General features: G+C 59.9%; 50 protein-coding genes and 2 pseudogenes (2 of these 52 cut by a window edge). 31 read left to right on the top strand and 21 right to left on the bottom strand.

Annotation, left to right across the window (positions count from 1 at the left end; translation table 11 throughout):
* The 6 genes from ACJA3S_RS22775 to ACJA3S_RS22750 form a co-directional block, all read left to right on the top strand.
* Positions 1-198, top strand: the 3' portion of a protein-coding gene (locus tag ACJA3S_RS22775) for a septal ring lytic transglycosylase RlpA family protein (protein ID WP_406820082.1). It extends 807 nt beyond the left edge of the window; the window shows 198 of its 1005 coding nt (coding positions 808-1005); the start codon falls outside the window, past its left edge; it ends in the stop codon at positions 196-198.
* 270 nt (positions 199-468) lie between these two features.
* Positions 469-1629 carry a D-alanyl-D-alanine carboxypeptidase family protein gene (locus ACJA3S_RS22770; RefSeq protein ID WP_186672699.1) on the top strand — a complete coding sequence of 387 codons (1161 nt, stop codon included), beginning with the start codon at positions 469-471 and terminating at the stop codon, positions 1627-1629.
* 73 nt (positions 1630-1702) lie between these two features.
* Complete coding sequence (locus ACJA3S_RS22765; RefSeq protein ID WP_085625758.1) at positions 1703-1978, top strand: DUF493 domain-containing protein; 276 nt, start codon at positions 1703-1705, stop codon at positions 1976-1978.
* A complete protein-coding gene (gene lipB / locus ACJA3S_RS22760) occupies positions 1978-2625 on the top strand; it encodes a lipoyl(octanoyl) transferase LipB (protein ID WP_013974352.1) in 648 nt (215 codons plus the stop codon). Before ACJA3S_RS22765 ends, lipB begins: the two co-directional genes overlap by 1 nt.
* 1 nt (position 2626) lies before the next feature.
* On the top strand, positions 2627-3643 hold the full coding sequence (gene lipA / locus ACJA3S_RS22755; protein ID WP_256666001.1) for a lipoyl synthase: 1017 nt from the start codon (positions 2627-2629) through the stop codon (positions 3641-3643).
* A gap of 132 nt (positions 3644-3775) precedes the next feature.
* Complete coding sequence (locus tag ACJA3S_RS22750) at positions 3776-4714, top strand: LD-carboxypeptidase (protein WP_406820081.1); 939 nt, start codon at positions 3776-3778, stop codon at positions 4712-4714.
* Positions 4715-4846: 132 nt separating this feature from the next.
* On the opposite strand, the gene ACJA3S_RS22745 is transcribed toward ACJA3S_RS22750, so the two are convergent.
* From ACJA3S_RS22745 to leuS, 5 genes are all read right to left on the bottom strand, one after another.
* Positions 4847-6163 carry a lytic murein transglycosylase gene (locus tag ACJA3S_RS22745; RefSeq protein ID WP_406820080.1) on the bottom strand — a complete coding sequence of 439 codons (1317 nt, stop codon included), beginning with the start codon at positions 6161-6163 and terminating at the stop codon, positions 4847-4849.
* Positions 6164-6223: 60 nt separating this feature from the next.
* Positions 6224-6388 (bottom strand): alternative ribosome rescue factor ArfA, encoded by a 165-nt coding sequence (gene arfA / locus ACJA3S_RS22740; RefSeq protein WP_170032870.1) that lies wholly within the window; start codon positions 6386-6388, stop codon positions 6224-6226.
* A gap of 205 nt (positions 6389-6593) precedes the next feature.
* Positions 6594-7631: a DNA polymerase III subunit delta gene (gene holA / locus ACJA3S_RS22735; RefSeq protein ID WP_170034297.1), complete on the bottom strand. Its 1038-nt coding sequence runs from the start codon at positions 7629-7631 to the stop codon at positions 6594-6596.
* 39 nt (positions 7632-7670) lie between these two features.
* The gene (gene lptE, locus ACJA3S_RS22730; RefSeq protein ID WP_406820079.1) at positions 7671-8276 is read right to left on the bottom strand and encodes an LPS assembly lipoprotein LptE; all 606 of its coding nucleotides are present in this window, start codon (positions 8274-8276) and stop codon (positions 7671-7673) included.
* A 61-nt stretch (positions 8277-8337) separates the two neighbouring features.
* Complete coding sequence (gene leuS, locus ACJA3S_RS22725; RefSeq protein ID WP_406820078.1) at positions 8338-10944, bottom strand: leucine--tRNA ligase; 2607 nt, start codon at positions 10942-10944, stop codon at positions 8338-8340.
* A 227-nt stretch (positions 10945-11171) separates the two neighbouring features.
* On the opposite strand from leuS, the gene ACJA3S_RS22720 reads away from it, so the two are divergent.
* Entirely contained in the window at positions 11172-11486 is a 315-nt protein-coding gene (locus ACJA3S_RS22720; protein WP_170032865.1) for a hypothetical protein, read from the top strand.
* Between the two features lie 136 nt (positions 11487-11622).
* Positions 11623-12384 (top strand): YdcF family protein, encoded by a 762-nt coding sequence (locus ACJA3S_RS22715; protein ID WP_406820077.1) that lies wholly within the window; start codon positions 11623-11625, stop codon positions 12382-12384.
* Positions 12385-12509: 125 nt separating this feature from the next.
* On the opposite strand, the gene lnt is transcribed toward ACJA3S_RS22715, so the two are convergent.
* The 4 genes from lnt to ACJA3S_RS22695 are packed head-to-tail and all read right to left on the bottom strand — an operon-like array spanning position 12510 to position 16365.
* Positions 12510-14027 carry an apolipoprotein N-acyltransferase gene (gene lnt, locus ACJA3S_RS22710; protein ID WP_406820076.1) on the bottom strand — a complete coding sequence of 506 codons (1518 nt, stop codon included), beginning with the start codon at positions 14025-14027 and terminating at the stop codon, positions 12510-12512.
* Positions 14028-14035: 8 nt separating this feature from the next.
* On the bottom strand, positions 14036-14875 hold the full coding sequence (locus ACJA3S_RS22705; protein ID WP_114170710.1) for an HlyC/CorC family transporter: 840 nt from the start codon (positions 14873-14875) through the stop codon (positions 14036-14038).
* Positions 14876-14900: 25 nt separating this feature from the next.
* Positions 14901-15374 carry an rRNA maturation RNase YbeY gene (gene ybeY / locus ACJA3S_RS22700; RefSeq protein WP_170032859.1) on the bottom strand — a complete coding sequence of 158 codons (474 nt, stop codon included), beginning with the start codon at positions 15372-15374 and terminating at the stop codon, positions 14901-14903.
* Positions 15367-16365 (bottom strand): PhoH family protein, encoded by a 999-nt coding sequence (locus ACJA3S_RS22695; RefSeq protein WP_406820075.1) that lies wholly within the window; start codon positions 16363-16365, stop codon positions 15367-15369. The genes ybeY and ACJA3S_RS22695 overlap by 8 nt, the downstream gene beginning before the upstream one ends.
* Before the next feature lie 250 nt (positions 16366-16615).
* On the opposite strand from ACJA3S_RS22695, the gene ACJA3S_RS22690 reads away from it, so the two are divergent.
* A complete protein-coding gene (locus ACJA3S_RS22690) occupies positions 16616-16942 on the top strand; it encodes a DUF1820 family protein (RefSeq protein WP_170032856.1) in 327 nt (108 codons plus the stop codon).
* A gap of 3 nt (positions 16943-16945) precedes the next feature.
* Here ACJA3S_RS22690 and ACJA3S_RS22685 read toward each other — a convergent pair whose 3' ends face one another.
* The 4 genes from ACJA3S_RS22685 to ACJA3S_RS22670 all read right to left on the bottom strand — a co-directional run bounded on the left by ACJA3S_RS22685 (position 16946) and on the right by ACJA3S_RS22670 (position 20461).
* Positions 16946-17491: a tetratricopeptide repeat protein gene (locus tag ACJA3S_RS22685; RefSeq protein WP_186686599.1), complete on the bottom strand. Its 546-nt coding sequence runs from the start codon at positions 17489-17491 to the stop codon at positions 16946-16948.
* A 235-nt stretch (positions 17492-17726) separates the two neighbouring features.
* Positions 17727-19010: a glutamate-1-semialdehyde 2,1-aminomutase gene (gene hemL / locus ACJA3S_RS22680; RefSeq protein WP_406820074.1), complete on the bottom strand. Its 1284-nt coding sequence runs from the start codon at positions 19008-19010 to the stop codon at positions 17727-17729.
* Positions 19011-19026: 16 nt separating this feature from the next.
* A complete protein-coding gene (gene thiE / locus ACJA3S_RS22675) occupies positions 19027-19650 on the bottom strand; it encodes a thiamine phosphate synthase (protein ID WP_406820073.1) in 624 nt (207 codons plus the stop codon).
* Between the two features lie 13 nt (positions 19651-19663).
* Complete coding sequence (locus tag ACJA3S_RS22670) at positions 19664-20461, bottom strand: hydroxymethylpyrimidine/phosphomethylpyrimidine kinase (RefSeq protein WP_186686602.1); 798 nt, start codon at positions 20459-20461, stop codon at positions 19664-19666.
* 265 nt (positions 20462-20726) lie between these two features.
* On the opposite strand from ACJA3S_RS22670, the gene ACJA3S_RS22665 reads away from it, so the two are divergent.
* The 5 genes and pseudogenes from ACJA3S_RS22665 to ACJA3S_RS22645 all read left to right on the top strand — a co-directional run bounded on the left by ACJA3S_RS22665 (position 20727) and on the right by ACJA3S_RS22645 (position 28449).
* Positions 20727-22715, top strand: a complete 1989-nt coding sequence (locus ACJA3S_RS22665) for a 7TM diverse intracellular signaling domain-containing protein (RefSeq protein ID WP_406820072.1) — start codon at positions 20727-20729, stop codon at positions 22713-22715.
* A gap of 483 nt (positions 22716-23198) precedes the next feature.
* Positions 23199-23458: pseudogene (locus ACJA3S_RS22660) on the top strand (DUF3077 domain-containing protein).
* 964 nt (positions 23459-24422) lie between these two features.
* Entirely contained in the window at positions 24423-26075 is a 1653-nt protein-coding gene (locus ACJA3S_RS22655) for an acyl-CoA dehydrogenase family protein (protein ID WP_406820071.1), read from the top strand.
* Between the two features lie 265 nt (positions 26076-26340).
* A complete protein-coding gene (amn, locus tag ACJA3S_RS22650; RefSeq protein ID WP_289129830.1) occupies positions 26341-27804 on the top strand; it encodes an AMP nucleosidase in 1464 nt (487 codons plus the stop codon).
* A gap of 6 nt (positions 27805-27810) precedes the next feature.
* Complete coding sequence (locus tag ACJA3S_RS22645) at positions 27811-28449, top strand: pseudouridine synthase (RefSeq protein ID WP_406820070.1); 639 nt, start codon at positions 27811-27813, stop codon at positions 28447-28449.
* A 131-nt stretch (positions 28450-28580) separates the two neighbouring features.
* Here ACJA3S_RS22645 and ACJA3S_RS22640 read toward each other — a convergent pair whose 3' ends face one another.
* Both ACJA3S_RS22640 and ACJA3S_RS22635 read right to left on the bottom strand, forming a co-directional pair.
* Positions 28581-28784 (bottom strand): DUF2788 domain-containing protein, encoded by a 204-nt coding sequence (locus ACJA3S_RS22640; RefSeq protein ID WP_003249787.1) that lies wholly within the window; start codon positions 28782-28784, stop codon positions 28581-28583.
* A gap of 54 nt (positions 28785-28838) precedes the next feature.
* A complete protein-coding gene (locus ACJA3S_RS22635) occupies positions 28839-29315 on the bottom strand; it encodes an Lrp/AsnC family transcriptional regulator (protein WP_003249795.1) in 477 nt (158 codons plus the stop codon).
* Positions 29316-29713: 398 nt separating this feature from the next.
* On the opposite strand from ACJA3S_RS22635, the gene ACJA3S_RS22630 reads away from it, so the two are divergent.
* Positions 29714-30496: a DUF6515 family protein gene (locus ACJA3S_RS22630; protein WP_406820069.1), complete on the top strand. Its 783-nt coding sequence runs from the start codon at positions 29714-29716 to the stop codon at positions 30494-30496.
* A gap of 41 nt (positions 30497-30537) precedes the next feature.
* Here ACJA3S_RS22630 and ACJA3S_RS22625 read toward each other — a convergent pair whose 3' ends face one another.
* Positions 30538-31410 carry a cation diffusion facilitator family transporter gene (locus ACJA3S_RS22625; RefSeq protein ID WP_406820068.1) on the bottom strand — a complete coding sequence of 291 codons (873 nt, stop codon included), beginning with the start codon at positions 31408-31410 and terminating at the stop codon, positions 30538-30540.
* A 21-nt stretch (positions 31411-31431) separates the two neighbouring features.
* Positions 31432-31851: a polyribonucleotide nucleotidyltransferase gene (locus ACJA3S_RS22620; RefSeq protein ID WP_406820067.1), complete on the bottom strand. Its 420-nt coding sequence runs from the start codon at positions 31849-31851 to the stop codon at positions 31432-31434.
* 116 nt (positions 31852-31967) lie between these two features.
* On the opposite strand from ACJA3S_RS22620, the gene hrpB reads away from it, so the two are divergent.
* The 5 genes from hrpB to ACJA3S_RS22595 all read left to right on the top strand — a co-directional run bounded on the left by hrpB (position 31968) and on the right by ACJA3S_RS22595 (position 40415).
* Positions 31968-34487 carry an ATP-dependent helicase HrpB gene (hrpB, locus tag ACJA3S_RS22615; protein ID WP_406820066.1) on the top strand — a complete coding sequence of 840 codons (2520 nt, stop codon included), beginning with the start codon at positions 31968-31970 and terminating at the stop codon, positions 34485-34487.
* 58 nt (positions 34488-34545) lie between these two features.
* A complete protein-coding gene (locus tag ACJA3S_RS22610) occupies positions 34546-36006 on the top strand; it encodes a site-specific integrase (protein WP_406820065.1) in 1461 nt (486 codons plus the stop codon).
* 67 nt (positions 36007-36073) lie between these two features.
* Positions 36074-37945 carry a hypothetical protein gene (locus ACJA3S_RS22605; protein WP_406820064.1) on the top strand — a complete coding sequence of 624 codons (1872 nt, stop codon included), beginning with the start codon at positions 36074-36076 and terminating at the stop codon, positions 37943-37945.
* Positions 37942-39990, top strand: coding sequence for an integrase (locus tag ACJA3S_RS22600; protein ID WP_406820063.1), 2049 nt, complete (start codon positions 37942-37944; stop codon positions 39988-39990). The genes ACJA3S_RS22605 and ACJA3S_RS22600 overlap by 4 nt, the downstream gene beginning before the upstream one ends.
* Entirely contained in the window at positions 39987-40415 is a 429-nt protein-coding gene (locus ACJA3S_RS22595; RefSeq protein WP_406820062.1) for a hypothetical protein, read from the top strand. Before ACJA3S_RS22600 ends, ACJA3S_RS22595 begins: the two co-directional genes overlap by 4 nt.
* Before the next feature lie 166 nt (positions 40416-40581).
* Here the strand turns inward: ACJA3S_RS22595 and ACJA3S_RS22590 are convergent, their stop codons facing one another.
* Positions 40582-40800, bottom strand: a complete 219-nt coding sequence (locus ACJA3S_RS22590; RefSeq protein ID WP_406820061.1) for a helix-turn-helix domain-containing protein — start codon at positions 40798-40800, stop codon at positions 40582-40584.
* Between the two features lie 211 nt (positions 40801-41011).
* Between ACJA3S_RS22590 and ACJA3S_RS22585 the strand changes: the two genes are divergently transcribed.
* The 4 genes and pseudogenes from ACJA3S_RS22585 (at position 41012) to ACJA3S_RS22570 (ending at position 44666) form a co-directional block, all read left to right on the top strand.
* A complete protein-coding gene (locus ACJA3S_RS22585) occupies positions 41012-41473 on the top strand; it encodes a hypothetical protein (RefSeq protein ID WP_406820060.1) in 462 nt (153 codons plus the stop codon).
* Positions 41470-42855, top strand: a complete 1386-nt coding sequence (locus ACJA3S_RS22580) for a DEAD/DEAH box helicase (protein WP_406820059.1) — start codon at positions 41470-41472, stop codon at positions 42853-42855. The genes ACJA3S_RS22585 and ACJA3S_RS22580 overlap by 4 nt, the downstream gene beginning before the upstream one ends.
* Positions 42856-43815: 960 nt before the next feature.
* Positions 43816-43968 (top strand): annotated as a pseudogene (locus tag ACJA3S_RS22575) (IS256 family transposase); the annotation flags it as partial.
* 191 nt (positions 43969-44159) lie between these two features.
* Positions 44160-44666 (top strand): Crp/Fnr family transcriptional regulator, encoded by a 507-nt coding sequence (locus ACJA3S_RS22570; RefSeq protein ID WP_406820058.1) that lies wholly within the window; start codon positions 44160-44162, stop codon positions 44664-44666.
* A 67-nt stretch (positions 44667-44733) separates the two neighbouring features.
* Here the strand turns inward: ACJA3S_RS22570 and ACJA3S_RS22565 are convergent, their stop codons facing one another.
* From ACJA3S_RS22565 to ACJA3S_RS22555, 3 genes are all read right to left on the bottom strand, one after another.
* Positions 44734-45951 (bottom strand): DUF3422 domain-containing protein, encoded by a 1218-nt coding sequence (locus tag ACJA3S_RS22565; protein WP_406820057.1) that lies wholly within the window; start codon positions 45949-45951, stop codon positions 44734-44736.
* A gap of 84 nt (positions 45952-46035) precedes the next feature.
* Positions 46036-47679: an acetolactate synthase large subunit gene (locus ACJA3S_RS22560; RefSeq protein WP_406820056.1), complete on the bottom strand. Its 1644-nt coding sequence runs from the start codon at positions 47677-47679 to the stop codon at positions 46036-46038.
* A 168-nt stretch (positions 47680-47847) separates the two neighbouring features.
* Positions 47848-48441, bottom strand: coding sequence for a TetR/AcrR family transcriptional regulator (locus ACJA3S_RS22555; RefSeq protein WP_400810952.1), 594 nt, complete (start codon positions 48439-48441; stop codon positions 47848-47850).
* Between the two features lie 98 nt (positions 48442-48539).
* On the opposite strand from ACJA3S_RS22555, the gene ACJA3S_RS22550 reads away from it, so the two are divergent.
* The 7 genes from ACJA3S_RS22550 to ACJA3S_RS22520 all read left to right on the top strand — a co-directional run.
* Positions 48540-49289, top strand: a complete 750-nt coding sequence (locus ACJA3S_RS22550) for an SDR family NAD(P)-dependent oxidoreductase (RefSeq protein WP_400810950.1) — start codon at positions 48540-48542, stop codon at positions 49287-49289.
* Entirely contained in the window at positions 49282-50037 is a 756-nt protein-coding gene (locus ACJA3S_RS22545; protein ID WP_406820055.1) for an SDR family oxidoreductase, read from the top strand. The genes ACJA3S_RS22550 and ACJA3S_RS22545 overlap by 8 nt, the downstream gene beginning before the upstream one ends.
* A 231-nt stretch (positions 50038-50268) precedes the next feature.
* Positions 50269-52350, top strand: a complete 2082-nt coding sequence (locus ACJA3S_RS22540; RefSeq protein WP_406820054.1) for a hydantoinase/oxoprolinase family protein — start codon at positions 50269-50271, stop codon at positions 52348-52350.
* 24 nt (positions 52351-52374) lie between these two features.
* Positions 52375-54039 carry a hydantoinase B/oxoprolinase family protein gene (locus tag ACJA3S_RS22535; protein WP_406820053.1) on the top strand — a complete coding sequence of 555 codons (1665 nt, stop codon included), beginning with the start codon at positions 52375-52377 and terminating at the stop codon, positions 54037-54039.
* A 3-nt stretch (positions 54040-54042) separates the two neighbouring features.
* Positions 54043-55245, top strand: a complete 1203-nt coding sequence (locus ACJA3S_RS22530; RefSeq protein WP_406820052.1) for a pyridoxal phosphate-dependent aminotransferase — start codon at positions 54043-54045, stop codon at positions 55243-55245.
* A 24-nt stretch (positions 55246-55269) separates the two neighbouring features.
* Positions 55270-56082, top strand: a complete 813-nt coding sequence (locus ACJA3S_RS22525) for an NAD-dependent epimerase/dehydratase family protein (protein WP_406820051.1) — start codon at positions 55270-55272, stop codon at positions 56080-56082.
* A 27-nt stretch (positions 56083-56109) separates the two neighbouring features.
* Positions 56110-56556, top strand: partial view of an NAD(P)/FAD-dependent oxidoreductase gene (locus tag ACJA3S_RS22520; RefSeq protein WP_406820050.1) — the 5' end (the start) only. The gene runs 750 nt beyond the window's last position; 447 of the gene's 1197 nt are visible here — the first part of the coding sequence; its start codon is at positions 56110-56112; the stop codon falls past the right edge of the window.

Raw genomic sequence — 56556 nt, 5'->3', positions numbered from 1 at the left:
GACGCCGCCGAACTGCTGCGTTCCAAGCTCAGCAGCATGGTCAGCGCGCCGGTATTCATCAGCTCGATCGTGCGTAACCAGCAAACCCTGCACCGCGTGCGCCTGGGGCCGATCAGCAGCCAGGGCGAGATCCAGCAGGCGCAGGACAGCATCCGCCTGGCGAACCTGGGGCAGGCCAAGCTGGTCACGGCCGACTGACCGCGTTGCCTTCTTCGCGGGCACGCCCGCTCCCACAGGGGCATGCGAAACCCTGTGGGAGCGGGCGTGCCCGCGAAGAAGGCAACACCAAACTGTCGGTTTTGTCATGAATTGCCGGGCGCAGGCATGTACAATGTCGGCTTTTGCCCGCAGCGACATAACGCCGCATTTTGCCGGGCCAGGCCTATGGCCACAAAACTAGACTGACTGGCGCTGGGCACATGATCTTGCCCAGGGAAATTCAGACCATTAGCGATTTTCGAGAGACGGATGAACATCACCAACCTTGCCAAACGACTTTGCCTGCCCGTACTGCTGATGATCACGCCGGCCGCCTTCGCGGCTGAGCAGATGACGCCGGCGCCACCGCAACTGGCAGCCAAGTCCTACGTACTCATGGACGCGTCCAGCGGCAACGTGCTGGTCGAGAACAACGGTGACGAGCGCCTGCCGCCGGCCAGCCTGACCAAGCTGATGACCGCCTACATCGCCACCCTCGACATCCGCCGCGGCCAGATCGGTGAAAACGACCCGGTAACCGTCAGCGAGAACGCCTGGCGTACCGGCGGTTCGCGCATGTTCATCAAGGTGGGCAGCCAGGTGACCGTCAGCGACCTGCTGCACGGCATCATCATCCAGTCCGGCAACGACGCCTCGGTCGCCCTGGCCGAGCACATCGCCGGCAGCGAAGATGCCTTCGCCGACATGATGAACAAGACTGCCGCCGACCTGGGCATGAGCAACAGCCACTTCATGAACCCGACCGGTCTGCCGCATCCGGACCACTACTCGTCGGCCCATGACATGGCGACCCTGGCCCGCGCGATCATCAATGTCGACCCGGCCCACTACGCCATCTATTCGCAGAAGGAATTCTTCTGGAACAACATCAAGCAGCCGAACCGCAACCTGCTGCTGTGGCGTGACAAGACCGTCGACGGCCTGAAGACCGGCCACACCGACGAAGCCGGCTACTGCATGGTGGCTTCGGCCGTTCGCGACGGCCAGCGCCTGATCGCCGTGGTGTTCGGCACCAACAGCGAGCAGTCGCGTGCGGCAGAGACCCAGAAGCTGCTGACCTACGGCTTCCGCTTCTTCGAAACCCAGACCTTCTATCAGAAGGGCACCGAGCTGACCAAGGCACCGGTCTGGAAAGGCGCCACTGGCGAAGTCAAGGCTGGCCTGGCCGAAGACCTGACCATGACCATGCCTAAAGGCCAATTGAAACGCCTTCAGGCTTCGATGACCATGAACCCGCAGCTCACTGCACCGATTGCCAAAGGTGACGTGATCGGCAAAGTGGAAGTCAAACTGGACGAAAAAGTGGTTCACAGCGCCGACCTGATCGCCCTCGATGGCGTCGAGGAAGGTGGTTTCTTCCGCCGTATGTGGGATAGCATCCGTCTATTCTTCTACGGGTTGTTCAACTGATACGTGACCTGCATGCCCCCGCGTATCCCGCGGGGGCGTTGTTGTTGCCACGGCTTATGAGGCCGTTTCCGCCATGAGCGAACCAGACGTCAAGTCGCACAAGATCGAATTCCCCTGCGACGATTACCCGATCAAGGTCATCGGCGATACCGTGGTCGGTTTCCGCGACACGGTGATCGAGATTCTCAGCAAGCACGCCAAGGTCGACCTTTCCACGCTGGCCGAGCGCCAGAGCAAGGAAGGCAAGTACACCACCGTGCAGTTGCACATCGTTGCCGAAAGCGAGAACCAGCTGCACGATATCAACAGCGCCCTGCGTGCTACCGGCATCGTGAAAATGGTGCTCTGATGTCCGCCTGCCTCGGTTTTCGCGAGCTTGGCCTGCAGCCCTATGAACCGGTGCTGGAGGCCATGCGGCGCTTCACCGAGCAGCGCAGCCCGGACAGCCAGGATGAAGTCTGGCTGGTCGAGCACCCCGCAGTCTTCACCCAGGGCCAGGCCGGCAAGGCCGAGCACCTGCTGGTGCCAGGCGACATCCCGGTGGTGCAGACCGACCGCGGTGGCCAGGTGACCTACCATGGCCCCGGGCAACTGGTGGCCTACCTGCTGCTGGATGTGCGCCGGCTGGGCTTTGGTGTGCGTGAGCTGGTCAGCCGTATCGAGCAGACCCTCATCGACCTGCTCGCCAGTTACGATGTCCAGGCCGCGGCCAAGCCCGATGCGCCGGGCGTCTATGTCGACGGAGCGAAGATCGCCTCCCTCGGCCTGCGAATCCGCAATGGCCGTTCGTTCCACGGCCTTGCCCTGAACGTGGACATGGACCTTGCGCCATTCCGCCGAATCAACCCCTGCGGCTATGCGGGGCTGGCGATGACCCAGCTGCGCGACCTGGCAGGTCCTATCGAACTCGACGAGGTCAGGACAAGGCTGCGCGGACAGCTGGTCAAGCACCTCGACTACGCTGAGCAGACGACCCTTACGGGCGGAATCGACTGATATGACAACTGTGCAAGAAGCCGTGCCGAACCTGATACCTACCCAGGATGCCACCCAGCGCCCAGCGCCGAAGAAAGTGGAAGCCGGGGTCAAGTTGCGTGGTGCCGAGAAGGTGGCGCGCATCCCGGTGAAGATCATCCCCACCGACGAGCTGCCGAAGAAGCCCGACTGGATCCGCGTGCGTATCCCGGTTTCGCCCGAGGTAGACCGCATCAAGCAACTGCTGCGCAAGCACAAGTTGCACAGTGTGTGCGAAGAGGCGTCCTGCCCGAACCTGGGCGAGTGCTTCTCCGGCGGTACCGCGACCTTCATGATCATGGGTGACATCTGCACCCGCCGCTGCCCGTTCTGCGACGTCGGTCATGGCCGGCCGAAGCCGCTGGACCTGGACGAACCGAAGAACCTGGCCATCGCCATCGCCGACCTGCGCCTGAAGTACGTGGTGATCACCTCGGTGGACCGCGACGACCTGCGTGACGGCGGGGCCCAGCACTTCGCTGACTGCATCCGTGAAATCCGTGCGCTGTCGCCGGGCGTGCAGCTGGAAACCCTGGTGCCGGACTACCGTGGCCGCATGGACGTTGCCCTGGAGATCACCGCGCAAGAGCCGCCGGATGTGTTCAACCACAACCTCGAGACCGTACCGCGCCTGTACAAGGCCGCGCGTCCGGGGTCGGACTACGACTGGTCGCTGGACCTGCTGCAGAAGTTCAAGCAGCTGGTGCCGCATGTTCCGACCAAATCGGGCCTGATGCTGGGCCTGGGCGAGACCGACGACGAAGTGATCGAAGTGATGCAGCGCATGCGCGAACATGACATCGACATGCTCACCCTCGGCCAGTACCTGCAGCCGTCGCGCAGCCACTTGCCGGTGCAGCGTTTCGTCCATCCGGACACCTTCGCCTGGTTCGCCGAGGAAGGCTACAAGATGGGCTTCAAGAACGTCGCATCCGGGCCGCTGGTGCGTTCTTCGTACCACGCTGACCAACAGGCCCACGAAGCCAAGATCAAGCTCTGATCAACGGTTGGGCCACACATGCCGATGCGCGCCGAAAGGCGCCATCGGCATTGTTGTTGATGGGGTTTCCTGCTGGCCGAGGCCGCTCCGCACCGGCAGCATCAAGCCCCCAGGACTTGCAAGGAGTTGCATGTGAATTGCCTTGAGCGTACCGAACCTTGCTTGCCGAAGGCGTTGCCGCGCGACGCCTGCTTTGCCATCGTCGCCCCTGCCGGCCCGGCCCGGCTGGATACCGAGAAGGCCACCCGCTGGTTTGCCGAGCGCGGCTACCGTTGCCGGATCTACCCGGGGGCCCTGCAGGCGCAAGGTTACCTGGCGGGCGCGGACCAGCAGCGCCTGCAAGACCTGCATGATGCTTTCGCCGACCCGACGGTCGACGCCATCCTGTGCATGCGTGGCGGGTACGGCAGCATGCGCCTGCTCGACCAGCTCGATTTCGAGCTGATCCGGCACAACCCCAAGCCGCTGATCGGCTACAGCGACATTACCGCGTTGCACACGGCCATTTACCGCAGAACCGGGTTGCCCACCTTCCATGGCGCAATGCTCAATGCCGACCTGCTCGGTGCCAAGCAGCCGCCGACCGAGGCTTCGCTGCTGGCACAGCTGGGTGGCCAGGTGCGCAGCGGCGAGCCGATCGTGCACCCGGCCGACTACGCTTTGGCCTGCGTACGGCCGGGCGTGGCCAGCGGGCCGCTGCTAGGCGGCAACCTGTCGATGCTGGGAGCGACCTTGGGGACCATTGCCGAGCTGGATACCAAGGGCTGCATCCTGTTCATCGAGGACGTCAACGAACCGTTGTACCGGGTCGACCGCCTGCTGACCCAGCTGCGCCTGGCGGGCAAGCTGGAAGGGATCAAGGGCGTGCTGGTGGGCGATTTTGCCGGGATTACCACGGCGGCGCTGACGCCGTTGCTGCAGGATATCTTCGGGCCGCTGGGTGTGCCGGTGCTGGCCGGGTGGCGCAGTGGCCATTGTGATCCGAATGTATGCTTGCCGCTGGGGGCCAGGGTGCGGCTGGATAGTGTCGAGCAAACATTGGTGCTGGAGCAGGATCTGTTCAGGGTTTGAGATTGCCGGGGCTGCTTTGCAGCCCAGCGCGACACAAGGCTGCCCCTGCAGGCGATCGAGAATCATCGGGATTGCGCGGTCCTGTAGCAGCGGCCTGTGTTGCGAAAGGGCCGCATGGCGGCCCCAGCACCCTCACTGCTGGCGCAGGCTCTCAAGCAGCTTGTGGGTCGGGTAGCCATCCGCCGGCCAGCCCAGCCCCTGCTGGGCGTTGCGGATCGCCTTGCGGGTATTGGCGCCAATGATGCCGTCAGGGTTCCCCGCCTCATGCCCATTGCTGTTCAACAGGTTCTGCAGCTCCATGCGCTCGCTGCGGCTGAGCGGCAGGTCTTCCTTCGGCCAACTGCCAGCGATGAAGCCCCAACCAGTGAAGCGGTCCCCCAGCAGGCTCACCGCCAGCGCATAGGACGACGAATTGTTGTACTTGAGGATGGCGCGGAAGTTGTCCAGCACCAGGAACGCCGGGCCGCGCGCGCCTGCTGGCAGCAGCAGGGCGGCAGACAGCTGGTTGCTGCCCACCGGCAGTTGCGTCCCCGCAGGCAGTTTCACGCCCTGCGCCAACCACTCGCTCACTGGCTTGCGCAGTGCGCCATCGGCTTGCCAGTAATCGAAGCCTGCTGGCACCTGCACCTCGAAGCCCCAAGGCTGGCCACGCTTCCAGCCCGAGCTCTGCAGGTAATGCGCGGTCGAAGCCAGGGCATCCGGGGTACTGTTCCAGATGTCACGGCGGCCGTCACCGTCGAAATCGACGGCATGGGTGTTGTAGGTGGTCGGGATGAACTGGGTCTGGCCCATGGCCCCGGCCCACGAGCCACGCATGGCTTCAGGCTGGATGTCGCCATGCTGGATGATCTGCAGCGCGGCGATCAGCTGGTCCTGGGCAAATTGCGGGCGGCGGCCTTCATAGGCCAGGGTAGCCAGCGAGCGGATGACCGACTTGTTGCCCTGGAACTGGCCGAAGTTGCTTTCCATGCCCCACACGGCAACCAGCACCTGGCGGTCGACGCCATAGCGCTGCTCGATGAGCGTGAGCAACTCTGCATGTTGTTCCAGCAACTTCTTGCCATTGCGCACGCGCAGCGGTGACAGGGCGCCTTCGAGGTATTCCCACACCGGGCGGGTGAACTCCGGCTGGCTGCGGTCGGCCTTGATCACGTCCATGTCAGGGGTGATGCCGAGGAATGCGCGGTCGAAGGTATCCGGCGCAATACCGGCTTGCAGGGCTTGCTGACGGAAGCCGGCCTGCCATTGCGCGAAGGTTTGCAGAGGCTGGATTTCAGTGCTGACGTCTGGGGTTGTGCCGGGCAGGGTCACCACCGGGGCGGGCTGGGCGGGAGCCAGCGGCAGGGTATCGGCGGCGGTGGGCTTTTCTGCGCAGGCCACGAGCAGGATGAAACTGGAGGCCGCGAGCAGCTGACGGGTTTTCCAGCGGGGGAGAAGACTGAGAAGCATGCACAGATCCAGAATTGCAGGTCAGGTGATGACCATATCATGCCTGCGCTTGCGATGCTTTCATGCGGCCAAAAAGTACGAAGCCTCCCAATCTCTCGATTGGAAGGCTTCGCGGCGGTAGCTGCCTTTGCCTTTGTTCGGTCGTTCCTGGCGGCAGCGGAACAGGGGCTGGGCGACGATGGACTTGGCCTTGTTGGGGCCGTGCTTTTTCGGCTGTTTGCTCATAGTGGGGCTCCCGGGTTGGGGGGTGTTCGCGGCGCACTGTAGGGCCCTGGGCAGCTGGGGGCCAATTGATTGTATATATGGTCGAGAGGCTGGGGGCTGCCTTGCAGCCCTGTGGGAGCGGGCGTGCCCGCGAACACCGGCGAAGCCGGTGCCATCCACCGCGTCGCCTGATTCGCGGGCACGCCCGCTCCCACAGCGGCCCCAGTTACTCGGGAGGGAGTGCCAGGCGCTGACCAGCCATCAGCAGCGACAAGCGCGCCAGGCCGGTCCACGGCGAACCCTCGGCCTGGCCCTTGATCTGCGCATCGATACGCTGGGCATCCTGCAGCAACTGCGCCCAGCGCTGTGCCGACAGGCGCTGCAGGGCTTTGCTGACCAGTGGCCGGCGTTTGTCCCAGATCGGTGGGCGGGCCTGGCTGAAAGCCTTGTCCAGCGGTACGCCCTGGCTGAATTGCTGGGCCAGCCCGGCCAGCTGACGCAGCTCGCGGGCCAGGGCCCAGAGAATCACCGGGGGCTCCACGCCTTCACCGCGCAAGCCTTCGAGCATGCGCAGGGCATGCGCGGCTTCGCCATTGAGAATGGCATCCACCAGGCCGAAGACATCGAAGCGGGCACTGTCGGCGACGGCGGCCTGCACGGTCTCTACGGTGATCTGGTTGCCTTCGGCCAGCAGCTTGAGCTTCTCGATCTCCTGCGCGGCTGCCAACAGGTTGCCTTCGACACGTGCGGCGATCAGGTCGACGGCGTCCCGCTGTGCCGACAGGCCGGCCTGCTGCAGGCGCTGGTTGATCCACTGTGGTAGCTGGTGTACGTCCACCGGCCAGATCTGGATGAACTGGCAATGGGGGCCTTCTATCAGCGCCTTGCCCCACTTGGTCTTCTGTGCGCTGCCGTCGAGCTTGGGCAGGCTGACCAGCAGCAGGGTATCCTCGGCGGGCTTGGCGCAGTATTCCATCAGCGCGGCGGCGCCCTTGTCACCGGGCTTGCCGGACGGCAGCCGCAGTTCCAGCAAGCGCCGTTGGGCGAACAGCGACAGGCTGGCACCGGCCTGGAGCAGGGTGCCCCAGTCGAAGTTGGCGTCGGCGCTGAATACCTGGCGCTCGTCGAAACCCTGCTGGCGCGCGGCGCTGCGGATGGCATCGGCGGCTTCCTGGCACAGCAGCGGATCATCGCCGCTAACCACGTAGACCGGTGCCAGCGCACCTTGCAGGTGTTTGTTGAGTTGGGCGGGGGCGAGCTTCATGGTGAGCAGGCGGGGCACCCGAGGGTACCCCGCTCGGGCTTAGTTGCCCGGTACTTCCAGTGGCGATTGCTGAGGCGTTTCGGCCTGCTGGCGGCGGGCGGCCTCCAGCGCGGCGGCTTCGGCCTTGGCGCGCTCGTCGGCTTGACGCTGCAGCTCGTCCAGCTGCGACGGAGTCAGCATCTGCAAGCGAACCATCATCGCATTGACCAGGTCGCGGCGCATTTCTTCACGGGCGCGGTTGGCTTCCTCTTCGGAACCGGTGATGTTCGAGCCGTCACGCACGTAGATCTTGCGCACTTCCAGCTTGTCGCTCATCAGCTCCAGGTTGTTCAGGCCCCGGATGCTGTAGTTCAGCACCGTGGTCAGCTCGTACTCGGCGGTACGGTTGCCGCTGTTGTAGGTCGCCGAGCGCTCGCGCTCCTGCTCATTGGTCAGCACCAGGCGGTACGGGGCGCCGGCGTGCACGTTGACGCCGCTGCGTTCCAGCGTTTCACGCAGCTGGACCACGGTCGGGCCGTAGGCGTTGCGTGCGCTGACGTCCATTTCCTTCACGCTCAGTTCGGTGGAACCGGTGCCGCGCAGCTGGAAACCGCAGGCGCTGAGCATGACCGCCAGGCCAATTACCAGCAAATTGCGTTTGATCATGTTGTTGCTCCCTTGTGGGCCTGTTCCGCCCGCCCGCAGTGGCTGCGGGCGGGCGTTGCCATCAGTTGGCGACGATGTTGACCAGCTTGCCCGGTACCACGATGACCTTGCGGATGGTCAGGCCATCGATGAAGCGCAGGACGTTCTCGTTGCTGCGCGCAGCCGCTTCGATTTCTTCACGGCTGGCGGCGGCCGGCATTTCCACCTGGCCACGCAGCTTGCCGTTGACCTGCACCACCAGGGTGACGGTGTCCTGTACCAGGGCCGCTTCGTCGACGGCTGGCCAGCTGGCGTCGATGACCGCCTGCTGGTGACCCAGCTGTTGCCACAGCTCGTGGGAGATGTGCGGGGTGATCGGGGCCAGCAGCAGGGTGACGGCTTCGAGGCCTTCGTGCAGCAGGGCGCGGTCCTGTTCGGTGGCCTGCGGGGCCTTTTCCAGCACGTTCATCACGGTCATCACCTGGGCGATGGCGGTGTTGAACTTGTGGTACTGGCCGACATCGGTGCTGGCCTGCTTGATGGCCGCGTGGATGGCGCGGCGGATGACCTTCTGCGCGTCGTCCAGGGCAGCGACGTCCAGCTTGCCCGGCAGGCCCTGGGCGACGTGGGCCTGGGCCAGGCGCCAGACGCGACGCAGGAAGCGGCTGGCACCCTCGACGCCGGAGTCGGACCATTCCAGGCTCATGTCGGGTGGCGAGGCGAACATCATGAACAGGCGGCAGGTGTCGGCGCCGTACTGGTCGATCATCGATTGCGGGTCGACGCCGTTGTTCTTCGACTTCGACATTTTTTCGGTACCGCCGATTTCCACCGGCAGGCCGTCGGTTTTCAGGCGCGCGCCAATGATCTTGGCCTTGGCATCGCGCTCGACCTCGACATCGGCCGGGTTGAACCAGTCCTTGCCGCCGTTGCTGGCCACGCGGTAGTAGGTTTCGGCGACCACCATGCCTTGGGTCAGCAGGTTCTTGAACGGCTCGTTCGAGGTAACCAGGCCTTCGTCACGCATCAGCTTGTGGAAGAAGCGTGCGTACAGCAGGTGCAGGATGGCGTGCTCGATACCGCCGATGTACTGGTCGACCGGCAGCCAGTGGTTGGCCGCTTTCGGGTCGACCATGCCACCTTCGTAGTTCGGCGAGGCGTAGCGGGCGAAGTACCAGGACGATTCGACGAAGGTGTCCATGGTGTCGGTTTCGCGCTTGGCTGCGGCGCCACATTTCGGGCAGCTGCATTCGTAGAATTCCGGCATGCGCGCCAGCGGCGAACCGGCACCGTCCGGCACCACGTTCTCCGGCAGGGTGACCGGCAGCTGGTCTTCCGGCACCGGTACGTCGCCGCAGGACGGGCAGTGGATGATCGGGATCGGGCAGCCCCAGTAACGCTGGCGGCTGATACCCCAGTCGCGCAGGCGGAACTGGGTACGCGACTTGCCCAGTTCCTTGCGGATCAGGGCCGCTTCGATGGCGTCGAAGGCACCGGCGAAGTCCAGGCCATCGAACTCTCCGGAGTTGATCAGCTGGCCGTGCTCGCCATAGGCGGCCAGCCATTCGCTGCCGACTTCGTCGCCGGCGCTGGTGCGCACCACCGCCTTGACCGGCAGGTTGTACTTGTGGGCGAACTCGAAGTCACGCTCGTCGTGGGCCGGCACGGCCATTACAGCGCCGTCACCGTAGTGCATCAGCACGTAGTTGGCGACCCACACCGGCAGCTTCTCGCCGGTGAGCGGGTGTTCGACCAGCAGGGAAGTGGCCATGCCCTTCTTCTCCTGGGTGGCCATGTCGGCTTCGGCAACGCTGCCGCTCTTGCATTCGTCGATGAATGCCTGCAGCGCCGGGTTGCCCTGGGCCGCCTGGGTGGCCAGCGGGTGCTCGGCGGCGACCGCGACGTAGGTGGCGCCCATCAGCGTGTCGGGGCGGGTGGTGAAGACCTTGAGGGTACCTGCGTGGCCAATGCTGGCCTGGTCGTAGGGGAACTGCACTTCCATGCCGCGCGACTTGCCGATCCAGTTGCGCTGCATGGTCTTGACCTGCTCAGGCCAGCCCGGCAGCTCGTCGAGGCTTTCCAGCAGCTCGTCGGCGTAGTCGGTGATGCGGAAGTAGTACATCGGGATTTCGCGCTTTTCGATCAGCGCGCCCGAACGCCAGCCACGGCCATCGATGACCTGCTCGTTGGCCAGTACGGTCTGGTCCGCCGGGTCCCAGTTCACGGTGCCGTTCTTGCGGTAGATGATGCCTTTTTCGAACAGGCGGGTGAACAGCCACTGCTCCCAACGGTAGTAGTCAGGCTTGCAGGTGGTCACTTCGCGTGCCCAGTCGATGGCCAGGCCCAGGCTCTTGAGCTGGGTCTTCATGTAGTCGATGTTTTCGTACGTCCACTTGGCCGGGGCGACGTTGTTCTTCATCGCCGCGTTTTCCGCGGGCATGCCGAAAGCGTCCCAGCCCATCGGCTGCAGCACGTTCTTGCCCAGCATGCGCTGGTAGCGGGCAATCACGTCACCGATGGTGTAGTTGCGCACGTGGCCCATGTGTAGCTTGCCGCTCGGGTACGGGAACATCGACAGGCAGTAGTAGGTGTCCTTGCCTGGCTGTTCGGTAACAGCGAACGATTGTTGCTCGTCCCAGAACTTCTGGGCGGCGGCTTCGATATCACGGGGCGTGTATTGTTCGTGCATGGCTACTTTTTGCTGAGAGGGAAGAGACCTTGTTCCAGGCAGCGGAACCTCGCTGCGTCCGGCACTCCGGTGTCGTTTAGAGTGAACGCCGTAGCATACAGCAGCGCCGCGCATCGTGGGAAACCTTCGTTGCTTATGCCCGCTGGTCGCGGCGCGCGGCTGCTTTTTGCAACAACGCTAAGCTCAGGTGTGGGGGGAGATATTCTTATCTTCAATGAGGTGAACGGATGGGAGAGACGCAGCTACCCGCAATCAAACCGGAGCTATACGAACGCCTGATCGACCGGCTTGGCCTGGCACTGGAAGTGGCCAGGACCTCGGTGCGATTGCGCGACGAGATGCCAGCTGAACTGGAGTTGCGTGGCCTGAGCCATGCGGAGTTCGAACTGATCAAGGCCTACCTGGATTCCCTCCCGGAGCGCCACAATGCCTGTGTCGGCAGTTACCCACAAGCGGAGCCGACATCGGCCAAGATCATCTGGCTCAAGGACAAGAAACGCCCCGCCAGTTCGGCGAGATCCAGGACGCTGCCGCATCGCTAGCCGTTCAGGACGCCAGGCGCAGGCTATAGCGCGCCGGTTCTCAAAAACTTGCATATCTCATGATCGGCGCCGGCTGCAATCTTGTTGGCCGGCGTCGATCCTTCTAGGCTGCACGCCTGACCAGGAGGTGTGGCCGATGGCTTTGCGATTCTTCATCAAGCAATGGTTGATGCCGCCAGGCATCCTGTTCCTGCTGCTGTTGGCGGCATGGTGGCTGCGCGCGCGCCGGCCGCGGCTGGCCGCGCTGTGCTTTGCCGTGGGCCTGGCAGGCCTGTGGTTGATGAGCTTGCCGCTGGTGATGCAGCAAACGGCACGTGTGCTGGAAACAGAGCCGCCGCTGGCCGTGACCGACTGGGCGGGCCTGGCAAGCCGGGCAGATGCCATCGTGGTACTGGGGGCAGGGCGTGAACGCGGTGACCCGGCCTGGGGCGGCAGCGACCAGCCCACGGCCACTGCCCTGGAGCGCATGCGCTTTGCCGCACGGCTGGCCAAGGCCTCGGGCCTGCCGGTGCTGACCAGTGGTGGCTTGCACTATGGCTCGCCACCGAGCGAGGCGCAGTTGATGGCGGACTGCCTGCGTGAAGATTTCGGCATCGAGGTGAAATGGCGGGAGGAGGCCAGTCGTACCACCTGGGAGAACGCCCAGCTGTCTGCCAAGGTGCTGCAGCCGTTGGGGATTCGCCGGGTGGTCGTGGTCACCCAGGCGTGGCACATGCAGCGCTCGCGCTGGAGTTTCGAGCAGGTGGGGTTCGAGGTAGTGCCGGCGCCGGTCGGGTTCCTCGGGCGTGATCATGCGCGGCCGTTTGCCGGGTTGCTGCCGGAAAGCCGGGCGCTGTGGCAGAGCGGGCAGTTGCTCAATGAAGGGGTGGGGCTGGTGGGGTATCGGCTGTTCTACTGAGCCTTGTGTTGCCTGTGCCGGCCTCTTCGCGGGTGAACCCGCTCCCACAGGTACACCGCAGGCCATGGGCTTGTGCGGTCCCTGTGGGAGCGGGTTCACCCGCGAAGAGGCCAGTACAGGAAAACTCAAACGGTCTTGGCAATGCGCCCGGCCAGCAACGCCCAACCCAGCAGCAATGCGCAGACGATCGCCAGCGGCCACGAGCGCCATTGCAGGTACGGCGTCAGTTGCTGCATCGGCACTACCTCGCCATACAGCACCGCCTGCTGGAACTGTGGAATCTGCGTGGTAATGCGGCCAAACGGGTCGATCAGCGCGGTCACACCATTGTTGGTGGCGCGGATCATCCAGCGCCCGGCCTCCAGCGCCCGCATCTGTGCCATCTGCAGGTGTTGCAACGGGCCGATCGAGGTGCCGAACCAGGTGTCGTTGCTGATCGTCAGCAGCAGGTCGCTGCGAGCAGCCAGGCTGGCGGCGAACTCGGGGTAGACCACCTCATAGCAGATGTAAGGTGCGATGTGATAGCCCTTTGCCTGCAGTAGCGGCTGGTCTTCCGGCCCGCGGGCGAAGTCCGACATCGGCAGGTTGAAGAACTCGATCAGGCCTCGCAGCATGTCCTGCAGCGGTACGTATTCGCCAAACGGCACCAACTTTTGTTTGAGGTAGGTGCCGTCGCCCTCACCGGCGACCGTGATGCCGTTGTAGTAGCGGCGTTGGTGGTGCACCACTTCGCGCACCGGCACGCCCGTGATCAGCGCCGAATTTCGCCCGGCGGCGAAGCGCCCCATCACGTCGATATAACCCTGGGCCTGGTCCTTGAGCACCGGTACGGCGGTTTCCGGCCACACCAGCAGGTCCACCGGCCGGGAGCTGAAGCTCAGGTCACGGTACAGTGCCAGTTGCGCGTCGATGTGCGCCGGGTCCCATTTCAGCTCCTGCTCGACGTTGCCCTGGATGGCCGCGACCTTCAACGGGTCGCCTGCGGGCTTGGTCCAGGCATGGCCCTTGAGCGCCAGGCCCAGTAGCCATGGCGCGAGCAACAGCAGGCAGGCGACCCCCAGGAAGGCGGGGCGCGTGCGCAGGCGGTGCAGGTTGCACAGCAGGGCGGCACTCAGGGCCAGGGTGAAGGAGATCAGCCAGACGCCGCCCAGCGGGGCCAGGCCGGCCAGCGGGCCGTCCAGCTGGCTGTAGCCGGCGTAGAGCCAGGGGAAACCGGTCAGGAACCAGCCGCGGAAGGCCTCTTGCAGCAGCCACAGGGCGGCGAAGCACAGGGCGTCGGCCAGCGGCGCTTCGTTGCGCCGCAACCAGCGTGCCCACAGCCAGGTGGGCAGGGCGAAGAACCAGGCCAAGGCGGCGAAGAACGCCAGCAGCAGCAGGATCGCCAGCAACGGCGAGGCGCCGCCGTAGGTGTTCATGCTGACGTAGATCCACCAGGTGCCGGCGCCATACAGGCCGAAGCCGAACCACCAGCCACGCCACATGGCCTGGCGCGGGCTGAGCTCGCGCAGGCCAAGGTAGAGCATGGCGATGGACAGCAAGGCCAGCGGCCAGATGTCGAATGGCGCCAGGGCCAGGAGGGTGGAAGCGCCGGCCGCCAGGGCCAGCAGGTTACCGGGCCAGCCGGGGCGGGTGATCCAACGCATGTTCGTCCTTAACGGGTGATCGGTGTCAGGCGCAGCAAGTGTATCCGCCGGCTGTCGGCGTTGAGAATACGGAACTTGTAGGGGCCGATCTCGGTGGTTTCGTTGCGCTTGGGCAGGTGGCCAAAGGCGCTCATCACCAGGCCGCCCACCGTGTCGAATTCGTCATCGGAGAATTCGCTGTCGAAGAACTCGTTGAAGTTCTCGATCGGGGTCAGTGCCTTGACCAGGAAGTCACCGCTCGGCAGCGGCTTGATGTAGCTGTCTTCCTCGACATCGTGCTCGTCCTCGATGTCACCGACGATCTGCTCCAGCACGTCTTCGATGGTGACCAGGCCGGCCACGCCGCCGTACTCGTCGATGACGATGGCCATGTGGTTGTGGTTGGCGCGGAATTCGCGCAGCAGCACGTTCAGGCGCTTGGACTCGGGCACGAAGGTGGCCGGGCGCAGCAGGTCCTTGATGTTGAAGCTGTCGCCGTTCTCCTTGAGGATCAGCGGCAGCAGGTCCTTGGCGAGCAGGATCCCCAGCACATCGTCGTGGCTTTCGCCGATCACCGGGTAGCGCGAGTGCGCGGCGTCGATCACCGCCGGCAGGAACTCGCGTGGCGACTGGCTGGCCTTGATGCTGATCATCTGCGAGCGCGGCACCATGATGTCGCGCACCTGCAGGTCGGCGACCTGGATGGCGCCTTCGACGATGGTCAGTGCTTCGCTGTCCAGCAGTTTGTTCTGGTGGGCTTCGCGCAGCAGCTCGAGGAGCTCCTGGCGGTTTTTCGGCTCATGGGCAAAAGCCTGGGTCAGTTTACCCAGCCAGGACTTCTGCCCGTTGCTCGATCGATCTTCGCTCATGGCGGTTCTCGTGATCCTTCGTGTATCAGTGTGTGATTGAGTCGGTTTCATCGTCGGCGTAAGGGTCGGGGTGACCCAGTTCTGCCAGCAATTCCCGTTCCAGGCCTTCCATTTCCTCGGCTTCCTCATCCTCGATGTGGTCGTAGCCGAGCAGGTGCAGGCAGCCATGGATAACCAGGTGTGCCCAGTGCGCTTCGAGCGCCTTGCCCTGTTCGGCCGCTTCGCGCTCGACCACCGGTACGCAGATCACCAGGTCGCCCAGCAAGGGGATATCGAGCAGGTCGTCAGGTACGTCGGCCGGAAACGACAGCACGTTGGTCGCGTAGTCCTTGTGCCGGTAGGTGTGGTTCAGCTCACGCCCCTCGGCTTCATCGACCAGGCGAATGGTCATTTCCGAATCGGCGCTACGCTGGCGCAGGGCCAGTTCACACCACCGGCGGAAAGCGGTGTCATCCGGGGCGGCAGCATCCGTGGCCCGTTGAATGTCGAGTTCAAGCATCTTTGCCAGGTGCCTCGGGCTTGGCCTGGCGGGCATCGAAGCGGTCGTAGGCTTCGACAATGCGCTGCACCAGTGGGTGACGAACCACATCCTTGGGCTGGAAGTGGGTGAAGCTGATCCCGGGAACGTCCTTCAGCACCTCGATGACGTGCGCCAGGCCCGACTTGGTGCCACGTGGCAGGTCGACCTGGGTGATGTCGCCGGTGATGACCGCCGTGGAGCCGAAGCCGATACGGGTCAGGAACATCTTCATCTGCTCAAGGGTGGTGTTCTGGCTTTCGTCGAGGATGATGAAGCTGTTGTTCAGGGTGCGGCCACGCATGTAGGCCAGCGGGGCGATCTCGATCACCTGGCGCTCGATCAGCTTGGCCACGTGTTCGAAGCCGAGCATTTCGTACAGGGCGTCGTACAGCGGGCGCAAGTACGGGTCGATCTTCTGCGCCAGGTCGCCGGGCAGGAAGCCGAGCTTTTCGCCTGCCTCGACCGCCGGGCGTACCAGCAGGATGCGGCGCACCTGTTCGCGCTCCAGCGCGTCCACGGCGCAGGCCACGGCCAGGTAGGTCTTGCCGGTACCGGCCGGGCCGATGCCGAAGTTGATGTCGTTGGCCAGGATTTCCTTGACGTAGCGCTGCTGGTTGACACCGCGCGGGCGGATATTGCCCTTGCGCGTACGCAGCGACACGCTGACCTCGTTGACCGCCGGGTTGTCGATGTTCTCGATAGCCGATTCCTGCAGGTACAGGTGCACGGTTTCCGGCGACAGGTCGGTGGCCTTGGTCTCGCGATAGAGACGCCGCAACAGTTGCTCGGCGGCAGAGGTAGTCTTGGGTTCGCCGATCAGTTCGAACTGATTGCCGCGGTTGCGGATTTCGATGGCCAGGCGCTGTTCGATCAGGCGCAAGTGCTCGTCGAACTGGCCGCACAGGTTGGCGAAACGGTGGGCCTCGAAGGGTTCGAGGATGAAACGATGGGGTTGTATGGGTGCGTTCAAGGTCGTTTTTAGCCGCTCGACGGCAATGAAGGTGAACTCAAGAATAACCCTTGAATGGCAGTGGCGAAAGCACTGAAACGTCCAACGGTATGTACGGCCTGTTCCGGCCTCTTCGCCGGCCCGCCCGCTCGCACAGGTACCGCACCGCTTCGAAGGTGGGTGCAATACCTGTGGCAGCGGGCTTGCCCGTGAAGGGGCCGGTACAGGTATGATGCCCGCCTTTTCTTACGCATGTGTTATCCCGACGAACATGAGCAAGCGCGAACCCGCCATCTATAAAGTGATCTTCCTCAACCAGGGGCAGGTCTTCGAGATGTATGCCAAGCAGATCTACCAGAGCGACCTGTGGGGCTTCCTGGAAATCGAGGAGTTCGTCTTCGGCGAGCGCTCGCAGCTGGTGGTGGACCCGAGCGAAGAAAAGCTCAAGAGCCAGTTCGACGGGGTGATCCGCAGTTTCGTGCCGCTGCATTCGATCGTGCGCATCGACGAGGTGGAGCGCCTGGGCACCGCCAAGATCAGCGAAGCCAAGGGTGGCGGCAACGTGATGCCGTTCCCCATGCCGATGCCGGAGAAGTAACCCTCAGGGGAGTGGCGAGAACGGCGTGCGCCCCTCGGCGTTCTGCAGTTCCAGCAGGTACTTGCGGAAGATCTGGCCGAGCACCTGGGTGGCATGCTCCAGCTCGTCGCGGGGCATTTTCTCGGTCACTTCGTCAGCCATGTCCAGCGCGTCCTCGGCGCCGTTGACCGCAGCCATCTTCAGCAGAATGTAGGCCTGCACATTGTTGGCCTTGACCCCTTCGCCACGGTAGAACATGGCACCCAGGCGGTACTGGGCTTCGGCATGCCCTTGCAGCGAGGCCTTCTGCAACCAGTCCAGGGCTTTGTCGAGGTTTTTCGGGGTTTGCGAGTAGTAGTAGTCGCCAAGTTCGAATTGCGCCTGGGCATCCCCCGCCGTCGCCGTCTGTTCGCAGGCCTTCAGGGCGTTTGCCAGGTCTTCAGGCTGCACATTCAGGGTGCAGCGGCCCGTCGCCGGAATCAGCAACGAGTTACCGCCCTCTGCCAGGGCCAGCAGGGGCTGAAGAAGCAACAGGCAGCCCAGGGTCAGGGCGCGGCCGGTGCGGTTCATGGGGATCGACTTACCTCTGCAAAGCTGCGGCCAATGTCTCTGGTGGCACATTATGGGATAAGCAGCGCCAACCTTACAAAGTTTTACTCGAATTTCTGTTTGGTTGGGGAGTCGGCTGATTGTGCAGGGTTATTTATTTGCTGTATTGGCCTTTCGCGGGTAGGCCCGCCTCCACAGGTATACGCATAACCTGTGGCAGCGGGTTTGCCCGCGAAGGGGCCGGCCTGGCTGGCAGTTACTTCAGCGCAGCAAAGGCCTTTTCCGCTGCATCCAGGGTGATCTGCAGCTCCTTGTCGCCATGGGCAATGGAGGTGAAGCCCGCCTCGAATGCGCTCGGCGCCAGGTACACGCCACCGTCGAGCATCAGGTGGAAGAAGCGCTTGAAGCGCTCGGCATCGCTGGCCATCACGTCGTCGAAGGTGACGATGTCGTCGGCACCGCTGAAGTACAGGCCGAACATGCCACCGGCCTGGGTGGTGACGAACGGCACGCCAGCAGCATCGGCGCGCTGTTGCAGGCCGTCGAGCATGCGGCTGGTGTAGTCGGTCAGCTCGGCGTGGAAGCCCGGGCGGCTGATCAGCTTGAGGGTGGTCAGGCCAGCGGCCATGGCCAATGGGTTACCCGACAGGGTACCGGCCTGGTACACCGGGCCGAGCGGGGCGATGCAACCCATGATTTCGCGCTTGCCGCCAAAGCAGCCGACCGGCATGCCGCCACCGACGATCTTGCCGAAGGTCGACAGGTCCGGGGTGATGCCGTAGTGGGCCTGGGCACCGCCCAGAGCAACACGGAAGCCGGTCATCACTTCGTCGAAGATCAGTACCACGCCGTGCTTGTCGCACTGCTCGCGCAGGCCTTCGAGGAAGCCGGGCGCCGGGGGCACGCAGTTCATGTTGCCGGCTACCGGCTCGACGATGATGCAGGCCACGGTCTGGCCGACTTCGGCCAGGGTCTTCTCGACGGCGGCGATGTCGTTGAACGGCAGGGTCAGGGTGTGCTTGGCGAAGTCCGCCGGCACCCCAGCCGAGCTTGGCACGCCCTGGGTCAGCAGGCCGGAGCCGGCTTTTACCAGCAGGCTGTCGGAGTGGCCGTGGTAGCAGCCTTCGAACTTGATGATGGCGTCACGGCCAGTGTAGCCACGGGCCAGGCGGATGGCGCTCATGGTGGCTTCGGTGCCCGAGCTGACCATGCGCACCATTTCCATGGATGGCACCAGCGAGCAGACCAGGTCGGCCATTTCGGTTTCCATGGCGGTCGGCGCGCCGTAGGACAGGCCGTGCTGCAGCTGCTGGCGTACCGACTCCAGTACCTCTGGATGGCCGTGGCCGAGAATCATCGGGCCCCAGGAGCCAACGTAGTCGACGTAGCGCTTGTCGTCCTCGTCAACGACGTAGGCGCCTTCGGCATGCTTGAAGAACAGCGGCGTGCCGCCAACGCTCCGGAAAGCGCGGACCGGCGAATTGACGCCACCGGGAATGTGCTTCTGGGCTTGGGCGAACAGGGCTTCGGAACGGGACATGGCAGGTTCTCTCGAATCAGGATGCGAACAAGGCATTGAAGGCGCGGGCGCGGCGGGTGACTTCCTGCGCGCTGTCGGCACCGAACAGGCCGTGGATCACCGCCAGCAGGTCGGCACCGTGGGCGACCAGCGGGGCGGCGTTGTCGAGGGTGATGCCGCCGATCACCGCGATCGGCAGTTTCACCTGGGCGCGGGCCTGCTCCAGCAGTTCGATGCTGGCAGCGGAGGCGCCCGGCTTGGTGACCGAATTGAAGAAGCGGCCGAAGGCCACGTAGCTGGCACCTTCCTTGGCGGCCTGGGCGGCCAGGTCAAGGTTGGCGTGGCAGGTGGAGCCGATGATCGCCTGGCGGCCGAGCAAGGCGCGGGCAGGGGTCAACGGGCCGTCGGTCTGACCCAGGTGCACGCCGACACCCAGGCGCGCGGCCAGTTCGGCGTCGTCGTTGATGATCAACTGGGTGCCGTAGCGCTCGCAGAGCTTCATCAGCCCTTCGGCCTCGCGCAGGCGCCGGGCCGCGTCGTCGCTCTTGTCGCGGTACTGCAGCAGGCATACGCCGCCGTCCAGTGCCGCTTCGACATGCGAGAGGAAACGGCCGGCGAGCAGCTGGCTATCGGTGATGGCATACAGACCACGTAGCTTCATTGAAGGCCTCGTATCAGGAGCAGAAATCCAGCGGCAGGCGGCGTGGTACGAACTGGCCCTTGCCCAGTTGCTCGGCGTCACGCAGGGTGCGCCAGGTGTAGTCCAGGGCGCTGCGCACGGCGCTGTCCAGTTGCTCGCCCAGGGCCAGGCGCCCGGCCAGGGCACTGGCCAGGGTGCAACCCGAGCCATGGTAGCTGCCCGGCAGGCGCTGGCAGGTCCAGGTGTGGCGCTGGCCGTCGCGGCTGTAAAGACGGTTGTGAATTTCGTCCTCGTCGCCGTGACCGCCGGTAATCAGCAGGTGTCTACAGAACGGCAACAGTTTCTCGGCACACTCATCGGCGCTGCCTTCGGGCAGTTCGGCCAGGATGCGTGCTTCAGGCAGGTTCGGCGTGGCGATGGTGGCCAGGGGCAACAGGCGTTCGCGCAGGGCGTAGCCCACCTCGTCCTTGCCCAGCCGGCCACCGCCACCGGCACGCAGCACCGGGTCGCACACCAGCGGCAGGTGCGGGTGCGCGGCCAGCAGTTCGGCGACGGTGTCGACCATCTCGATCGAGCCGAGCATGCCCAGCTTGACGGCGGCTACCGTGGAGTCGGCGAGCACGGCGTTGGCCTGCGCCAGCACCCACTCGCGGTCGAGCACGCGGAAGTCGGAAACGTTGACGGTATCCTGCACGGTCAGGGCGGTCACCGCGGGTGCGGCGTGACAGCCTTGGGCGAGCAGGGCTTCGATATCTGCCTGCAGGCCGGCGCCGCCACTGGGGTCGTGGCCGGAGAGACAGAGGACAACGGGGCGGGAGCTGTAGATATTCATGGTCGGCGAGCTTACCACCAATCCTGTTTGGGCGGATCGTCCTGCCAATGGGTTTTGTTGATCAAGCAGTCAGTATTTTCTTTTGTTTCGTTCTGAGAGCATTGATTTAGAGCCTTTTCTTTGTGCAGGGATGTGGCCGATTGCCAGGTTGCGAAGCTATGCTAGAGTGCTCGGATAACTCGACAAACGGGTTCTGCCGGATCAGGTCGTCTCAAACGGATAGGAGGCAACCGCGACTCGACCGGACAGGCCATGCTGGGGCTGTATGCGCTATTTGCTGATTGTGCTTCTGGGGGTATTGCCCTTGCTCGCCGGAGCGGTCGATTTCGACGACGCGACCGGTCATCTTCCGCTGGGCAAGGCGATGCAGGTCTATGAAGACCCCGCTGGCAGCGCCAGCATCGCTCAGGTCACTGCCCCAGAGTTTGCCAAGCGCTTTCGCCCTCACCACGAAGAGGTGCTGAACGCCGGTTATTCCACCTCGGTATTCTGGCTAAAGGTCGAACTGCGCCCCCTGGCTGCGCCTGGCGCAGCCGCCCGGCAATGGCTGCTGGAGCTGGCCTATCCGCCGTTGGACCACCTCGAGCTGTACCTGCCTGACGGCAGCGGCGGCTACCGCCTGGCCCGGCGCACCGGCGACGCCTTGCCCTATGACAGCCGGCAGATCCGGCAGAACAACTACCTGTTCGAGCTGCAGCTGCCGCCTGGCCAGGTGACTACCGTCTACCTGCGCCTGCACAGCCAGGGCTCGCTGCAGGCGCCGCTGGCGCTATGGTCCGCCGAGGCCTACCTGGAAGCGCAGCCCACGCGCCTGTACGTGCTGGGCATGATCTATGGCGTGCTGTTGGTGATGCTGGTGTACAACCTGTTCATCTACCTCAGCGTGCGCGACGTCAGCTACCTCTACTACATCCTCTATATCGCTTCGTTCGGCTTTTACCAGGTGTCGGTGAATGGCGCCGGCGTGGCTTACCTGTGGCCTGACAGCCCCTGGTGGGCTAATGCCTCGACGCCGCTGTTCATCGGTGCTGCTGGGCTGTTCGGCTGCCAGTTCGCCCGGCACTTCCTGCAACTGGCCAGCATCAGCCGTGGCTTCGACCGGCTGCTGCAAGCGCTGATGCTGGGTGGCGCGCTGGTCATGGTACTGGCCGTCACCATGCCTTACGGCGTGGCCCTGCGCATGGCCACGGCGCTGGCACTGTTGTTCACCGTGAGCATCTTCAGCGCCGGGCTGTACGCCTGGTGGCATGGCTTGCGCGTGGCGCGCTGGTTCATCATCGCCTGGACGGCATTCCTGCTCGGCGGCCTGGCCAACACCCTGATGGTATTGGGCTACCTGCCGAACGTGTTCATCACCATGTATGCCAGCCAGCTGGGTTCGGCGCTGGAGGTGGCCCTGCTGTCGCTGGCCCTGGCCGACCGCATCAACAACTTGCGCGAGCAGCAGGCGCAGACCTTGCGTGACGCCGGGCGGACGCTGGAGCAGTTGAACCTGCAGCTGGCCAGGAGCAACCGCTTGAAAGATGAGTTCCTGGCCAGCGTGACGCATGAGCTGCGCACGCCGATGAACGGCGTGATCGGTTCGCTGGAGCTGATGCACACCTTGCCAATGGAGGCCGAAATGGCCCAGTACCACCGTACTGCGGTGGGTTCGGCGCAGGGCATGATGGACATGGTCGATGCCATTCTGACTCTGTCCGAACTGCAGGCCGGCCGCTTGCGCGCGCAGCCGGCGCCGTTCAGCCTGCGCAACCTGCTGCACGGCCTGCGCGCCGGTTATGCCGGGCAGGCGCTGGGCAAAGGCCTGTACCTGAGCCTGGATATCCCGGCCGACCTGCCGGATGGCTTGCTGGGCGATGGACAGAAACTGGCCCGTTGCCTGGGGTGCCTGGTGGATAACGGCCTGAAATTCACCCACCAGGGTGGGGTGCTGATCCAGGTGCGCGGCCGCCGGGTAGGGCCGCACGACCTGGCGCTGACGTTCATTGTCAGCGACAGCGGCATTGGCTTCGATGACCTGGACCAGTCGACCTTGTATCAGCGCTTCTTCCAGGTCGATGGCTCGATGACCAGGCGGTATGGCGGGCTGGGGATTGGCTTGTCGATCTGCCGGCAGATGGGCGAGTTGCTGGGGGCACGGTTGGCGCATGAGTCGACGCGGGGGTTGGGCAGCCGGTTCGAGTTGAGTTTGAACATGGCTATTGGGCAGGTGCAGATGGCCTCGAATGTTCTGCAGACGCGACGGTCGCTTTAGCGATTTTCGCAGGCTTTGTTGGGGCTGCTTTGCAGCCCTTCGCGGGCACGCCCGCTCCCACAGGTGTGGCGCTCAGTCCAGGCAATGTGCGATCCCTGTGGGAGCGGGCATGCCCGCGAAGGGCCGAAAAGCGGCCCTCAGGACATGCCCTGACCGCACCTGCACTCCTACAACAACGCCAGACTCCTCCTACGCTTCAGCACTGGCAACTCCATCCCCTGCGAAATACCCTACAACCCCTGTCGACACGCGTCTGATTGTTCCTGCAAATCCCGCGCTCTAGGCTTTTCCAGTCGCTGACGGTTCAGTGATCGGGTGTGGAAACCTGGCAAGATCTATGGTGCGTGTCGTTATGACAGCTGTACGCGGGAGGCCTTTGGGCCTACCGGGTTCGCATCATGCCTGGTTTTCCACCCCGTGTGCAGCTGTCACCCCTAGGTGTGGAAACGGACGGGTGGCACATATTTCCATGGTGCCGAACTCATGAACGACGAAACCAAAACCACCCCTGGCGTTACCTACTTCTACCAAGGCGAAGGCCAAACCCATCCACTGTTCCGCATTGCCGAGGGCATCCCGTGTCGCAGCGCCCGTGAGCAGGCCTCGGAACTGATGGGCTATGCCCGGACTTGTCGCTGACCGGTTTGATGGATGGCGACCAGCAATTGATGTGGGCTTCGCACTACTTCGCAGCAATGGCCAAGGCGCTGTTGGATGATGCCGAGCTGGGTTTGATGCGCTGAGTTTTGTTTGGCTGCACCGGCCCTTTCGCGGGTGAACCCGCTCCCACAAGAGTTGTGCATAGACTGAAAGATTCGCTTTCTCCGTAGAAGCGGGTCCCCGCGGTGAATCCTTTGGCGTGGTTGGGTGTTAGTTGTAACAAAGGTACGTTATCCCAAGCCAGATTGCACCAAAGTAAGTCAGGCAGTTGCAAGTCAGTAGTTGCCTTCTTAAGTGTCTAGGGAAGTCGTCTATGTCTTTTTGGTTTAGTTTGTTGTGGCGAATGTGCAGGTTTTTTATTGGCCAGAACAATACAGCTGACACGGCTCCGGTTAATTGTAATCTGGAGCGAAGGCTCCGCTTTCCCCATATTGCAATATTCAATGTTAACCAGTAGCTGCTTGGCAGTGCAGAAATCATGGTCTCCAGTGTTTTAGGTTGAGCCAAGCGGATATAGAGTGCCAGCCCGCTCATACTCATGAGGCACGGTGCCATTAACATTAGCAATTTTAAGGTTTTCGGTGAAAATTCCATGATGTATCTATCTACTCCGTATATTCATAAATGGCTTCGCCAAACCACTCGCCTCCAGCCATCCCGGCCATGCTTCCGGCAGTAGTACCTGCGCCTACAATAATGATGGTGCATGCAGCTGCGCTAAGTGGTCCAAAACTTAAGCACGCGGCAGCAGCAACAACGCCTGACGCTTTGCCCGTATATTTATGCGCATGCTCTGCCTTGCCCTTTTTGAGTTAGAAGGCAGGAAGCTAGCAGGCGGTAGCCGGGAATTTTCAGGTCGGGGAGGGTTTAGGAAGGGCCCTACAATGAATATGGATTTGGACTACAGCGCTTTTTGATGGCGGTGCGGGAATCGGGTTAGGGCCGAGATGCTCCCCCTACCACACGTTTAGTCATTAATGTCACTTTGACTGGCCGACAGGGAGTGCTTCACTGGGGCTTCAAGCTACCCGGATCCAGGAGCCCCCGATGAACCTGCACCAGTACGCTGAAACCCACGAAGTGACCAACCAGCCACCGCCGCTCGACGGTGCCAACCTGTACCGCCTCGACCTGCCGCTACAGGAATGGTCACGGCGTTTCGGTGCCGGTTGGGCCGAGTCGCGGATCGACGCCTACGGGGCCTTGGCCGGCGGCCCGCTGATGCAGGCCGGCTTCCTGGCCAATGCGCACAAACCGGAGTTCAGCAGCCACGACCGTTACGGCCATCGTATCGACCTGGTCGAGTTTCACCCGGCCTATCACGAACTGATGCGCACTGCCGTCGAGCATGGCCTGCCTTCGCTGCCGTGGGCCGAACCCCGTCCCGGCGCACATGTGGCGCGGGCGTCGATGACCTACCTGCACAGCCAGGCCGAGGCCGGCAGCGGGTGCCCGCTGACCATGACCTTCGCCGCTGTCCCGGCGCTGCGCCTGCAGCCCGAACTGGCCGAGTACTGGCTGCCGAAAATCCTCGCCTGCAAATATGACCCGCGCAACGTCGGCGACCGCCACAAGGCTGGGGTCACCCTGGGCATGGCCATGACCGAGAAGCAGGGCGGCACCGATGTACGGGCCAACACCACCCGGGCCTATCCAGTCGGCGCGGCGGGCCCGGGCCAGGCCTATGAGCTGGTCGGGCACAAGTGGTTCTGTTCGGCGCCCATGTGCGATGCCTTCCTTACCCTGGCACAAACCGAAAAAGGCCTGAGCTGCTTCCTGCTACCACGCCATCGCCCGGATGACAGCCGCAACCAGTTCTATATCCAGCGCCTGAAGAACAAGCTGGGCAACCACTCCAACGCCTCCAGCGAGGTGGAGTTCCGCGGTGCCCTGGCATGGATGGTCGGGGAGGAAGGGCGAGGGGTGCCGACCATCATCGAAATGGTGGCCATGACCCGCTTCGACTGCATGGTCGGCTCCAGCGCCCTGATGCGCCAGGCGTTGACCCAGGCGGCCCACCACTGCGCGCACCGCAAGGTTGGCGGGCGGTTGCTGAACGAGCAGCCATTGATGCAGAACGTGCTGGCTGACCTGGCCCTGGAAAGCGAGGCGGCATTGGCCTTGAGCCTGCGCATGGGGCAGGCGCTGGAACAGCCGGACGACCCGCAGCAGGCGCATTTCGCCCGCCTGGTCACGGCGGTGGGCAAGTACTGGATCTGCAAACGTGCGCCGGCCATGATCAATGAGGCCGCCGAGTGCCTGGGCGGCGCGGGGTATGTGGAGGACAGCATCCTGCCACGGCTGTACCGCGAGGCGCCGGTCAACTCGACCTGGGAAGGCTCGGGCAATGTGCAGTGCCTGGATGTGCTGCGTGCGTTGTCCAAGGAACCGGGTGTGCTCGACGCGTTGTTCGCCGAACTGGGCGATGGGCACGGCGACCCGCGTCTGGCAGCGCATATCGGCAACCTCAAGGGCGCATTTGCCGACACCGGCGACCTGCAGTACCGCGCGCGGCAACTGACCGAGGACATTGCCCTGGCGCTGCAGGCCAAGCTGTTGCTGGAGGCAGGCAATGCGCTGGTGAGTGATGCCTTCATTGACAGCCGGCTGGCGGGCGGTGGCCGGGTTTACGGGGCCTTGCCGCGAGGGGTAGATGTGCAGGCGCTGGTGATGCGGGCCACGCCAGTCTGGAGCAATTGAGCTGGCGTGGCCCAGGTCTTGCGCTGCCTTCAAACCATGCACAGCACTTGTAGGAGCGGCCTTGTGTCGCGATGGGCTGCGAAGCAGCCCCGGCAATTTGTGCACCGGCGCTGAACCCCGGGGCTGCTTCGCCGCCCATCGCGACACAAGGCCGCTCCTACGACGAACAGCGCTGGCCTGCTGACTGACACCGATCAATGGGGGTGTATTTACCCACGAAGGCAGGCAAGATGGTTCACATGCATGTCCAGACAGGAAGCACAGTGTGAGCCAAGCGTTTGTAGTCGTTGATACCCCCGAACAGGCCGTCGACCGTCTGGCGGCCTTGCATGACCAGGCCACCGGGGCCCTCAGCCAGGCCCTCAAGCGTTACCTGAAGGACCGTACCGAGCCGGACGCCGAAGCGCGCGACCTGTTTCGCTACCCCGCGCTGCGCCTGACCTACTACAGCCACGGTGAAGTCGCCGCCACCACGCGCGCCTATGCCAAGGTGCAGGTGGCCGGCACCTACAGTGTCACCATCACCCAGCCAGCCGCGTTCCGTGCCTATCTGCTGGAGCAGCTGCGCCCGCTGATGCACGATTACACGGTGACGGTAGAGGTCGGCGTCAGCGAGCAGAACATCCCTTACCCCTACGTGGTCGACCAGGGCGACGAGCTGGCCGGCAGCGGCATTACCGCTGCCCAGCTGGCGCGAGTGTTCCCCAGCACCGACTTGTCGGCGGCCACCGACAATATTGCCGATGGCCTGTACGACTGGGGTGGCGCCGACACCCTGCCGCTGGCGCTGTTCGATGCCGCGCGGGTCGACTTCTCGCTGCGCCGCCTGGTGCACTACACCGGTAGCGACTGGCGCCACGTGCAACCGTGGATCCTGCTGACCAACTACCACCGCTATGTTGACCAGTTCATCAGCCACGGGCTCGACCAGCTGCGTGACGACCCGCGCTTCGTGCGCATGGTCCTGCCGGGCAACGTGGTGATCGAGAAGGGCATGGACCACGGCGAAACCCAGGCCCTGGTGGCCAGTGTGGTCTGGCACCGCTACCAGATGCCGGCCTACCATCTGATCGCCGCCGACGGCGACGGCGTCACCCTGGTCAACATTGGCGTCGGCCCGTCCAATGCCAAGAACATCACCGACCACCTGGCCGTGCTGCGCCCGCACTGCTGGTTGATGATCGGCCACTGCGGCGGCCTGCGGCAGTCGCAGACCATCGGCGACTACGTGCTGGCACATGCCTACATGCGCCGTGACGGCATCCTCGACCGGGTGGTGCCGCCGAACATCCCGATTCCGGCGTTGGCCGAAGTGCAACTGGCCTTGCAGGAAGCCGCCGCGCAGGTCACCGGCGAGCGTGGCGAACAGCTGAAGAAGCGCTTGCGCACCGGCACCGTGCTGACCTACGACGACCGCAACTGGGAGCTGCGCTGGGCTCAGGAGCGGCCGCTGATCAACCTGTCGCGTGCGGTGGCGGTAGACATGGAAAGCGGCACCATTGCCGCCCAGGGTTACCGCTTGCGCGTGCCATACGGCACCTTGCTGTGTGTTTCCGACAAGCCGTTGCACAGCGAAATCAAGCTGCCGGGTTCGGCCAACGCGTTCTACAACCGGGCGGTCAGCCAGCACCTTAAGATCGGCATTGCCGCGCTCGACCTGCTGCGTACCGAGCTCAACTCGCTGCACTCGCGTAAACTGCGCAGTTTCGATGAGCCGCCGTTCCGCTGAGGCCCCATGTCACTGCCCCCCCGTTCCAAGCCGCGCCGCCCCCAGGCGCGGCCTGCCACCGGCCCGCGTCGCCAGCCCAAGGCGCCCCCCGCCGAGCCACGCCTGATCCTGTTCAACAAGCCGTTCGACGTCCTGACCCAGTTCAGCGACGGCGAGGGGCGGGCGACGCTCAAGGACTATATCGACATCCCCGGCGTGTACCCGGCCGGGCGCCTGGACCGCGACAGCGAGGGCTTGTTGCTGCTGACCAACGACGGTGGCTTGCAGGCGCGCATCGCCGATCCGAAGCACAAGCTGGCGAAAACCTATTGGGTGCAGGTGGAAGGGCAGCCGAGCGAGGAGCAGTTGCAGTGCTTGCGCGATGGCGTGGCGCTGAATGACGGGCCGACCTTGCCGGCCGAGGCGCGGCGCCTGGATGAGCCCGAGCTGTGGCCGCGCAACCCACCGGTACGTTTTCGCAAGAGCGTGCCGACCAGCTGGCTGGAGCTGGTGATTCGCGAAGGACGCAACCGGCAGGTACGGCGAATGACGGCGGCGGTGGGGTTACCAACCTTGCGCCTGGTGCGGGTGCGGATCGGCGATTGGGCGCTGGATGGGCTGGAGCAGGGCTGCTGGCGTGAGGTGCCGGCGAAGTTGCAGCGCTAGCAGAGGGCCGCTGTGCGGCCCATCGCGACACAACGCCGCTCGTACAGGCACAAGCTCAGCATTCTGCGATCCCTATAGGAGCGGCCTTGTGTCGCGAAAGGAGCGCACAGCGCTCCCGGCTTTCTCCCGCCCTACACCCCTTCGAGAAACCCTACCACCACGCTCTTGATGATAAAGGCCAACACCCCCAGCCCCAGCACGAAGAACAGGATCAACGTACCAAACTTGCCTGCCTTGGACTTTTTCGCCAGGTCCCAGACGATAAAGCCCATGAAACCGATCAGCACGGTGACCAGGATGATCATCATCCACTCTTCAAATACGGCGGGATCCATCAGTGTTCTCCAGGCAGGCTGAGCAGCCGATTATACGCCGGCTGGCGTGAGCGTTCAGCGCAGGTGGGTCAATGGCAGCTCGGTGCTGGCCAGCACCTGGTTGAGCACGAAGCTCGAGCGCACGCTGGTGACGCCCTCAATACGGGTCAGGCTGCCCAGCAGCAGCTTCTGATAGTGGTCCATGTCCGGCACCACCACCTTCAGCTGATAGTCGGCATCCATTCCGGTCACCAGGCTGCATTCGAGCACCTGGGGCAGGTTGCGGATGGCCGCCTCGAAGGTTTCGAAGCGTTCCGGGGTGTGGCGGTCCATGCCGATCAGCACGTAGGCGGTCAGGCTCAGGCCGAGCTTCTTGCGGTCGAGCAGGGCCACCTGGCGCGAGATGTAGCCATCATCTTCCAGTTGCTTGACCCGACGCGAGCATGGCGAAGGCGACAGGCCAATGCGTTCGGCCAGTTCCTGGTTGGAAATGCGCGCATCGCGCTGCAATTCGGCGAGGATGCTCAGGTCGTAGCGGTCAAGTTTGCTCATGGTTTATGCCTTTTCTGTTCCGATTGCGGCGAATTATCAATCCGGGGCGAAAAATTGCGCAAGTGCTATTTATCCGAGCAATCTTCGCAATCCGCTGCCGCACCCTGTCCGGTATCTTTATCCACAGAATCACTGCCCGGACATCAGTCCACGGCGACGTGCCCCAGGCGGGCGGTCGCGGCCAGCCATCCAACAGGATGCGCCAGGCCCCCGGGCTACACACCTTCCAGAAGACGGTGTGAGGTGAGCCGGCGCCACAAGTGCCGAGCACGGACGACAAATTTCTGAAGGGAGGCCCTGCGGCCTCCCTTTTTTCATGCCCGTGAAAATTCCTTGGCCGGTGTGATTGGCGCGGTAGACTGCTTGCCAGCGCCGTTTTTTCTACCGAGAGGAATACCATGAAGTCGCGCATCTGGCAGTTGGCAGGTGTTGGTGTATTGGGGGTGGGCATCAGCTTCGCGGTGATGGCCGAAGGGCCTGGCGAGGCGCCCGCTCGCGCACTCAACTCGCGCGACGAAGTGCAACAGACGCAGCCGCCACGCCAAGGCTACTACCAGGATATTCCGCGTCGCCATGGCGAACACCGCTACTGGCAAGCCGAGGGCCCGGGGCAACGGCCCGACGGCGACTGGCCGGGGCGCCCGGATGGGCATGGCGATGGCTGGGGCCCAGGGCCGCAGTATCGCCCTGGGCACACCCTCGATCAGTTCCCGGACCGTTACTGGAAACTGCCCTACCGTGGCGAGGAGTATTTCTACTCCGGTGGCTACTGGTTCCGCCCGCACGCCGGCAGGTATGTCGTGGTTACCCCGCCCTACGGCATGCGCGTCGAATACCTGCCGCCCTATGCGCGGGAAGTCTGGTTGGGTGGGGCGCTGTTCTTCGTGGTGGCCGATACCTATTACCAGTACCTGGCCGACAGCCGCGAGTACGTGGTGGTCAACCCGCCTGTTGCCGCGCCGTCCCCGGTAAACGGTGGTTACGATGTGGTGGCTTACCCGATGTATGGGCAGGGACCGGAGCAGCAGGAACAGGACCGTTACCAGTGCCACCGCTGGGCGGTGAGCCAGTCTGGGTTCGACCCGGCGACTGCGGCGTATGCGCCGCCGGCCAATGTGGCCGATAACTATCGGCGGGCGCTGGGGGCCTGCTTCAGTGGCCGAGGCTACAGCATCAACTGAAGCGTGGGGGCGGGCTTGCCAGCGACAGGGCCCTGGCAGGTCTACACCGGGTCGGCATGCACCATTACATCCGCCTGCGGATAGCGCTGACGGATGACTTCCGAGGCCTTGACGCACAAGCCATGCGCTTCATCCAGCGGCAACCTCCCCGGCAGCTCCAGGTGCAACTGCACGAACCACTGGTTGCCTGACACCCGCGTACGCAGGTCGTGCACGCCTTTCACGCCGGGTATGGCCAGTACCAGCGTGGCCATGTCCTCGCCGACATCGCCGGGCAGTTCCTTGTCCATCAGGATGGCCGTGCTCTCCCTGGCAATCTGCAGCGCGCTCCACAGGATGTAGGCAGCGATACCCAGGCCGAACAGTGCGTCCAACTGCGGCCAGCCAAAGCGTGCCAGCAGCAACGCCAGGAGGATGCTGCCATTGAGCAGCAGGTCCGAGCGGTAGTGCAGGGAGTCGGCACGCACCGCCGTGGAGCCGGTCAGGCGGATGACCTTGTACTGCAAAGCCAGCAGGGCGAGCGTCAACACCAGCGACAGCACCATCACCGCGATGCCGATGTCGGTATCGCCCAACGGCTTCGGGCTATGCAGGCGCTCGGCCGCCTGCACGCCGATCAGCACGGCACTGACCCCGATGAACAACGCCTGTGCCATGCCGGCCAGGGCTTCGGCCTTGCCATGGCCATAGCGGTGATCGTCGTCGGCCGGGCGCAGCGCATAGTGTACGGCGAGCAGGTTGAGGAACGAGGCAACGGCATCCAGTGCCGAGTCGGTCAGCCCGGCCAGCAGGCTGACCGAGCCGCTCAGCCACCAGGCCACGGCCTTGCTCAGGACCAGCATGCTGGCCACTGCCAATGAAGCGCGCGTGGCCAGGCGCAGCAGGCGCTGGTGTTCGGCCGGGGTGGGGGTCATCCTTGGTCAGTGTCCTTGCGGTCAGGCCGACGGTACCAGGTCGAGGGTGGCAAGTTGTTCGATGCTGCCGCGCTGCTGGATCAGCCGTGGGTCGTTCAACGGCAGGCGTTGGCCCAGTTCGCTCTCGAGGATGGCTTGCAACTTCAGGTTGTCGACCTTGCCATCGGGGCTGACTGCCTCGCGCAGCTTGACCGGGTCGACCTGGGCGCTGCGCCCGCCTGAGTAGTAGATGGCGCCCGTGGCGAAGTCGATGCCGAAGGCGATCAGCCCCGGAATCACATAGAACAGGATGCCGATGGCATCCATTGCAGCAACCACAGGGTCGATCTTGCCGCCGATCTGGCCGCGACGTTCCGGGTAGAGAATGGTGCCGCAGGCAGTCAGTTGGGCCAGCAGGGTGACGATGAGGGCGCTACCGATGACGCGGGTTGGGATGCGCATGTGAATCTCCGAAAAGGTGTTCAGCAGGGCAAGCGAAGCGCCTGCACCTGAAGCTAAGACCATGATAGAGCAGGCTGGGTTCGCCGTTATACTCGCGGGATTGTTCGAGGACCACCATGATTTCATTACCGATCGATGTTGTCTTGCCCGCCTTGCGCCAAGCCCTGCAAAACCGTGACGAAGCGGTGCTCGAGGCGCCGCCTGGCGCCGGCAAGACCACCCGCGTACCGCTGGCGCTGCTCAGCGAGCCCTGGCTGGCCGGGCAGAGCATTCTGATGCTCGAGCCACGGCGCCTGGCGGCCCGGGCTGCAGCCGAGCGCCTGGCCAGCGAGCTGGAGGAAAAGGTCGGCGAAACGGTGGGCTACCGCATTCGGCTGGACAGCAAGGTTGGGCCGAACACCCGCATCGAAGTGGTGACCGAAGGCATCCTCACCCGCCGCCTGCAGGCCGACCCGGCGCTGGAAGGGGTAGGGTTGCTGATCTTCGACGAGTTTCACGAGCGCAGCCTTGACGCCGACCTGGCCCTGGCGCTGAGCCTGAATGGTCGCGAATTGCTGCGGGATGACCCGCCACTGAAGATCCTGCTGATGTCTGCGACCCTGGAGGGGGAGCGCCTGTCGCGCTTGCTGGACGAGGCCCCGGTGGTCAGCAGCCAAGGCCGCATGCACCCTGTGGATATCCGCTGGGGACGCCCCTTCCAGCCGGGCGAGTTCATCGAGCCGCGGGTAGTGGACAGCGTGTTGCAGGCGTTGGCCGAGCAAGCCGGTAGTGTGCTGGTGTTCCTGCCTGGCCAGGCCGAGATCCGCCGGGTGCACCAGAGCCTGCAGGAAGCGCTGGGTGAACGGCGCGAAATCCTGCTGTGCCCGCTGCATGGCGAACTCGACCTCGATGCCCAGCGCGCTGCCATCGACCCGGCGCCCAAGGGCCTGCGCAAGGTGGTGCTGGCCACCAATATTGCCGAGACCAGCCTGACCATCGACGGTGTGCGAGTGGTGATCGACGCCGGCCTGGCACGGGTACCGCGCTTCGATCCAGGCAGTGGCATGACCCGCCTGGACACCCAGCGCATCTCGCGTGCCAGTGCTACCCAGCGTGCCGGCCGTGCCGGCCGCCTGGAGCCCGGCGTGTGCTATCGGTTGTGGTCCGAGGCTCAGCATGAGCAACTGGCCGCCCATGGCAGTGCCGAGATACTGCAGGCCGACCTGGCCGGCCTGGCCTTGCAACTGGCACGCTGGGGCGTGACGCCCGAGCAGTTGCGTTGGCTCGACCAGCCACCGGCTGCCGCGTTCGCCCAGGCCCAGGACCTGCTGGCACGGCTCAACGCCTACAAACCCGGCAGCCGCGACAGCCTCAGCGAACATGGCCAGGCCATGGCCGAGCTGCCGGCACACCCCCGTATCGCGCATTTGCTGCTGCGCGGCCAGGACCTGGGCTTGGCACAGATGGCCTGTGACGTCGCTGCGCTACTGGGCGAGCGGGATATTCAGCGGGGCGGCGGTGCCGACCTGCATAGCCGGTTGGCGCTGGTCAGTGGCGAAAGCAAGGCCGCCCGTGGCGGCCACGGCGGCGTGCAGCGGGCCCGCCAGCTGGCGCGCCAGTACCGTGGTTTGCTGCGCGGCAAGCCGCGGGCGCCGGTGGCCGACCCGGATCACCCACGCTGGCTGGGCGCCCTGCTGGCGTTGGCCTACCCAGACCGCATCGCCCAGCAGCGCCGCGAGGGTGGTGCGGAGTACCGGCTGGCCAATGGCCGTGCGGCGCTGTTTGCCGAGGTCGATGGACTGATGAAGTGCCCTTGGTTGGTGATTGCCGATCTGGGCAGCCGTCAGGGCCAGCGTGAAGAACGCATCTACCTGGCGGCGGAATTCGACGCGGCACTGCTCGATGGCGTACTCGCCGAGCAGGTGGAGCGGGTTGATCTGCTCGACTGGGATGAGCGCGAGCAGGTGTTGCGTGCCGAGCGACAGGTCAAGGTTGGCGAGCTGATCCTCAGCCGCCAACCGTTGCCCGGCCTGGACGACGAGGCGCGGGCCCGGGCGCTGCTGGGGCTGGTCCGGCGCAAGGGGCTGAATCTCTTGAGCTGGACCCCAGAGCTGCGCCAATGGCAGGCACGTGTAGCGTTGTTGCGCCAGCTCGACCTGGCCAGGGAGGGCCACAGCGAATGGCCCGACCTCAGCGACGAGGCCCTGCTCGCCAGCCTGGAAGACTGGTTGCAGCCGTACCTGGGCAAAGTCTCGCGCCTCAGCCATTTCGCCGCGCTGGACCTGCCGTCGATGCTGCGCAACCTGTTGCCCTGGCCGTTGCCGCAGCGCCTGGAAGAACAGGCCCCCGCGCACCTGACAGTGCCGTCCGGGTCGAATATCCGCCTGGATTACAGCGAAAACCCGCCGATCCTCGCGGTGCGCCTGCAGGAGCTGTTCGGCCTGGCCGACACTCCACGCATTGCCAATGGTCGCCAGCAGGTCAAGCTGCACCTGTTGTCACCGGCACGCAGGCCGGTGCAGGTGACCCAGGACCTGGCCAACTTCTGGCGCACTACCTATGCCGAAGTGAAGAAGGACCTGAAAGGACGCTACCCGAAGCTATTCCATAACCTCGATCCCTGGGTGGAATCGCTTAACAAGAAAGAGTTTGACTAATTCACTGGCGCTTTCTCGCATAACATCTAGTCTTGACTCACTGCCTAGGGAGTGAGTCATGTCCTATTTCAATCCTCGCCACGAAGGTCGGCTGTTGGTTATGCCAGTGCTCCCGAATGCCTTCGCCACCCTGCACGTCTATAAAACTGCAGTTGACTCTATCCAGTTCGAGCTCGACGAGTCTGATGGCAAGGTCGCTTATCTGGTTGAGGAGGTTGGAGGTGGAAATGACCGCGATGTCTTCCACTTTCCTTTCCTATTCTACGCGAATGGCGATTCGTGGCACGAAGCGAATGATTATTTGCTGAGTCTGTTGAAACACAAGCCGTCGATGAATCGGCGTACAGATGATGTTCGGCGTCAAGCCAGCAAGCTGCTTGATTATCTTTTGTTCTGCGAAGATAAGAGTCTAGATTGGCTCGATTTTTCGGGGGCACGCCCATCGCTTCGTCCAACTTATAAATATTTCTATCATTTGATCAATCAAAGTGGGCGAAGTAATGCGGTGGTGAATCAGTATACTAGTGCAATATATAATTTCTTCAAGTACGTATCGGTGCATTGGCATGAAATCGACATGAAGCGTGTCGATACGGTCAAGCACGTTAAGATCGTCGTTCGTGGGGTTAAAGGCAGTAAGGTCATAGATGTAGAAAAACGAAGCCAGACAACACGTGCACGGCCAGTGAGCCCAGTGTCACTGGGTTTTGTGCGTGAAGATGGCGAGGATCTACGGCCGCTATCCAATCTAGAGCTAAGGGGATTGCTGACCACCATCGTAAACGAGAAACAATGGTCAACGATTGAGCGACTGATTTTGCTCACATCACTAATGACAGGTGCACGTAAGCAAACCGTTTTGACCTTGCGCCTGAGACACCTGCAAGGATTTAGCGAGGATAAGTTGTTGCCGGAGGGTGCTTATAAAGTCCATGCTGGGCCGGGCACCGGAATTGATACCAAGTTTGATAAGCCGCAAGATTTGTACTTTCCGAAGCAGCTTGCTGACGAGCTAACGACTCTTGCTAACAGCCCCATGATGAGGAGGCGTCGTGAAAAATTCCGCGCTCATGTAGCAGCTAATTTCGGCATGTCTATCAGCGATGAAGATATGTACCTCTTTCTCTCGGATCAAGGAAACTGCTATTACATGGCTAAGAACGATCCGCGTTATATGTTGGTTAAGTCGCCGCAAACTGGTCAAGTGACGGAAACAATAAAACGTAAGCTGCTACAAAAAGCCTTCGACCAGTTTCCGAAGGATTTTTCCTACCATTGGTTGCGTGCGACTTTTGCATACCAAGTATACCAGCGATTGCAGGTATTAGTGGATAAAGGAGCGATGCGCGATGGGGAGGTCATAGATTTTGTCCAGAGCCGCATGCATCATGAATCTAGAGAAACAACCGAGCACTATCTCAAATTATTCAGGATGACCCAAGAGAAGTTAATTGCTCAAGAGTTGTGGGAAAGAAAGCTGTTTAATAACAGCGGCTATAGCGCGTTAGTTGTAGGTTAGGCAGGTGAGCAGTCGGCACCAGTTCGAGCATCGGAGCGATACTCAAGTTATAAAGCTGAGTGAGGTGATGCAAGAGTTTACCAAGCCTGAGCTTTTGCGTTTACAGCTGCATCCGAAAGTAAAAAAGAAACCGTTGGATATCGGCAGTTTTGCTTACTTCATTCGTGGAAAAAATGAAAGCGTGTGGGATGATCGCGGTACGCCAGTCGTAATGCAGTCTTTTGTTGAAGGTCGGCGCGAGTTGATTACCAAAATATTGGAGTCCTTCGTGGGGCTGCGTGACCGGTCAGTTCTAGCAAAGTTCCATAATGCTGAATGCGTTTTAGACTGGCTAAGCGCTAACGGTTATAGGGAAATTTTCGCCAATGCGCCTGATGCGCAGCGGGCATATCGAGACTACACCGCATACCTTAATAACAAGGTGGCTGATCGGGCAATTAGGCCAATAACAGCTGAGAGTTATCAAAAATCGTTAATTGATATTATTCAGCTTATATATCCTGAAACATTCCACCACATCCTCGCGGGTGGCATTAGAATAATTGGGCGGAGAGGCACGATCGCAGTCAGTACCGCCCATTTCGAGTTGTACCGTGATGTTTGCTTGGCAATTGCGAAGCAGGTCAGTGATTGCATTCTAAGTAATAAGCCATTTCCCTTTGTGATAAGTATAAGGGATTATGAGGTGGTGATATTTCCATCAAATCGCGGAGCGATAGGACCTTTCAATCAATCTCCTTTTTCCTATAATGCGGCTGAGCGACGGATTGCTACTGTAGAAGAATATGTGGCGAGTCGCGACCAGCTTCGAATGAGGCGCGTTGGTAGAAGTTCAGCAATACAGAATCTGAAGGAAACACGAAATAGTTTGATGTTGGCTAACCAAGATCAGCGCCACTGGTATAGATTTGAAATGGCGGGATTGGCTGCTAAAGCCTATTTGTGTCTTTTTCTGATGATTACAGCTGCAACACCGACAGAGCTTGCACAGTTCACTCATGTCGATGCGCTTGAAGTGCAAAAATCACCGCTTAAGAAGGAGTTATCAGCTGTTAAGTTTCGGGCTGGTGGTAAAGCGACGCTTTACAATGTGGGTCGTTATAGTGGTTTGTCTATTCTCCAGGATTATCTAAAACTTCGCGATTGGATTTTGAATGGTGTGCCATGTGATCCGTTGTTCTTTCGAATGCCTCGATCAGAGGCACGAAGCGATCTAGGTTATAGCTATGAAGAGCTTGATGTAACTAGTGCGATAAACAAATTTCACAATACTATAAGCGGAGTTTTTCTTGATCCTGAGGTGCCGCGACTGTCGCCTAGGCAAATCCGCAAAGCAAAAAGCGGTGGCATGCATACTGCCCGCGTTGCGCCCGGCACGGTGGCCTCCGTGCTGCATCACAGCGAAGCAGTCAATCTCTCGACCTACGCTGAAGCGGGACCGGAGCAGCAGGAGGCCGAGATAAGCGCTTTCTGGCAGGTCATACACCACGCAGCTGAGGTTGTTCGAGATCGCAGCGAGAAGGCCGCAGGCGGGGAGATTGCAACGGCAACGGGTCATTGCGATTCATTCAATCAACCAAATCCTTTCCCCGACCAGGGAATTGCTGCAATCGAGCCAAACTGCCGCAGTCAATACGGTTGCTTGTACTGTGAGCATTATATCATTCACAGCGATGAGCAGGATTTGCACAAATTGATCAGTTTGCAGTATGTGATTAATGCCGTACGCAAACTGGCTCCTGATGCCGGCCATGCTGAAGTGTTGTACAGGGATTTATCCATCCGAATCGAGTTCTTACTGGAAACGCTTGGCAGTCAATCCGAAGTGGTAAAGCAAACGATAGCTAAGGTTAAGATTGATGTATTTGAATATGGTGTACTGACATCATTTTGGGAGCGCCGCTTGATCCGTTACGAAAAAATGGGGGTGGTATTTTGAACGGACAAGTTCGGTCTATCGGCGGTTTATTTTCAAGCGGCCAGTTTCCCGCGACTAGCGAGCCAGATCATGCGGAGCATCTCTGGGCTAGACCCGCACTTGATTTTGTTCTCTGTCGTGATAGATTCGGCAATGCAACGGCGGTTTATGGTGGCATGGTATGGGATTTTAATCCGTACAGACTAAGTGCTAGAAAAATAGCACGGATTAATTTTAGTAAGGTATTTAGTGACGACGGCGCGGAGCAGCAGGTACTAGTGGAGGAGGTCAAGCACATCCTATATTGCCTGATCTATTTTGCTGGAGGTGGACGACTAGGGGTACTGAGTGCGAGTACTTTTGTGCATTATTGGGGAGTATTGCGCCTCTGCATGCGGTTCTGCTTGGAGCAGAAGTCAAAGCCAATGGTGGGCGTGCTCTCATTGCAGCAGCTTCTTACGAATCCGGCATATCTAGGTACCTTTATTCATCAAAAGAAATTCCAGCGTGGCGCGCTCGTTGGTGTTTTGGGTGCTTTGACTAGAGTAGCTGAAGAGCGTTTAGGTTATGCCGTACTTAACCCGGCCAATTTTGACTTGAAGCGGTTGGATAATAGACAGCATCCCGTCATACCGACTCGTATCTATTTGAATCTGATTAATACCACCGCGGATTTACTTGACCAGGTTTATCAAGGCATTGATCGTTATGAGTCGTTCTTAGTGTGCTTCGCTGATGAGCACTATGGAATTAATGAAGACGTTCAAATTTGTCGGGGAATTGGTGGCAAAGCGTTTTTGCGTCCGGGTATGTCGCAAGCACTCAAAATGCACGGACTAGCTTCGGTTTTTTCTGAAGATTTTTCATGCTCTGATCGACGATTTCTCCAGCAGTCCGTGCGCCTTATACAGTATCTAACGAAAACAGTGATTCATCTTTACACCGGTATGCGCGATCAGGAGGTGATGCGAATGTCCTACGACTGTATCTCCGAGCCTGTTTCTCGTAAGGCTGTCGTAGATGATCGAAATGTTGAGCGTGACAAATCGCTGACCGTAAGCGTGCTTTCTACTACGACAAAGCACACCGGATATAAACAAGAAGGTGCATGGTTTGCGTCAAGTGAGGTGGTAAAAGCAGTCAAAGTGGCTCAGGCTATCTGTCGCGGGCTCGCGAAACTCTACAAAGTAGATTTGGATGAGCACTTTCCGCTGTTTGCAAATCCTTCTGTCATCACTTACAAAAATTCCAGCAGAGAGGTGGATGTCTCCGATTTCGCCGGACCGAAATATAGGGCGCTGTTTGACTCCTTGACGATCGAGTCAGTCGATTTGCAGGAGCTAGCTCTAAGCGATCCTTCGCGCGATTTTTTCAGTGAGCCTGCGTTCGCAGTTGGCCAGCCCTGGCCGCTGACCAGTCATCAATTCAGGCGCTCGTTGGCTTTTTATGGTTCTAGCAGTGGCTTTATCTCACTACCAACTTTACGCGCGCAGTTCAAGCATATGACGATTGAAATGTCTCGCTATTACGCCAATAACTACGAGAATCTTCGTACCGTCTTTGGGTATTTTGACGACAAGAAAAAAGAGTTCGTGCTCCCCAGCACTCATTTTGCTTTCGAGTATCAAATGGCGATGCCTATGGCGGTTGCGAATCAGTTAATTGCTGACTTGCTGCTCAGTGAGGAACCGTTATTCGGTGGAACTGGATCGTATGCCGAAAAACAGAAACAGCGGGTCAAATCTGGCGAAATTCAAATAGGAGATGTGCGAGCGGATACTGAGCGTCGAGTGAGTAGCGGCGCTATCAGCTATCGGTCGACGCTCTTGGGTGGATGCACGAAAGCAGGGCGATGTGATTCGTTCTTAATGGGTGATTACACCGAATGCTTATCCTGCGAGGGCGCCATCATCAAACCTTCTAAGCTCGAAGCGGCGATTGAGGATGCGGTCATCGAACTGGCGAGTTACGAAAAAAATTCGGGCGAATATCAGATCGTGATGGGAGACATTCAACGCCTCACAGCCTTTAAAGCTCGCCTGGTCGAAACAATGGAGGATGAATGATGAGCGCTGACGGAAGTGGGCTGATTGCGTGCGCGGAAGCCTTACAACGACTTCTCATCGGCAAGCCCAATGTGTCCGCCCATGTGGGGCTAGATCTGTCGAAACTCACGGCAAGCATTGTTAGCTTGGAAGCTGGTTTTGATCGGGGCTATTTGAAGAGATCTCGCAAAGCGCACTTACCATTGTTGGCGCAGATAGAGGCGGTTCGGAATAAAACGAATAAGGGTTTTGCTTCAGGGGGTAATCAATTACGGCAGCTAGAAAAAAAGATCGTCAGGCTGGAAGAAGAACTGGCCAGGGCCCAGGAGCAGCGGGATAGAGTTCTAATGCAGAATATTAAACTCTGGGAGCGGGTACGAGAGCTTGAGAAGGCGACAATCGGAAAGTCAAGCGGCAATGTTCGGGTACTGCACTATCCTGATTAATGGACGTCAATCGTAATGCGCGAGCGAGTGGGGGAGCGGTTCAGCGCTAACCAGCGCTAGCTAGCTTACACGCATTATCGCGAAGCGGGTGATATTGCGGCCTGCGTTTCATAACAACTATCCAGTATCACTAAAAAAACCAGCCCAAGATGAAAATCAAGCAGAATCATCGTGCTAGACGAGGCAATAGCGTTTGTGGCTGGCACTTCAGCTGCCGCGCTATGCGGTAGAGCTTTTCAATAGTGATGTTTACTTCACCTCTCTCAATACGGCCCATGTAGCTTCGGTCCAATCCGCAGGCGTGCGCTAGAGCGTCTTGGGACAAGCCAACCATAATTCTTCTCTCGCGGATTTTCTGCCCGAGATCCTTTGCCAGCGCTTGCATATCCGCCTCGATCGACCAAGGCGAAACTATCCTTCGTTTACTGATGGCTACGCGACGGATTATAATCCGCATTTTGCCCGTTCCGGCTTCATTTGGTGTCTGTATGAAACCAGCTACGTTCAAGCTAGACAGGCGTGTCTTCGAGCTGCTCAAGGATGGAGATTTAAAGCAATTCACGATCTGAGGACTGAGGGCTGCATACGCCCGTCAGGTGGATGGATCGTTAAGTGATGTTGAGCTCTGGCGCTATATCTATGATCAGGTCAGGCGGTTGAAGCGTGTGGGATGGATCCGGCAAGACGCTGTACGCCGAAGGCGCGATCAGGTCTTCCACGTCTTAGGAAAACCTTCTGATTTGACTGTTTCTCTCATTGACGATGTCGATAGCCGTAGCGGTACGGGATGCCTTGACGGCGGGGCTGGCGGCGCTCGTGATCTCCAGCAACCCGAGCTGTGCGCCACATTGCGCCTGGAATCGCTAGCGAAGGAAATTCGGTTAGACATGCTGACGGCGCTTGGTGAGGCCGAACGCTACAAGCAGCTGTTTACTGAAATGCCCGATCTTCGGTTGAGAGTCGAAGAGGACTACCTGGACGCACGTGATCGCAGCTCGCGTCTACTTGGACACCTACGGGCCATAGAAAACACCTTGAAAACGCTGGTAGTTGCATGACGGACTTGCGAATTTGGCAGCAAGCCTCAGTTGCAACTGCTCTGGAACGTTATCGCCTGTCATCTCATTTTTTTTGTCAGGCGACGCCCGGCGCAGGTAAAAGCCGCATGGCCGCGGAGGTTGCGAAGCGGCTGATGCAAGCAGGGCTTATTGATTTAGTCCTGTGCTTTGCACCTTCGTGCCAGGTTGTTGAAGGTTTGGAGCGAACATTTGCAAAGGTGCTAGGCCGTCCGTTTGACGGGCGTCTCGGCTCGCTGGGAGTCGCTTCTACCTATCAAGCAATGGATCATCACTCAGCCTCATTTTGGCAGCTCGTCGAAGACTATCGCGTGCTTGCCGTCTTCGACGAGATACATCATTGCGCCGGACATGATCCACTGCTAAGCAACGCATGGGGGCAGGTGATCCTGCAGCGATTGCAAGATCAGGCTGCATACACGTTGGCTCTCTCCGGCACTCCGTGGCGGTCTGATGAGAAAGCAATTGCCCTCGCTAGATATTCTGATCCTGAAGGTCGACTCGTATGCGATTTTAGATATGGCCTACGAGAAGCCGTAGCCGACAAGGTTTGCCGAGCTCCGCGTATCGTTGTAATCGATCACAATGCGGTAAAGCTCACAGAAGTGGTCGACGACGCATCTATCGTCACGGTTTACCCAAGCATCGCGCAGTTGTTGAACGAATCACCCGTGACCTTCGAAGACCTGCTCACGCACCATCAAATGGTCGAAAAGATCATCGATCTCGGGCGCAGCAGATTGGATGATGTGCGTCGTATCGTTCCAGACGCTGGTGGATTAGCGGTGGCTACTAATATCCGCCATGCAAATCAGATCGCTGCGGTGCTTCGAGCGAGGGGTGAAGACTGTCAAGTGGTCACCACTCAGACCCCTGGGGCGCAGCAGATTATCAATGACTTCCGCGCTGGGATAGGGAAATGGATTGTCGCTGTTGGGATGATCAGCGAGGGAACAGACATTCCTCGTTTGCAGGTCTGCTGTTACCTCAGTCGAATACGCACAGAGCTTCATTACCGTCAGGTGCTGGGGAGAGTGCTCAGACGAACTGGAGATGAGGACCACCAAGCATGGCTTTTCGTCTTAGCTGAACCCTCGTTGCTCCTCTACTCACAGCGCATTGCGGAGGATCTACCTGATGATCTAGCTGTGTTGGACCATACGCAGCTTGTTACAGGTCCTAATGACTGCTTTGCACCACAGGCCGTAGAGAGTTTGCAGACATCAACTGACTCGCTGGATTTTAGAGTCGGCCGAGCCTTGGATGCGTCGGTTGAGTCGGTCAAAGGATCATTGGAAGAGGACGTTGTGTTTCGATTGGATGTCTCATCTGAGTTCCGAACGGAAATATTATCTGTTTACTAGCTGGTAGATCGATATTCGCTCTACCCTGATGCGTCAGGTTGATCTAGTAGTAAGATGGTCGGATTTACCCACCCCGCTGCAGCGGTAGCATCTACTACCTGGCACTCGTAGGCTGACTAACAGCGGCTTAGCTCATGAGGGCGTACACATTTTGGTTTTCAATAAGCGGTGGCAAGTGGGCAGGTTAATAATATTTGAGAGATGTGATGCTATCAAGCCCCACCCTTGGACGTCGGCTCACGCACTCTTCTTGACGCGTCGTCATCACGTTGTGGTTGAAGCTACCGCGGTGCTTGGATGTTTTCATATTGCCAAGTATTGGCTTACGCGTCCCGCAATTGGATTGGCACGCCTCGCACCCTGCTCCTTGCTCGTAGATCAGGAGAACTATGAGCAAGTTTGCGATTATCTGTGCAGGCTCAAGTATGGTGTATATACCTGAGAAAACTGTAACCGGGTACGCAGTCTGTAAGGAAAAAAATGAGCGTTCTAAAGTTGGCATTCGATAAGCATCGGCAGTATATTTTAAATTCTTGCTACATGACGGTCTTTCGGGCTGCCAACTCTAGTTATGACGTGCGCGGTTCTATTTTGGCAGAGCTGATCAAGTCATGTCTGAATAATCGGGCCAGAGTTCATCCGTCTCTCAAAGCGCGCTACGGTGATTTTGTAAAGCCTGAAGCGTTGACATATATTGAGTTTTTTACCGAGTTTTTGTTATTTGGGCCTGGTGGTCGATTGTCTGTTTGCGAGTACCGGTACCTGTCGCAAGGGTGCAGTACCTCGCATCAGAACCGGTAGTGCTAGGGTTTATCAATTAGCCATCATTCGTGGGTCGGGCAGGCCCCTGCTGGCTTAGTCTTGGCTAGGCAATAAGTCTCGGACTGACCCACGTTGAAAGAGGTCGCCAATTACGGTCGACCGAGACGATGCGCCCGCCGCCATGGCCTTCTTCGATTCTACATCCAAGGCGTTATGACACGTTCTGTCTACGAATCAACCAAGGCCACGGGCATGACAGGCAGGTCCAAGAGCCAGGCTTCAAGGCTGGCTGGTGTGAGCGATGAACGCGAGCATACCTTCCTTAATCGCCCGCTTAAGGTCGACTGGCCCGGAAGGCACCTCTGTTTCAGCTTCCCGAGACACGATAACACCCTCCGCGCTTTTGCTCCGTCAGACCTTCCTTCCAACGACAGATGCATGCAGCTGCTATCTACGTCAGCTGGGAGAAGCCCACCCATAGCTTGTTCGGGATCTACTACACTGAGAGAAGAATGCAGCGTAATTGAAAGAGGCAGGCGATCATGCAACAAGTTGACGCAAGTGAGATCTGGCGGGACTTGGGCTCTGCGTACTTTCGTGAGCTATCGACGTTCGGTGCCATGCAAGATGCTGTGTTACTTAATATGCTCACAACAGGCCGAGTGCTGCAACTCAAGTCTGGAGAAGTGCTCTATTCAGTGGGTGAAAAAACCGCCTATTTTTACATAGTTCTGCAGGGGAGTATCAATAATTTCATACCTGGGCAGGATGGCTCGATGGTTCTCTCGCGTCATCATGAGCCCGGTGATGATTTGGGATTCGTGCATATGATAAGTTTGAATGACCGCACTGCAACTGCTATAGCAGAGCAGGATACGGTTATTTTAGAAATGAGCATTGAGCAGTTTTTTGAGCTTCATCAAACAGCACCTGATGCTTTTGGTGTGCTGCTTCTTAATCTTGCTCGAGGAATGGCTCGTACTATTATTAGGATGGCCCACAAAATTGCTGAGCTTGATAAGCGTATTTATATAGCTGAGCGCAAATAATTTTCAGGACCTAATGAATGCAAGAAAAATAATTTTACCCGCAATAAGCGATTTCGCTTCCTGAGCGTCAATGCCGCTTAGCTTTACGTATTCGGAAAAAAATTAAAGCTAGAGATAGCAGTGCTAGAGGTGCCATTGACAGCATTGCCTCTCTGGCTGTTACATGTGCGCCGATCACGTTAAGCCCGTTATAGGCTAATTTGAATAAATTCAGTAGATAATAAGTTATTGCAATGATTGAGAGGCCTTCAACGGCACGTTGAATTTTTACCTGAGCATCGGCTCTGGCATTCAATCCTCTAAGTATCTCTGCGTTCTGTTCCTCCATTTCTACCTGTACTCGAGCTTGGAGGAGGTCCCCCAAGTTCGCTACGTTCTTGGCCATTTGCTCCAATCGCTGCTCTGTGGCCGCGCAGTAACGCACAGTTGGTTTGAAGCGCCGTTCGATGAATACCCCTACCCGCTGGCAATCACCGACGTGGGATTCCCTGAGCTCGCCTAAGCGTTCAAAGACCAGCTGGGCGTAGGCTTGAGTTGCTCCAAATCTGTGGCGGGTAGTGACCGTCCGGCTGACCACTTGGCGGGACAAATGAGCTATTGCCTCTAGCAGCCCTTTTGAATCACCGGGGTCGTTACGTGCGCTTCGCTCGGACAGGCTGACCAACATAGTGTCAAAACGGTCCAGCTCTTGACTCAGTTTTTTAGCTGTACCAAGGGAAAGCGAAGCCATCATCCGATATGTTTCAATCTCCAATAGGCGTCTGATCATTCGCCCTTGACGGTAGGCATTAAGGCGACGGTTGATGAACAAAAACCGGTTGATACCGTCATCCGTCAGACGAAAATCGCTCCATACAGCTGCATCACCACCCCCCACGCAGGAACCACATGGATCTTTAAATCCATACTGACAGACGTCGATGTCCTGGTCGCTGCGCACCACGATTTGTATAGCGTTTATGATTTGGCCGCAGTAGGGCGATATGGCTTCCGTCAACGCTGGCGGCATCTCTGGCCATTCCCGGTCATCGATGCTCCAGGATGCCACCAGCGTGAGCGTAAAAAACTCACTGTGCTGCTCCCACTTGAATGGATATCCGGCGAAGTTCGTGATGCCTTGAGCGATCTCTGTGCTTTCTGTCGCGATGCCGCAGCGCTTCAAGACTTCTTTGCAGTCGGAACTATCTCCGATAAGCGCGACATGAAAGACGTGCGCGGGCCCATTGAAGTAAAGGGAGGGGCGGGCATGAAGTTCGTTGTGTAAGGCAGAGCGTTGAGGATGCATAAGAAACCCAGCCTGAAATGATTGCCGACTCTCGAGTGGTGGCCGCCGTCCCGCGAGGATTACCTGCCGTCGGCGGCCGCCCCGTTAGATTGCCAATGCTCGTTCCCGAAGTTCAGTGTTCAATATGCGATCGTTTTCGCTGTAATCGACCGGGCAGTCGATCACATGTACACCTGGGTTAGAAATGCAGTGATCAAGTAACGGTAACAAGGCGTCAGCGCACTCCACGCGGTGCCCTTGTGCGCCGTAGGCTTCGGCGTATTTGACGAAGTCCGGGTTGCCGTAGTCCAGGCCAAAATCGGTGAAGCCCATGTTGGCCTGCTTCCAGCGGATCATCCCGTAGCCGTCGTCACGCAGGATCACCACAGTGATGTGCATGCCCAGACGAACTGCAGTTTCCAGCTCTTGGCTGTTCATCATGAAGCCGCCGTCGCCACATACCGAGATCACCGGACGGTCCGGGTACACCAGGTGTGCGGCCATTGCCGATGGTAGGCCGGCGCCCATGGTGGCTAGGGCGTTGTCGAGCAGCACGGTGTTCGGCTTGTGCGCTTTGTAATTACGGGCGAACCAGATCTTGTAGATGCCGTTGTCCAGGGCAACGATGCCTTCGGATGGCAGCACGCGACGGATGTCGGCGACCAGGCGCTGGGGGTAGACCGGGAAGCGGTGGTCGTCGGCGCCTTCGGCGATCTGCACTTCGTTGGCTTCACGGATCGCCATCAGGCGGGTGAAGTCCCAGTGCGCGGTGTCGTCCAAAGCTTCACTGATCTGCCACACGGCGTTGGCGATGTCCCCGATCACTTCCACCTGTGGGAAGTACACGGCGTCGACTTCGGCGGAGCGGAAGCTGATGTGGATGACTTCGGTGCCACCACGGACCATGAAGAATGGCGGCTTCTCTATTACGTCGTGGCCGATGTTGATGATCAGGTCGGCGGCTTCGATGGCACGGTGAACGAAGTCACCGGACGACAGCGCAGCGTTGCCCAAGAAGCGCGGGTGACGCTCGTCGACCACGCCTTTACCCATCTGGGTGGTGATGAACGGAATGCCAGTCTTGTCGATCAGCTGCTTGAGGACCTTGGCGGTCATCTTGCGGTTGGCGCCGGCGCCGATTACCAGAATGGGGTTACGAGCATTCAGTAATTTCTCGACGGCAGCGGCAATGGCCTTATGTTCAGCCAGAGGTCGGCGAGTGTGACTCGGTGGGATCGGCAGCGACTCAGTTTGCTCGGCGGCGATGTCTTCTGGCAGCTCCAGGTGCACAGCGCCCGGCTTTTCTTCTTCAGCCAGGCGGAATGCTTCGCGCATACGGGCCGGGATGTTGTCGGCCGAGGCGAACTGGTGAGTGTACTTGGTGATGGGGTCCATCATGCCGCACACGTCAATGATCTGGAAGCGGCCCTGCTTGGATTTCTTGATCGGCTTCTGGCCGGTAATCATCATCATCGGCATGCCGCCCAGGTAGGCGTATGCACTGGCGGTTACTAGGTTGGTCGCGCCAGGGCCCAGGGTCGACAGGCTGACGCCGGTCTTGCCGGTCAGCCGGCCATAGGTGGCAGCCATGAAGCCCGCAGACTGCTCGTGGCGGGTCAGTACCAGCTTAATTTTCGACTTGCGCAGGGATTCCAGCAGGTCGAGGTTTTCCTCGCCAGGAATGCCGAACACATACTCGACACCTTCGTTTTCCAGGCATTGCACGACGACATCAGCGGCCTTGGCCATTTGGGCTGTTACCTTAGTTGTACTTAGTAAAAGCAGGCAGGTATCGCCCGCAGGTTCACGGCTTGCGTGTGAGGTGAAGCCACCCGATTCGACCCAGCATGGTCTGTCATGCCTGCTCAAAACCCCGGTAGCAGCGCCGCACCACTCAATCATTTGAGCGTCGGCAACCTAGGCTGCCTCGACATTCATCGTTGCAATAATTCCGTATGCGAAACGCTTCAGGACGGGGCTTGTCTGGCTGCCGCTAATGTCGGTGTTGAGCCACTGAGCCTGGTTGAACAGCATGCCAATGACAGCGTCTGCAGCCATCGAAAGCGTGATATGCGGCAGGTGGGATGTTCTGATGAGGTCCTTGATGATGTCCGAGAGCAACTGAATGTATTCGGCTTTTAGGGCATTGAAATCTTCGGCTTGCGCTTCGGTTAGGTTGATCTGCTCACGAGCAAGCAGGACTGCTCTGCTATTTGCGCTCTGCTTGAAAGCCAGAAAGGTATCAATGAAGCAGTTCAGCCGTTCATTTGCCTGCGCTTTCCGGCGGAGGTTTTGCCGTGTGTAGAACAGCAGTTCACTGATGGCGTCCTCCATAAGCTCATAAAGGAGGGCCTGCTTACTTTCGATGTGGTGATAAAGAGATCCAGCTTTTATACCAACGTGATCTGCCAAATCCCGCAATCCGATTGCTTGATAGCCGTAAGCTGCAAAGAGCTCGCAAGCACCCTCTAAGATGCGGTCGCGGGCGTTTTTCACGTCGGGAGCTGTCATGACCGAGGCCCTTTTTGTACGTCGCTATTGGCGGGTTGGTTGACTAAATGTAAGACAACAGGCATCTTACAGTAAAGCTTTTATCGGAGGAGCTTGGCATGAACGATCAAACCGTGGTGATTGTGGGTGGCGCGTCGGGTCTGGGCCTTGAAACGGCTCGATTAATGGTTAAGCGTGGAGCGAGCAAGATCGGCCTGATCGACCGCAACGAGCAGCTTCTCGTGCAGGCTGCTGAGGAGCTGCGTGGTCAGGGCGCTGAGGTGGCGACTGCTATTGGCGACATCGCAAGACAGGAAACTGCCCACGCTGCGTTCCAGCAGATCGTGAACGCGCTTGGCCGTGTGCATTGCCTGGTGAACAGCGCCGCCATTTACCCTCGTAAGGACATCCTGGAGATTACGGATGAGGAGTGGGACCTGGAGAACGCAGTCAACATCAAGGGCACTTACCACATGATGGTGGCTGCGGTGCGTCACATGCAGCAGTACGTCGCGGCCCCGGCAGTGACTGGCCGTATCGTAAATGTCACCTCGGTGGATGCCTTCAAAGCTCACCCGCAGAATGCCCACTACGCAGCAACCAAGGCTGCAGTTGTGAGCCTCACCAAGTCGTTCGCACAGGCGTGTGCAAAGGATCAGATTCTCGTCAACTCGGTCGCTCCGGCAGGCTTCGCGACTGAACGTGCTAAACAACTTGGCTTCCTGGGTGAACTTGCCGCAGCTAATCCGCTGGGCCGTGCGGCTGAACCGGCTGAGATTGCTGAATGGATCGTGATGATGGGCAGCAGTCGTAACAGCTATGCAACCGGCGAAAACGTAATCGTCAGCGGGGGCTACATTTATGCCTAATACAGCATTGCCCGCAGGCTACCGACGCGCGCTAGTCACTGGTGCTACCAGTGGTATCGGTAAAGCAATCGTGTTGGCCTTGCGCGATGCAGGCTTGGAAGTCATCGCAGTAGGCCGGAGTCGCGAAGCGCTAGCGGAGCTGGCTAGCGAATCAGGGGTCACCACTCTTGAGGCTGACGTTCGCGATGTAACCGCGTTTAAGGCTGCCCTGGAAGGGCAGTCCATTGATGTCTTGGTCAATAACGCCGGCATTCTTTCCACGCGGGCGTCTTTCCAGGAAATCGAAGAGACTGAAATTGACAACATGCTCGATATCAATCTCAAGGCGCCGCTTTACCTCGCGCGGCAAGTCCTTCCTGGGATGGTGGAGCGACACACCGGTCATCTCTTCTTCATCGGCTCCAGCGCTGGGCGAGCTCCACATCCAGGGGCTGCGGTATACGGCGCTTCCAAAGCAGGCGTCAGCTTGTTCTGCGATGCGTTGCGTTGCGATCTCTTGGGAACAGGTGTTCGAGTTACAGAGATTGCGCCGGGCCGGGTCCAGACGCAGCTGTATCGCACGGCAATGGGCATGCAAGCAGCCGGGAGCGAGCTTTACGACGGCTATGAGTCAATTCAGCCGCAGGATATCGCTGAGCTGCTGCTCGCCGCCTTGCGCATGCCAGCTGCCGTTGATGTATCCCGTCTTGAAGTCTTCCCGACCGCGCAGGCTGTTGGTGGGGCAAGGATGGTCAAGACACTTGGCTAACGCCGTGTCATGAAGCGTGGCGGGTAATACGCGAGGCCACCCTTTGCAAGAAAACGGTCGGAGCTTTCCGGTCTTCTTGGGAGGGTGGCCTTTATTTTAGGTCTGATCATTTTTTTATGACCATTTGACCTCAAATCTCGGCGTTGAACCCCTTGACCACCTGTAAGACAACATATAACTTACATTGAAGCCGGCCATTTAGTGGGCGGATACAACTACAAAGCAGGGGATATGACGATGACTGCGACATCATGCCGGGTCGGCGTGGACATTGGCGGCACCTTTACCGATATCGCGCTGGATGTGGACGGCGTGCTCCATTCGACCAAGGTCCTGACCGACTACGAGTTGCCTGAGCGAGCGATCCTGACCGGCGTCAAGGAGGTCGTAGAAGCCGCGGGCCTCGCCCTCTCGGACATCCACCAGCTGATCCATGGTACGACCCTGGCCACCAATGCTCTGATCGAGCGCCGCGGTGCACGCACTGCCTTCATCACCACTGAAGGTTTCCGCGATACGCTGGAAATGCGCACCGAGAACCGCTTCGAGCAGTACGACATCAACATCGCCCTGCCGCCACCGCTTATTCCTCGTGAAGACCGTTTCACCCTGCGCGAGCGCTTGGGTGTGAAGGGCAATGTACTTATTGCACCTGCCAAGGCTGAAATTGACGCTTTGGTTGAACAAATCGCTCAGGGTGACTATGAAAGTGTCGCTATCGGGTTCATCCACAGTTATGTAAACGGTGCACACGAGCGTCAGTTGCGCGACGCGCTGCAGGCGCGTTTGCCTCAGTTGTCTATTTCGATTTCCAGCGAAGTTTCGCCACAGATGCGCGAGTTCGAGCGCTTCAACACTGTGTGCGCAAACGCATACGTCAAGCCATTGATTAAGTCCTACCTGGACCGTCTGGTTGTCACCCTCAAGAAAGAAGGCGCGGACTGCCCGGTGTTCATGATCCACTCCGGCGGGGGCATCATCTCGGTTGAAAGTGCTGCTGAATTCCCGGTTCGTCTGGTCGAGTCGGGGCCAGCTGGCGGCGCTATCTTCGCTGCGGATATCGCGCGCCGTTACAAGCTTGACTCGGTTGTTTCCTTCGACATGGGCGGTACGACTGCCAAGATCTGTTTGATCGAAAACCAGGTACCGAAAACCGCAAAAACCTTCGAAGTGGCACGGACCTACCGTTTCAAGAAGGGTAGCGGCATGCCGATTTCCATCCCAGTTGTGGAGATGGTCGAGATTGGCGCCGGTGGTGGTTCTATCGCTAGCATCGACAGTATGCGCCAGATCCGCGTAGGCCCTCACAGTGCTGCGTCCGAACCTGGTCCAGCCTGTTACAACCGAGGCGGCCTTGAGCCGACCATCACCGACGCCAACCTGCTGCTGGGTCGACTGGACGCTGACAACTTCGCTGGCGGGGCTCTGCGCCTGTCCACCGAGCAAGGTTCAGCAGCCATGGGGCGGGTGATCGGTAACCCGCTGGGGATGGACCCAGACACTGCAGCCTTTGGTGTCTGCGAGGTAGTTGACGAAAACATGGCCAACGCGGGTCGCGTCCATGCAGTCGAGAGCGGGAAAGATATCGCCGATTACACCATGATCACCTTTGGCGGCGGCGGCCCACTGCATGCTGCGCGCCTATGTGAAAAGATGGGTGTATCTCGTTTCGTGGTGCCAGCCGGTGCAGGCGTCGGTTCTGCAATTGGCTTCCTTCGCGCGCCGTTCGGTTACGAAGCCGTTCGAAGCTCTTTTGTTCGTCTTTCGGAGTTTGATGCAGCCGCAGTCAACAATTTGATCGAAGAAATGAAAGCTGAGTCCATGGGCTTCCTGCGCCAAGGTATGCCGGAAGGCGAGGCTGAAATGGATTGCACTGCGTTCATGCGTTACGTCGGCCAAGGCTGGGAAATCCCTGTTGGTTTGCCGTTCAAAGCGTTCACTGCAGCTGACACTGTCCAGTTCAAGGCTCTCTTCGAAGAAGCCTACACCCGCTTCTTCGGTCGCCCAATCGAAGGACCAGACATTGAAATTGTCAGCTGGTCGGTCAAAGCGAGCTCGCCGCTTCCTCCTGTGAAACACATTGACGAAGTCGGTGCTGCTTATCGTGCTCAAGAAGTCTCTCGCCGCAAAGTATTCGACGTCGCTGCTGGTGGCTTTGTAGAAGCAGGCATCCACCCGCGCGAAGAGCTGCAGATCGGTGCGCGCGTCGATGGCCCGGCCATTATTGTCGAGCGCGAGACCTCCACTTTCGTCACTTCGAACTTCACCGCCACGGTCCAGCCCGACGGCTGCCTCCTGGTTGTTCGTCGCTAACGCCCCACATCGGAAGAAAGAACCATGAGCGAAACCATGATCGACATTCAAATGCAGGTGATGTGGAACCGGCTGGTCTCGGTGGTCGAAGAGCAGGCCCTGACGCTGATCCGTACTGCCTTCTCCACTAGTGTTCGCGAGGCAGGTGACCTGTCCGCTGGTGTATTCGACCGTGCAGGCAACATGCTGGCCCAGGCTGTGACCGGTACGCCTGGTCACGTGAATACCATGGCCGAGGCGGTGGTGCACTTCATCAACGATATCGGCGCAGACAATATCTTTGAAGGTGACGTTTACGTGACCAACGACCCGTGGAAGGGCACCGGTCACTTGCATGACATCACCATCGTTTCGCCTTCGTTCTACAAGGGAAAACTGATCGGCTACTTCGCCAGTACCGCCCACGTCGTGGATATCGGCGGCCGCGGTTTTGGCCCTGACGCACGCGAAGTGTATGAAGAAGGTCTGATGATCCCTGTGCTCAAGCTCTTCGAGCGCGGCCAGGTGAATCGCGATTTCATCAACATCCTGCGTAACAACGTGCGCGAAAACGATCGCGTCGTCGGCGACTTTTATGCCCTGTCGGCCTGTAACGAGACTGGTCACAAGCGTCTGTTGGACATGCTGGAAGAGTTTCAACTGGACGATCTGGAGCACATCGGCGGCTTCATCCTGGAGCACAGCCGTCGCGCTACTCTGGAGTGTTTCAAGTCGCTCCCGCACGGTACTTACACCAATAGCATGACCCTGGATGGGTACGATGTACCGGTGACCCTAGCCGTGACCCTCACTGTGGGTCCTGACGGCATTACCACCGACTTCACCGGTACCTCCGGCATGAGTCAGTTCGGTATCAACGTCCCGCTGGGTTATGCCAAGGCTTATGCCTGCTACGGCTTGAAGTGCATCGTTGCCCCCGAAATTCCAAACAACTCTGCCTCGCTGGCACCGTTCGAAGTCACCGCTCCGGAAGGCTGCATCCTGAATGCTAAGCATCCAGCTCCAGTGTCCGTGCGTCATGTCCTGGGCCACTTCGTTCCAGACCTGGTCCTGGGTGCATTGCACAAATGCTTGCCAGGTAGGGTACCTGCTGAAGGCGCCAGTGCCCTGTGGAACCTGCACCTGAGCGTACGTCCGCTGGAGAGCAATCCGAACGGTCGCAACGCAGAAATGTTGATGTTCAACAGCGGTGGCATGGGCGCTCGCTCGGCAATGGATGGATTGAGCGCGACCGCTTTCCCGAGCGGTGTGCATACCATGCCTGTGGAAGCTACCGAACATGCGGGGCCGGTCGTCGTCTGGCGAAAAGAGCTGCGTGAAGGCTCGGGTGGTGCAGGTGAGCTGCGTGGTGGTCTGGGTCAGGAGATCGAAGTTTCCGCTGCTGAGGGTTACAGCTTCCGCTTCAGCGCCATGTTCGACCGTATCCAGCATGCTGCTCGCGGTCTGGAGGGTGGTAAGTCAGGCGCTCAGGGCTTTGTCGGTCTGGATGACGGCACTGTACTGCGAGGTAAAGGCCAGCAGTTTGTACCGGCCGATCGCCGCCTGGTCTTGAGCCTCCCTGGTGGTGGTGGCTATGGCGACCCGTTGAAACGCGATCGTGATCAAGTCGCGCGCGATGTTCGCTTCGGTTACATCAGCGCCCAACAGGCGCGTGAAGACTACGGCTTCGAAGCCGCTCAGGAGCGCTGAGCCATGGAAATCCAAAGCAGCCGCGTTCGCGCGGTCAAAAGTTCGCCGAGCATGGCTGTGTCGGTCCTGGCTAAGCAGATGCTCGCCAAGGGCGAACCGGTGATCAATTTGAGCCTGGGTGAGCCTGACTTCAATGTACCGGCTCACGTCATTGAAGCCGCTCACCAAGCCATGCTGGCTGGGAACAACCACTACACCGCTCCAAATGGTCTTGAAGAGCTGCGCCAAGCCATTGTGGACAAGTTTGAACGGGAAAATGGCCTCACGTACGGGTTGGATGAAATTTGCGTGGGCAACGGTGCCAAGCAACTTCTGTTCAATGCCTTCCTGGCCACGTTGGAGCCTGGTGATGAAGTGATCACTCCAGCGCCGTATTGGGTCTCCTACACCGATATGGCCATGCTCAATGGCGGCGTACCCAAGGTTATTCCTTGCGGAGCAGAGTATGGCTTCAAGCTCGATCCTGAGCGCCTGGAGGCAGCCATCACCCCACGCACTCGTTGGCTGATGCTGAACTCGCCCAACAATCCCTGTGGCGCTATTTACACCCGAGAAGAGTTCGCTGCGCTCGGTGCTGTGCTCGAACGCCACCCCCATGTATTGGTGATCTCAGATGAGATCTACGAACACATTGTCCTGGGTGACAAACCGTTTGTTTCCTTCGTAGTCGCATGCCCGCAACTGCGCGAGCGGACGTTGCTGATCAACGGTGTGTCCAAAGCTTACGCCATGACTGGCTATCGCTTGGGATATGCCGCGGGTTCGAAAGAACTGATCGTGGCCATGAACAAGACCCAGTCGCAGACCACAACCTGCCCATCGGTGATTTCACAATTGGCCGCTGCTGCAGCGCTTAATGGTCCCCAGGACTTCGTTCGTTCAGCGAATCGTGAGTACCAAGCCCGTGGGGCGCTGGTAGTGCGAGGCCTTGCGGAAATCGAGGGCTTGTCTCTGCAGATGCCAGAGGGCGCGTTTTATGCCTTCCCAAATGTCGCTGCGTTCATCGGTAAGCGCACCCCAGATGGTCAGGTCATTTCAAACGATGCGGATCTCTCAGCCTATCTGTTGAGAGTTGGCAAGGTTGCGACCGTACCTGGATCCGCTTTCGGGCTGGAGCCATATGTACGTCTTTCCTTCGCCACCTCCCAGCAGGAGCTGGAGCAGGCCCTGGGTCAGCTGCGCGAAGCTTTCGCTGCGCTGGTCTGAAAACTGAATGATTTGAGGTTGAACATGAGCAAGCCGTTCAAACGATTGCTGATCACTGGCGCCGCTGGGCGCCTGGGCAGCGTGCTGCGTAAACATCTCGCTGCCTTCGCCGATGAGCTGCGTCTGACTGATATCGCCGATATGGGCCAGGCTGCTTCGCATGAAGAATTGATCCGTTGTGATCTTGGAAACTTCGATGATGTTTTGCCTCTGACTGAAGGCGTGGACGCCATTGTCCATGCCGGCGGTGTACCAGTTGAAAACACTTTCGACGCGATCCTCAACGGCAATATCGTCGGGACCTACAACATTTACGAAGCTGCGCGACGTAACGGTGTGAAGCGAGTGGTGTACACCAGCTCGAACCATGCGATTGGCTTCTACGACCGTACTGAGACCATTGATGCCAGCGTTCCTCACCGGCCTGACAGTCTCTACGGTGTCAGTAAATGCTTCGCAGAGGATCTTGGCCGCTACTACTGGGACAAATTTGGAATCGAGTCAGTGAACCTGCGAATTGGTTCCTCGTTCCCCGAGCCTCTAGATCGTCGAATGCTTGCCACCTGGCTGTCGTTTGGTGATTTTGCCCAGCTGACCGAGCGCTCTTTGCTGGCTCCACGCGTGCGCCACATGGTGGTCTACGGCATGTCGAAGAATCGCGAGTCCTTGTGGGACAACCGCATGGCTTCCTCGATTGGCTATGAACCTAAAGACAGCGCGGACGACTATCGCGAGAAAGTATTTGCGGAGCATCCGCCCCTGGATCCTAACGAACCCTCGGCCAGGTATCACGGCGGTAGCTTCGCTGGGGCCGGGCATTTCGAAGACCCAAAGTAACCTCCACATCACAAGAGAGCTTATTCCATGGCTTCCACAGCAAAACAACAGAACTACGATGTGGTGATCGTTGGCGGCGCGGTCAACGGTAGCGCCACCGCCTATTTTCTGGCCAACAACCCAGACTTCAAGGGTTCGGTGCTGGTGATTGAGCGTGACTGGACCTACAACAAGTCGGCGACCGCGCTTTCGAGCAGCTCGATTCGTCAGCAGTTTTCCAATCCGATCAATATTGAGATTTCCAAGTTCGGTGCTGAATTCGTTCGCAACTTCCCCGATGTGATGGAAGTGGACGGAGACCGTCCTGACTTGGCCTTCCATGAAAATGGTTACCTGTTCTTGGGCGACAACCGTGGCTATGAGGTGCTGCAGCGCCTGCACGATACCCAGGTCTCCCACGGTGCCGACGTCCATCTTCTGGACCCAGAACACCTGAAGCGCAAATTCCCTTGGGTAAATACCGATGGTTTGGCG

This window comes from Pseudomonas sp. KnCO4, from assembly GCF_045344305.1.
Lineage (GTDB): Bacteria > Pseudomonadota > Gammaproteobacteria > Pseudomonadales > Pseudomonadaceae > Aquipseudomonas > Aquipseudomonas anuradhapurensis.
The sequence above is the reverse complement of the archived record's forward strand: the minus strand, read 5'-3'. Positions and strand labels throughout refer to the sequence as shown.

What these genes read in the sequence shown, in the direction of transcription:
- ACJA3S_RS22645 (WP_406820070.1), top strand. Translation starts at nt 27,811, where the DNA reads ATGTCACTGCCCCCCCGTTCCAAGCCGCGCCGCCCCCAGGCGCGGCCT.
- ACJA3S_RS22555 (WP_400810952.1), bottom strand. Translation starts at nt 48,441, where the DNA reads ATGACAGCTCCCGACGTGAAAAACGCCCGCGACCGCATCTTAGAGGGT.
- ACJA3S_RS22565 (WP_406820057.1), bottom strand. Translation starts at nt 45,951, where the DNA reads ATGCATCCTCAACGCTCTGCCTTACACAACGAACTTCATGCCCGCCCC.
- ACJA3S_RS22635 (WP_003249795.1), bottom strand. Translation starts at nt 29,315, where the DNA reads ATGAGCAAACTTGACCGCTACGACCTGAGCATCCTCGCCGAATTGCAG.
- ACJA3S_RS22540 (WP_406820054.1), top strand. Translation starts at nt 50,269, where the DNA reads ATGACGATGACTGCGACATCATGCCGGGTCGGCGTGGACATTGGCGGC.
- ACJA3S_RS22580 (WP_406820059.1), top strand. Translation starts at nt 41,470, where the DNA reads ATGACGGACTTGCGAATTTGGCAGCAAGCCTCAGTTGCAACTGCTCTG.
- lnt (WP_406820076.1), bottom strand. Translation starts at nt 14,027, where the DNA reads ATGCGTTGGATCACCCGCCCCGGCTGGCCCGGTAACCTGCTGGCCCTG.
- ACJA3S_RS22770 (WP_186672699.1), top strand. Translation starts at nt 469, where the DNA reads ATGAACATCACCAACCTTGCCAAACGACTTTGCCTGCCCGTACTGCTG.
- ACJA3S_RS22535 (WP_406820053.1), top strand. Translation starts at nt 52,375, where the DNA reads ATGAGCGAAACCATGATCGACATTCAAATGCAGGTGATGTGGAACCGG.
- hrpB (WP_406820066.1), top strand. Translation starts at nt 31,968, where the DNA reads ATGATTTCATTACCGATCGATGTTGTCTTGCCCGCCTTGCGCCAAGCC.
- ACJA3S_RS22620 (WP_406820067.1), bottom strand. Translation starts at nt 31,851, where the DNA reads ATGCGCATCCCAACCCGCGTCATCGGTAGCGCCCTCATCGTCACCCTG.
- ACJA3S_RS22630 (WP_406820069.1), top strand. Translation starts at nt 29,714, where the DNA reads ATGAAGTCGCGCATCTGGCAGTTGGCAGGTGTTGGTGTATTGGGGGTG.
- ACJA3S_RS22560 (WP_406820056.1), bottom strand. Translation starts at nt 47,679, where the DNA reads ATGGCCAAGGCCGCTGATGTCGTCGTGCAATGCCTGGAAAACGAAGGT.
- holA (WP_170034297.1), bottom strand. Translation starts at nt 7,631, where the DNA reads ATGAAGCTCGCCCCCGCCCAACTCAACAAACACCTGCAAGGTGCGCTG.
- ACJA3S_RS22685 (WP_186686599.1), bottom strand. Translation starts at nt 17,491, where the DNA reads ATGAACCGCACCGGCCGCGCCCTGACCCTGGGCTGCCTGTTGCTTCTT.
- ACJA3S_RS22640 (WP_003249787.1), bottom strand. Translation starts at nt 28,784, where the DNA reads ATGGATCCCGCCGTATTTGAAGAGTGGATGATGATCATCCTGGTCACC.
- ACJA3S_RS22625 (WP_406820068.1), bottom strand. Translation starts at nt 31,410, where the DNA reads ATGACCCCCACCCCGGCCGAACACCAGCGCCTGCTGCGCCTGGCCACG.
- ACJA3S_RS22570 (WP_406820058.1), top strand. Translation starts at nt 44,160, where the DNA reads ATGCAACAAGTTGACGCAAGTGAGATCTGGCGGGACTTGGGCTCTGCG.
- ACJA3S_RS22720 (WP_170032865.1), top strand. Translation starts at nt 11,172, where the DNA reads ATGGGAGAGACGCAGCTACCCGCAATCAAACCGGAGCTATACGAACGC.
- ACJA3S_RS22610 (WP_406820065.1), top strand. Translation starts at nt 34,546, where the DNA reads ATGTCCTATTTCAATCCTCGCCACGAAGGTCGGCTGTTGGTTATGCCA.
- ACJA3S_RS22530 (WP_406820052.1), top strand. Translation starts at nt 54,043, where the DNA reads ATGGAAATCCAAAGCAGCCGCGTTCGCGCGGTCAAAAGTTCGCCGAGC.
- ACJA3S_RS22590 (WP_406820061.1), bottom strand. Translation starts at nt 40,800, where the DNA reads ATGCAAGCGCTGGCAAAGGATCTCGGGCAGAAAATCCGCGAGAGAAGA.
- lptE (WP_406820079.1), bottom strand. Translation starts at nt 8,276, where the DNA reads ATGATCAAACGCAATTTGCTGGTAATTGGCCTGGCGGTCATGCTCAGC.
- lipB (WP_013974352.1), top strand. Translation starts at nt 1,978, where the DNA reads ATGTCCGCCTGCCTCGGTTTTCGCGAGCTTGGCCTGCAGCCCTATGAA.
- ACJA3S_RS22715 (WP_406820077.1), top strand. Translation starts at nt 11,623, where the DNA reads ATGGCTTTGCGATTCTTCATCAAGCAATGGTTGATGCCGCCAGGCATC.
- hemL (WP_406820074.1), bottom strand. Translation starts at nt 19,010, where the DNA reads ATGTCCCGTTCCGAAGCCCTGTTCGCCCAAGCCCAGAAGCACATTCCC.
- ACJA3S_RS22670 (WP_186686602.1), bottom strand. Translation starts at nt 20,461, where the DNA reads ATGAATATCTACAGCTCCCGCCCCGTTGTCCTCTGTCTCTCCGGCCAC.
- ACJA3S_RS22595 (WP_406820062.1), top strand. Translation starts at nt 39,987, where the DNA reads ATGATGAGCGCTGACGGAAGTGGGCTGATTGCGTGCGCGGAAGCCTTA.
- ACJA3S_RS22765 (WP_085625758.1), top strand. Translation starts at nt 1,703, where the DNA reads ATGAGCGAACCAGACGTCAAGTCGCACAAGATCGAATTCCCCTGCGAC.
- ACJA3S_RS22705 (WP_114170710.1), bottom strand. Translation starts at nt 14,875, where the DNA reads ATGAGCGAAGATCGATCGAGCAACGGGCAGAAGTCCTGGCTGGGTAAA.
- ACJA3S_RS22545 (WP_406820055.1), top strand. Translation starts at nt 49,282, where the DNA reads ATGCCTAATACAGCATTGCCCGCAGGCTACCGACGCGCGCTAGTCACT.
- thiE (WP_406820073.1), bottom strand. Translation starts at nt 19,650, where the DNA reads ATGAAGCTACGTGGTCTGTATGCCATCACCGATAGCCAGCTGCTCGCC.
- lipA (WP_256666001.1), top strand. Translation starts at nt 2,627, where the DNA reads ATGACAACTGTGCAAGAAGCCGTGCCGAACCTGATACCTACCCAGGAT.
- ACJA3S_RS22745 (WP_406820080.1), bottom strand. Translation starts at nt 6,163, where the DNA reads ATGCTTCTCAGTCTTCTCCCCCGCTGGAAAACCCGTCAGCTGCTCGCG.
- ACJA3S_RS22550 (WP_400810950.1), top strand. Translation starts at nt 48,540, where the DNA reads ATGAACGATCAAACCGTGGTGATTGTGGGTGGCGCGTCGGGTCTGGGC.
- ACJA3S_RS22525 (WP_406820051.1), top strand. Translation starts at nt 55,270, where the DNA reads ATGAGCAAGCCGTTCAAACGATTGCTGATCACTGGCGCCGCTGGGCGC.
- ACJA3S_RS22690 (WP_170032856.1), top strand. Translation starts at nt 16,616, where the DNA reads ATGAGCAAGCGCGAACCCGCCATCTATAAAGTGATCTTCCTCAACCAG.
- ACJA3S_RS22655 (WP_406820071.1), top strand. Translation starts at nt 24,423, where the DNA reads ATGAACCTGCACCAGTACGCTGAAACCCACGAAGTGACCAACCAGCCA.
- leuS (WP_406820078.1), bottom strand. Translation starts at nt 10,944, where the DNA reads ATGCACGAACAATACACGCCCCGTGATATCGAAGCCGCCGCCCAGAAG.
- ACJA3S_RS22665 (WP_406820072.1), top strand. Translation starts at nt 20,727, where the DNA reads ATGCGCTATTTGCTGATTGTGCTTCTGGGGGTATTGCCCTTGCTCGCC.
- ACJA3S_RS22605 (WP_406820064.1), top strand. Translation starts at nt 36,074, where the DNA reads ATGCAAGAGTTTACCAAGCCTGAGCTTTTGCGTTTACAGCTGCATCCG.
- arfA (WP_170032870.1), bottom strand. Translation starts at nt 6,388, where the DNA reads ATGAGCAAACAGCCGAAAAAGCACGGCCCCAACAAGGCCAAGTCCATC.
- ybeY (WP_170032859.1), bottom strand. Translation starts at nt 15,374, where the DNA reads ATGCTTGAACTCGACATTCAACGGGCCACGGATGCTGCCGCCCCGGAT.